Source organism: Lapidilactobacillus luobeiensis, assembly GCF_024345205.1.
GTDB lineage: Bacteria > Bacillota > Bacilli > Lactobacillales > Lactobacillaceae > Lapidilactobacillus > Lapidilactobacillus luobeiensis.
The window spans coordinates 1-57,671 of the sequence record NZ_BROC01000013.1 but is presented as its reverse complement, the minus strand read 5'-3'; the positions used below and the strand labels follow the sequence as shown (position 1 = coordinate 57,671).

The following is a 57,671-nucleotide window of genomic DNA, read 5'->3' as shown; positions in this document are numbered from 1 at the left end:
GCGGATACTCACCAAACCGATCGATCAAGTCTGCCTTGATCTCATCTAAAGCATCGCTGTCTTCGACCTGACGGATCCGCTTGTACAGCTCGATTTTTTGACGGCTATCATCCACATAATCATCTGGTAGATAGGCCTCCACATCCAAAAGCAATTCTGTATCAGTTTTCGGATCAGTTGGTTGGTTTTGCCGTTGCCGCACCGCCGCGTTCAACATCTGCGAATAGAGATCGAACCCAACCGAATTGATAAAACCATGTTGCTGCTTTCCTAACAGGTTACCTGCGCCGCGGATAGAAAGATCCCGCATCGCGATCTTAAAGCCTGACCCCAATTCCGTAAAATCTTTGATTGCTTGCAGACGCTGCTCACCGATCTCTGTCAACACTTTATTTTGTTGATACATGAAATAAGCATAAGCGATCCGACTTGAGCGGCCAACCCGACCACGTAATTGATAAAGCTGTGACAACCCATAACGGTCGGCATTTTCCACGATCAGAGTATTGGCGTTCGGCATGTCGACCCCAGTTTCAATGATCGTCGTCGTTACTAGGATATCATAATCACCATTGATAAAGTTATAGATCACATTTTCTAATTGATTCTCAGTCATTTGCCCGTGGGCATAAGCGATCGTCGCTTCAGGAACGAGCGCCTGCAATTGATCAACAGTCCGTTCGATATCATCGACACGATTATGCAAATAAAAAACTTGACCATTACGTTCGATCTCCCGTTGGATCGCCTCACGGATCGCACCAGCATTTTGTTCCATTACATAGGTCTGGATCGGATAGCGATTAGTCGGTGGCGTTTCAATGACCGAAAGATCACGCACGCCTAACATCGACATATGCAAGGTTCGCGGGATCGGGGTCGCCGTCAGCGTCAAAACATCAACGGAAGTCTTGAGCTGTTTCAGCCTTTCCTTGTGCTTCACGCCAAAACGTTGTTCTTCATCAATGATCAGTAGACCTAAATCAGCAAAACGAACATCTTTAGAAAGGATCCGATGAGTCCCGACCACGATATCGACCTGACCATCTTTTAATTTTTTGACCGTCGCGCGATTCTCTGCCGTTGATTGAAAACGGGACATCATCGCCACATTGATCGGGAAATCCGCAAAGCGATCTTTCATCGTATCGAAATGTTGTTGCGCCAAAATCGTCGTTGGCACCAAAAAGGCAACTTGTTTATTGTTCATCACCGCCTTGAAGGCCGCGCGCAACGCGACTTCTGTCTTCCCAAACCCAACATCGCCGACCAACAACCGATCCATTGGCTGGCGTTGCTCCATATCCGCCTTGACTTCAGCCGTACTCCGTAACTGATCCGCAGTTTCAACATAAGGAAACTCCCCTTCAAACTGTTGTTGAAGATCATCATCTGGCGCAAACGCGAAACCTTTTTCAGCCTGCCGTTGCGCGTAAAGTTGGATCAGGTCATCGGCGATATCTTCAATACGATCAGCGACTTTTTTCTTGGTTTTCTGCCACTCACTACCACCTAGACGATTGATCCGCGGTTCTTTACCTTCAGCAGAAACATATTTACTGACCAGATTCAATTGATCCACAGGAATAAAAAGTTTGGCATTATCTTGATAGGCGATCGATAGATAATCACGGTGGACCCCATCGACCGTCATCGTCTGCATGCCTTCAAAGCGGCCGATGCCGTGATTGACATGGACCACGTAATCACCTGGCTTCAGTTCATTATAACTGCGCAAACGTTCAGCGTTGGCCATCGTCTGGCGCCGCGGTGGCGTCTTCTTTTTGATACGATTGAATAATTCCCGTTCAGTCAACACGACCAATTCCGCGCCGGGGACTTCAAAGCCATTGCGTAAGCTGCCGGCGATCAATTGCACCTCATGGCTTTGGATCTGATCCGACTCACTCAGACCCACTTGAACTTCAAAATCCATAAATGTTTGTTGCAATCGGGTGCGCCGACTGGCCTCAGGAATCAGGATCAGCACCGTCCGTTTTTGCTTGCGCCAACGATCCAATTCAGTTTTGATCAAAGGCATCTGACTGAAAAACTGTTGCACGGTTCGGATCGATAATTGGTAGATCGCGTCAAAACGTAAGCTACCTAAACCTTTTTGAAACAGCGCCAAATGAAGTTGACGTTGTTTCAATTGCCGATTCAACTCACGAAAATCTGGGCGAAATACTTGTTGTGGCAATAAGTGTTGCAATTCCAACTGATCGGTTTGCCAGTTGGCCGCTTCCGCATCCATCGCATCGGTTTTCTCCAGTAAGCGGGCATAATCATCAAAAACAACAAAACCAGCTTCATCTAAGTAGCTACTGATCGTCGTCGTTGTAGGATACAAAAAATCAACGAATAAGCCAGCGTTTTCTGGCAAGATCCCTTCATTGAATTGCGCGACTGTCGGCGCAAAATAATCGACTAAAGCTGTCCGTTCTTTTTTCTTATTCTTAGGGAGGGCTGCTTTAGCTTGCGTTACCGCCGCCGCGATTTTTTGACCGGTCCGTTGACGTTCCGCTAAACTAGTGATCAAATCAGTTGCCGGCAATAAAGTCAAGCGCGCTAAGTTCTCGATGCTCCGCTGACTCGCGCTGTCAAACCGGCGGATACCATCGATCTCATCACCAAATAATTCGATCCGGACCGGGTCTTCTGCCATCAACGGATAAACATCGATAATGTCACCGCGAATCGCGAACTCTCCAGGATTAGCAACTAATTTTTCGCGGCGGTATCCCATAGAGACTAACTGTTCTGGCAAGCGCGCCAAATCTAATTCACCATCTTGTTCCAATTGGATCTTGGCCGTCGCAAAAGTCGCTGGTGTTGGTAATTGATAACGTGCGCCGGCAACCGAAGTCACTACGATCCCGGGTTCTTGGCGCAACAAAAAGGCCAAGGCTTCGATCCGCAGACTTTGAAATTCTGGCGAACTGGTCGCACCTTGCGCGGCGATCACTTCTTCAACTGGAAAATAGTAAACCAAGTCATCGCCCAATAACGCGGTCAGATCATCAACAAACTGATTAGCGTGAAAGCCATTATCTGTGACAAATACAAGTGGCTTTTGTTGCTGCCGCACCATCGCCGCTAAATAGACCGCCTCCGCTGAGCCATTTAGACCCGTGACCAAACGCCGTTTTGGCGCCGACCAATCAGCAAAATGAGTGACCATGTTGGTCTGTGTTTGAAAAAAATCGATCAGATCCAAACTGACTGCCTCCTTAATCCATCAAACGTAGCGCCAACTCAACAATGGCCCGCTCAGTTGAATTCATTCATCAATGCCGCAAAATCAAGATCAGCTTGGCTCCACTGCACCAGCGCATCAGTAGCACGACCCATCGTCACCTCGATCGCCTGCCGATCCGTCCCAGCAAAGGGGGTTAAGACCCAATCAACGACTTTTGAACGTTGCGGATGTTGGATCCCGATCTTGACCCGATTGAACTTATCTGTGCCCAAAGCACTGATGATACTCTTGATCCCATTATGACCGCCAGAAGCACCATGTGTCCGCAAGCGCAGTTTGGCCAAAGGTAGGTCCAGATCGTCTTGGATCACGGCGATCTCCTCAGGATAAAATTGATAATATTTTGCTAACTGGCCAACCGCTCGCCCAGAATCATTCATATAAGTTAGCGGCTTAACTAACATGATCTTCTCATTGCCAAGCTTGATCGTTCCGGTCAAGGCCGAAAACTCGTTCTTGGTCACCTGCACATTTAAAGTTTGAGCCACCTGATCCAGCGTGTCAAAACCGACGTTATGCTTCGTGTGTTCATACTTTTTGCCAGGATTACCCAGACCTACGATCATTTTCATTATTGATTACCTCGTCTCAAAATTTGGTTGATCAGCCCTGTTTCCGTATAAAAGGCTTAAAAACGCTGACCCACACACAAAAAGCTGGCGTTTAAGGAAAACCCCAGTTCCGTACAAGAAATTATAGCACAACCCCTAAGTAAAATCAGGTCTGACCGGAGCAAGACAGCCAAAAGCTGTTTGGAAACAATCGCTAGATAAATTTGAACAATAGTAGCAGTCTTCATCCTGTTTAGCTAGAAAGGCAATAAGTCGTTCTAGTCCACATCTGCTCAAGTAATCGGTATAATGTGAGTGAATGCGCGGTTATAATTGTTTTTTGACAATTCGATCAGAGGCAGGTGAGCAACCAAATCGCTAGTACAGCGATAAAAAAGTGTATCAACGGTTTAATGTTTTTTTACTGAAAACGTTTTCCGATAGGTATTTTCCTTTTTCAATAGGGTTTAAATGTTGTGAGAGTGATAACGAAAACCGCCATTTAATCTTTTTCATGATTGCTGGTAATTTTCTCTACCAAACAGTCACAAATGTGTTATACTTACAAAGTAAATACGTTCACACACGAAAGGATGAATTATACATGTCAAACGCAAAAATCAAAGAACGCCAAAAAGTATTGCTGGTCGGCGACGGTGCCGTTGGTTCAAGTTATGCCTACGCGTTAGTTTTACAAGGAATCGCCCAAGAGATCGGGATTGTCGATATCGCTAAGGACAAGACCAAGGGTGATGCGATTGACCTTTCTAATGCATTACCATTTACACAACCAAAACAAATCTATTCTGCTGAATACTCAGATGCAAAAGACGCTGATGTTGTGGTCATCACAGCCGGCGCGCCACAAAAACCAGGCGAAACTCGTTTAGACTTGGTCAACAAGAACTTGAAGATCTTGAAGTCGATCGTTGATCCAGTTGTTGAATCTGGCTTCAAGGGGATCTTCTTAGTTGCTGCTAACCCAGTTGATATTTTGACTTATGCTACTTGGAAATTATCAGGCTTTCCTAAGGAACGCGTTGTGGGTTCTGGTACGTCTTTGGACACCGCTCGTTTACGTCAATCGATCGCTGAATTGGTCGATGTTGATGCTCGTTCCGTCCACGCTTACATTATGGGCGAGCATGGCGATACCGAATTTGCCGTTTGGTCTCACGCGAATATCGCTGGGATCAAGATTGCGGAATGGGTCGAGCAACATCCTGAGATCGATGAAACTAAATTAGTCGATATGTTCGAATCCGTTCGTGACGCTGCTTACACGATCATCAATTTAAAGGGCGCGACTTTCTATGGTATCGCAACTGCCTTAGCTCGGATCACGCGTGCGATCCTTGATGATGAAAATGCTGTTTTACCATTGTCCGTTTATATGGACGGTCAATATGGTCTGAATGACATTTATATTGGTAGCCCGGCCGTGATCAATCGTGACGGTGTCCAAAACATTTTGGAGATTCCTTTGACTGATCATGAACAAGAATCAATGCAAGCATCTGCTAAACAATTAAAGAAGATTTTAGACGATGCTTTCGCAAAAGGCGAAATCGAAACACGTCAATAAACTACCGTTAGATAATTGAAAGAGGGCTGGATCAAAACTTTGAGGTTTTGGTCAAGTCCTTTTTATTTTGGCGCTTCATTCAAAGAAGCTCAATCAAATAAATCATAGTTGCTTCATTCCCAAATAATAATTGGTAGTTGCTTTCAGTCACTATCTTTACAAACATATTACATGTGTTACAATTATGTCATATTATAAAAGTGTTTTTATCCATTCGCTGCCAAAATGACGGCGTGACTGTTTGCCGGCAACGCAATCAGCACGATTTCTTGGGATTAATATAAAATGCTGGTACAATATACTTACCACAAGTAAACAAAAAAGCGGGTGTCTTTTGATGAAAAAGAAAAACAAAATCATTCTGGCCGTGGCAAGCGTTGGTCTTGTTTTGCTTTTTGGTGGACTCTATATCCATCATGGCATTTTCTATCAGACCCATTATTTACCAGGAACCAAAGTTGAAAACATCGATATCGGCAAATTGACCTATCCGGTCGCGAAACAAAAAATGACTGATAAATTGATGAATACGAAGTATCGACTTTATGATGACAAACAAGAATTGACCGCCATCACAGGTAAAGAGCTGGGTCTGACCCAACAAACTGGGGCCAGTCTGAAGAAATTATTGAATCAGCAAAGCGCTTGGGGTTTTAACGCTAGCGTTCAAGCAGAAACAAACAGCAACAAGAATACGGTTCAGGTCAATGATGAAAACTTAAAGGCTTTTGTCACAAAAACGACCCAGACGCTTAACCCTGGTCGAACTGCAACAAAAAACGCGACTTTGGAAAAAACAAGCACTGGTTTTGCGATCAAGCCTGAAGTCCAAGGGACCAAGCTAAACGCCAGCAAGTTATTGGCCACGATGAAAACTGCGATTGATCAAGGCCAGCGCCGGATCCAAGTCAAAAGCACTTATGACAAGCCAACTGTTACGAAAGAGTCTGCCACCTTACAAACAGCCTTGAAGAAACTAAACAAGATCGAACAGGTGACTGGGACTTATACGATCGCAGGCAAAACCGAGACAATCAGTTCGGCTCAGATCCGTTCTTGGCTGACTTATAGCGCTGGAAAGATCGGCTTAGATCAAAGCGCGCTCGCTAGTTATCTTTCCGGTCTCAACAATCAATACGCGACTTTTGATGATACCCGTGCCTTCAAGTCGACTAAGCGCGGTACTGTCAGTGTTCCCGCTGGTATCTACGGTTGGAGCATCAATGTCAATACGGAAACAGCTAATCTGACCGAAGCAATCCTTGCTGGTAAAGACTTCACACGGACACCAGCAATCCAAGGTAGCGGCTATTCCAATAGTGGTACTGATATCGGCAATACTTACGTTGAGGTCGATAAAACCAATCAACATATGTATGTTTACATCAATGGCGCTTTGAAGATCAGCACGGATATCGTGACTGGCAAACCTGGTCAAGATACGCCTTCAGGAGTGTGGTCCGTCTGGGCTAAAGAACGCAACTCCACTTTAAAGGGTAAAAATGATGATGGCACCGATTACGCCTCACCAGTTAGCTATTGGATGCCGATCGATACCACTGGTGTTGGGATCCATGATTCTTCTTGGCAACCAAAATATGGTGGTGATTGGTACAAGACTCATGGTTCTCATGGCTGTATCAATACCCCACCTAAGGTCATGGCGCAAGTTTATGCGCTCGTATCAACTGGGACACCAGTGCTCGTCTTTTAAAAAACACCTCAAGATTTAGGCAAAAATCTTGAGGTGTTTTTCTATTCATCCGTTGATCAAGGCTCTTAAGCTTGGTTGCGCCAAGAAATTTGGAGCACACCATCGCCTAGCGGTAATAGGCTGACATTTAGGCGCGGATCCGCATAGACGCTGGCAAATAGTTTATTTAAATTCCGATGGATCCCCTTGTTACGATGACGGATCGTACTCTCAGGCGCAAAAACACTACCGCCCTGCAACACATCATCGATCAATAAACTACCACTCGGGGCCAATAAGCGTAATGCTTCCGGAAGGAACTTGATGTACTGTGCTTTGGCCGCATCTAAAAAGATCAATTGATAAGGGCCTGGTAAAGTCGGCAAAAGATCGCTCGCATCTCCTTGCAATAATTTGATTTGATCTTGATAACCTAAACTTTGCCAATTTGTTAACGCGCGTTCATAAAAATCCGGAAAACGATCGATCGTGGTGACCTGCGCATGTTGCTGGCTCGCCTCAACAAATAATGCTGCTGAAAAACCGATCGCCGTCCCCACTTCCAAAATCTGCTCTGGTCGTGATCGTTGAACCAATTGATACAAGTAAACCGCGGTCTCACGAGGAATGATCGGTATCCGTCGTTCGTTGGCCGCTTGCTCGATCCGCTTTAGTTGGGGGCTAAGCGCTAAAGGTTGCGCTCGTAGAAAATCCTGAACGGTCGCTTTAACGACCGGTCGATCCATCATTTCATTACGCATGTTCTCATTTACCTCACATTAAACTGTTCATTAGTGGTATAATAAACTTCTCATATATTTTAAAATTCCTGATTTTATGTTATGATAACAGCGTTAAGTAGTTTGTTTGAGGAGGAGTCTTATGTTAATCAAGACCTTAGTTTTAAAGAAAGACCAACTAACCACCGTTAAAGAAAATGCGACCTTAGAGGAGGCTTTGCAGATCCTCGAAGATTCTGGTTTCCGTTGTGTGCCGATCCTCGATGAGAGTGGGCGGATCTTCCGCGGCAATATTTACAAAATGCATATTTACCGCCATAAATCTCAAGGTGGCAATATGCAACTGCCTGTGACTTACCTACTCAAGAACGCCACGAAAACCATTGATATCGATTCACCTTTCTTTAAGGTCTTTTTCAATATCAAGGATCTACCCTACATTGCTGTCCTCGATGAAAATCATAATTTCTATGGTATCCTAACCCACGCGAAATTACTAGGGATGTTATCAGAAGCATGGAATTTAAATATCGGTAGTTATGTTTTGACGATCATGTCGACTGGCCAACAGGGTGATCTCTTTGAAATGTCCAAAATCATTTCAAAATACACCTCGATCGCGGGTATCTTGACTCTGGACGCTAAAAAAGGTACTTTTGTCCGCCGGACTTTGATCACATTACCTGCGGGCTTAAAGCCTAAAACACTAGCGGAGATCGTCGACAAACTGGAACGCAAGCAGTATCGTGTTGTGGAGATTGATGACTTACAAACTGGTGAGACTATTCGCAACGAAAAGAACTCACTTTAAACCTGATCAGCACGTCACTATTCTTTTAAAAACAGACCTTAACGTTAAATGCGCGTTAAGGTCTGTTTTATTTGGCGCAAGTATTGGTCAGCCTAGTAAAAACTAGCGGTTGACTGAACGAGCCATCCGATTCAAGGTATGGCGCTGACCACGGATCGCCTTACTCATCGCAATGAAATTTTCGACAGGGGCAACACCTGAATAACCAGCGTCACCTAAATGTTGGATATCGACCCCACAGATTTTATTGCGGATCGCCAACTGTTCGATCACACTAGTCGAGGCGCTTTCCTGACTGGTCCCGATCGTTGACATGACCAAAGCACCAGCGGCATGAGCTTGCCGCACGACTTGGAGCAACTCCGCATCAGTAAAGCCCGGAACCGTTCCTACTGCTGGCACCAAAATAATATCCGCGCCATTCTCGATCAAAGCAGACAATACGGCTTGATCAATGATCGGTTCATTAACGCCACCACCATGCATTTTACCGGCAATGATCAAACCGGGGAAATTCGTCTTGGCCACTTTCAAAGCCTTAATGATCGCTTCATTATCCACACCACTACCCGGATTGCCAGTCAAACACACAAAATCAAAACCAAGTGCCGCAGCTTTTTTGAAGGAAGCCGCCGTTGCTTGCCGGCCTTGACTGACCTCAAGTTGATCAGAAAGCATATCCGCATTAGGAGCGACTGGTTCCAAATTAAGCCCCACTGGCCGCCCGATCAAGTGTTTCAACTTATGAACAGCTTCGGGATCTGGCTGTACATTTGCCAAAGAATCCTCACCATCATTGAGACCGAGGATGAACGGCCGATCAACATCGAATAAGTTCAATAAAATCAGATCGGCACCAAACGCACTGGCCACCTCTGCATTAGTGATCGTCTCCGCCAGCGGTTGTGCCGTCACCACGTCTTCAGACAACATGACCCGCCCTTCACTGGCCTGGATCGCTGTTTTCAATTCTGTAGCGGACATCGCCAAAACCGCTGACGATTGCGCACTGATCAAACGTTCTACCATTTTATCTGCTCCTTATGCTTACCAATTAGCTGGATTTTTATTTCTGTTTCCTTTTCATTGTAGCATGCGTAGCCCCGACCGTCAGCCTCTTATCTGACCTTTATCGGCGCCAGAGACCAATGCCTATTTCAAAAAGAAGTCTAGGCTGATTCCCTAGACTTCTACCGCTCGATCACCTTATTACTTTGCACACCGCTACTATGTAATCATTCCGATTCCGTCAAACCAAGACTGATAGCCAGCGCTTGGTCCACAGTCAGCATCCGTTCCACACTAAGATGCGAAACTCGCTGTTGGAGTCGTTGCTTGTCGATCGTCCGCACTTGCTCCAATAAAACGACCGAATCCCGTTCAACACCATCAGGATCTGGGGTCAAGCCAACATGGGTCGGCATTCGCGGCTTACTGATCTTCGCAGTGATCGCCGCAACGATCACCGTTGGACTAAAGTGATTCCCGGTATCATTTTGAATGATCAACACTGGCCGCGAGCCACCTTGCTCGGAACCGATCACCGGTGATAGATCAGCAAAAAAAATATCACCACGCATAACTTCTTGTTCCATAATCTCACTCAACTTTTCTTAATGATTCTTTACCTCACCTACATCAATAAAAATACAACCGACAACAAATAGCATCAGGTCATAATATTGTTATCATTGTATCACAGGTCCTAACTGTCGTGGTTATTATTGGACTGATCCGTGCACAACATCTTGCCAGCGTCACCTGCGTGCAGTAAATAAGCTCACTATGCCCACCTAAAAAGCGAACCCGCTCTACTTGCTAATCTGGATCAAAGGGCAAATAGTGTCGGGGCAACCGATTATCTAGCCCACAAGCGATTTCGTAATGGATCGTCTGCGCATAAGTCGCCACCTCTTGGATCGTGATCTCATCAGCACCATCGCGACCGATCAAAGTCACTTTACTGCCAACGGGAAATTTCTCGGGCATTTTGACCATGATCTGATCCATACAGACCCGTCCAACGATCGGACAACGCTGGCCTTCGATCAAAACAGCCATTCCGGACATTCGCCGCAACCAACCGTCAGCGTAGCCGATCGGCACTGTCCCCAGCCATTCATCTGCTGGCGCTAGATAAGTTGCCCCATAACCGACTGTATCGCCCTGATGGATCTCTTTCACGAAAACCAACTCGCTATATAAGGCCAGCGCTGGTTTTAGCGCATATGGTGCAGGAATCACGGCCCCCGAGGGATTCAAGCCGTAGAGTGCGATCCCAAAGCGAACCATATTCATGACCAACTCATCATGCCACAAACTCGTCGCAGAATTCGCGCAGTGGAGATAGCGCGGTCTAGCCGGAAGTGCCGCGATCATTTGTTTGAACTTAGCCTGTTGCTGTTCAAAGTGCGTCAGATCCGTTTGATCAGCCGTTGCAAAATGAGTAAAGACCCCTTCAAATTCAAAAGTTTCTGGGTGAGCCAATACAAATTCCGCTGCTTTTTGCAATTCGGTCGGTTCGGTAAAACCGATCCGCCCCATACCGGTATCAGTGGCCAGATGCACGGCCAATGGTGGTAACATTGTTTTATCCGCCAAAATTTGGGCGACAGCGACCAACCAATCACGATCGGCCACAGTCAAAGAAATATGCTGACTGGCCGCGATCGCTGCGGTTGTCACACTCGTCACGCCTAATACCAAGATCGGCTCCACGATCTGGGCCTCGCGTAATACCAAAGCTTCATCCAAGGTCGCCACACAAAAGCCAGCCGCACCGGCTGCGCGACAAACACGAGCGACTGGTACTAAACCATGGCCATACGCATCAGCCTTCACGACTGCAAATAACTGACTTGATTTGGGCAAGCGTTCGCGCTCATGGTGGACATTATCATAAATAGCTTGTTGGTCGATTTCTAAATATGTTGGTCTTAAATATGATGTTTGCACTGGAAAACCTCTCTATTCTTCTTCCAAAATAACTTCTGTCAATACTAACGTCGCGGTGTGGGAGATCGAAACCAAAGCACGCCCCGCAAAAGGATGCTGGCTGATCCAAGGTTTGCCTAAGGCATCATTGATGATCGTGATCTCGTGCAACTTGACCTTCCCCAGACCAGTGCCCATCGCCTTAGAGAATGATTCCTTGGCCGAAAAACGGCCCGCTAAATACTCCCATTGTCGTTGTCCCTGCAGTTCGTCAAACTGAGCGATCTCAGCAGCTGTCAACACCTTATCCACAAAGTTGGGATTATGCGCAACAGCCGTTGCGATCCGGTCGATCTCTGTAATATCTACACCTAATCCTGCAATCATCTCGATCGCCACCTTCCCCGTTAGTTTAACCACACTGATTTCAAAAAGCGAATGATTTGATCAGCGCGCAAGTCGTCAAAGTTTTTACTAACAGTCGCCAAAAGCCACTGATCGTTCTGTTTTATTATACCATTGATCAACATTAACTTGATTCATCTAAAAGAAAAGTAAGATGAGAATGATTCATGCTAAAATGCGAAATATTCCAACAAAAAAAGACCCGAACCCAGTCAGGTCTTTAATCAGTGCCGCTCTGATCCAAATCAGATGGCTTGGCGAAATATTATGCAGTTGGATTCTTACGAATACTAAAGTTACGTTTGCCGCCATTATTGTTACCTTGACGGCGCCCTCCGCCATTACCGGAACGACGACCATGTGAATCGCCACCACGATCTCCACGCGAACGATCACGATCACCATGACTGCGATCACTCCGGCGATTATAACCAGAATGAGAACCCCCGCCACGCTTGTTACCATAATGTGGCTTTGAGACCTTCCGTGAAGGCAAGGGCCGTTCTGGTGCGATATGAACAGGAACTTGACTTGGATCCTTGACCTGAGCCCGTAATAAAGCGGCTGCGATCTGCTCTGGCGTATATTTTTCCAATAACTCTTGCGCCGGGCCAGCAAAACGTTCCAAATCAGAATCATTGATCAAATGTTCAACTTCCGCATAAGCCGCGTGAAGTTGACCGCGGAATGCCTCTTTAGCAGTTGCTGGTTTCAACGGTGTCATCCGTACCCGAGTCAAGTCTTCGATCGCATGAAGATAGCCCATCTCGTTGCCGGCAACAAAAGTTACAGAAACCCCAGCCGCTCCGGCACGACCAGTCCGCCCGATCCGATGGACATAGCCATCAGGATCCTGGGGGATATCATAGTTATAAACATGAGTAACTCCGGAAATATCCAAACCACGGGCAGCAACGTCCGTGGCAACTAAAAATTGTAGTTCGCCATTTTTGAATTCGCGTAAAACGCTCATCCGTTTTTGTTGAGTCAGATCACCATGGATCCCTTCGGCCTTGTAACCACGAGCCTGTAAACCCTTAGTCAACTCATCAACACGACGTTTCGTGCGACCGAAGATCAGGGCCAGTTTAGGGTTTTGAACATCGAAGAGGCGCGTCATCATATCGAAACGCTCGAATTCTTTTGAACGGATGTAATATTGATCGATCAAATCAGCAGTCAATTCCTTTGATTTGATCTTAATGATTTTCGGATCGTGCATAAAGCGTTCAGCGATGCCCATGATCTGTTTCGGCATGGTCGCTGAAAAAAGTAAAGTCTGATGTTGATTAGGCACATGACTCAAAATGCTTTCAATGTCTTCGACGAAGCCCATATCCAACATTTCATCAGCCTCGTCCAAAATGATGGTCTTGATGCCATCAAGTTTAGCGGTGTGACGATTGATGTGATCAAGCAAACGACCAGGAGTTCCTACTAAAATCTGTGGCTTCTTCTTCAAATTACGAATTTGCCGGCTGATATCGGAACCACCATAAACGACTTGCACCTTGACATGTTTGGCCGCGCCTAAACGCTGCATTTCTTCCTGTGTTTGGATCGCCAATTCCCGAGTCGGGGAAATGATCAAGGTTTGGATCTGCGGGTCATTCATGTCAACGTGTTGCAATGATGGCAAGCCGAACGCTGCCGTTTTACCGGTACCAGTTTGAGCCTGGCCCAAAACATCATCACCAGCTAAGACCAAGGGAATGGTTTCAGCTTGGATCGGTGTTGCTTCGGTAAAGCCAGCGCGTTCAACGGCCTCTAATAGATCTGGTTCTAAATTAAGTTCTGAAAATTTCAAAAAATGTCCTCCTCTGGATTCGAAAAAAACAATCACATCACAGCAGGAGACATCCGTTCAACTTTCATAACTGTTTGTAATCACTTTTTTCAATCACACTGTTCTAATCAGTGTTCTACATATCTTACCATTTTCATTTGGAAACCACAAGGAAGTAAGCTGTTTGTTTTCAGAAAAAAGTTAGGTAGAAACTGGGATACCCATGAAAAAATGAAAAAAGCCAGAAAGATTGACGCTTCTTTCTGACTTTTCTTTTGAACCGTGCTACGCGAGGATTGGCTGTTGCGCTTAACTACGCAATTGTTCCGGAAGCAAGGTGCGCTTCCAAAACAATTGCTAGGTTAATACTCAGGAGCTGACCAGGTCGACTCACACTCTGATTTGATATCACAGCAAAGCTTGAACGACTTGTTTTAATTTCATTCCGTTGCTACCTTTGAGCAAGACCATATCACCATAATGAAGATCATTCTTTAGATCGGCGATCAACGCGGCCTGTTGCCCCAATGGATAGTAATGTAACTTTTCCGCGGGATAAACACCGCGCAAACGGTGATAGAGCGACTGGATCAGATCACCATAAAGATAAATTTCTTCAATATGACGCGGATCCAACTCACTGGCCAGATCAGCGTGTAATTTCTCGGCTTGGTCGCCCAATTCCAGCATATCACCTAAGACGGCCACATGACGACCCTTCGTCGCGACCTTGACAAAACTTTCAAGCACTTCTCGGGCTGCTGTCGGATTTGAATTGTAAACATCGCTCAAGATCTCTTCACCAGCATCTCCAGTCAACCATTGAGTCCGGTTCTCAGTCGGTTGAAAATGCGCCAAGGCCTGAGCCATTTGTTCTGGCGTAACATGATAATGACGGCCGACTAACAAAGCGGCCAAGGCATTCAAAACATTGAACTCACCGATCATCGGTACCGTAAACGTCACTTCTGGCCAGCGATTCACAGAAAACTCGCTATGATTCTTAGTTAAAGTCATCGCCGTTGGATACAGATAATTTTCTTCCTTGAAACCGAATGTACGCGGTCCAAAGTCCGCAGAACGCGCGGTCAAAAGAGGTTCATCACCATTGACGATCAGTAACCCATCCTCTTTCAAACCATCGGTGATCTCCATTTTAGCATCAGCGATTTTGGCCCGAGTCCCAAAGAATTCAATATGAGCCTCCCCGATCATGGTGATCACCGCCACATCAGGTTGCACCAAGTTACTAAGAAACTTCAGTTGTCCCGGTCGATCCATGCCCATTTCGACGACCAATACCTCCGTATTCGTCTCCATGCTGAGGATCGTTAAAGGCACTCCGATCTCATTATTGAAATTTGCTTGGGTCTTTGCCGTATTATGCTGCTTTGCTAAAATCGCCGCGATCATATCTTTCGTCGTCGTTTTACCATTACTACCAGTGATCGCGACCACTTTCGGATTGACTTTCAATAAATAATAGCGAGCCAATTTCTGCAAGGCTGGTAAAACTTCAGTGACCTCGATCACTTGAAGATCTGTCGGCCGCCCAGAATGACCTGCCTGCCAGAAAGTTGCGACTGCTCCAGCTGCTTTTGCTTGTTCCACAAAATCATGTCCATCTCGCTGATCGATCAAGGGAACAAATAAACTACCGGGACGCGCTTGACGACTATCAATACAAATACTCGTCACGACTGTGTTTTGATATTGATACTGTTGAGTTTCTGAAACATCCAGCCCAATTGCCTGAACGATCTCAGATAATGTCATTTTCATTTATGCCAGGAACCTCTCAATTCAAACCTCATATTTTAAATCTTGCCAATCAAAAGCAGCAGACCTTGAGCAATAAAACTATTTATTCGCGACAGTCTGCTTCTTGCTGGCGTAACGTTGTAGACCGAGCTGGATCAATTGATCGATCAATTCTGGGTAAGGGACACCGCTCGCTTGCCACAAGAAGGGATACATCGAAAATTGTGTAAAACCAGGCATCGTCTGGATCTCATTCAACCAAACTTGACCATCACGATCAAGGAAGAAATCAGCTCGAGTCAAGCCCGCCGCGCCGACTGCGTTAAAAGCCATTACCGCGTACTTCTGAACTTCAGCCAATTGTTCCGCCGTGATCGGCGCTGGAATGATCAACTTAGTCGAGCCATCGATAAACTTCGATTCATAATCATAGAAGTCTTGTTTCTTCCCGATCTCACCCGCAATCGACGCCTTAGGATCATCGTTTCCTAACAGGCTGACCGCTAATTCCCGCGCTTTCGGCACAGCCTTTTCGACCACGACCCGATCATCGTAGGTGAAAGCATCAGCTAAGCAGCCAACCAATTCTTCGCTACTTTCGGCCTTGCTGACGCCAATACTAGAGCCTGCGTTCGCTGCTTTGACATAAACTGGGAAACCCATTTCTGTTGCGATCTGTTCCCGGATCTGCGCCGCTTTGTCCGCGTCACGATAGTGAACCGCCAAGACCGAAAGATATGGCACTTGCGGGATCTGATATTCATCAAAGACGATTTTGGCCATGATCTTGTCCATGCCCACTGCTGACGCACAAATACCAGAGCCAACATAAGGCACATCCAAAACTTCTAGCAAACCTTGGATCGTGCCGTCTTCACCCCAAGTTCCGTGGATCATTGGAAAAACAACACAATCTTTTTGTCCAGCCAACTCAGCAAAATCAAACTTAGTACCTAAAGAGTGGTCCGGCTCAGGGCGCCATGCCGCTTGCTCAGCCGCATCAAGTTTCAATGCAGTCTCAGCCGCGACCGGTGCGGTGAGGGTCAACCCCTTCAAAAACAAACCTTGACGCGTGATATAAATCGGAATAACCTCGTACTTTTGGTAATCGACCGCACTCAACGCAGATCGGGTACTCATGACAGTCACATCGTGCTCAACAGTCCGACCACCATACATGAGGTAAAGTTTCATATCTTATTGTCCTCCTTTTGGTTCCACCCAAATTCAAGCTTGCCCCCAGCAGAAGCTTCCGCCAGAATACAGCTAATCTGATTCTCAAGCCTTAAGTATAAAAGAAAAGTACCAGAAAAGAAAGCAAAAAATATAAAGAGTGCTGTGCACAACGGGTTGACTTCGAGCATTAGCCTAGCAATTGGTTTGGAAGCCGTACTTTGCTTCCGAAACAATTGCGTAGCTAAGCACAGAAGTCAGTTGTGCACAGCACGTTTCAAATTAAAATACAGCGCACAACGGGGTAGCTCCCGAGCATTAGCCTAGCAATTGGTTTGGAAGCCGCACTTTGCTTCCGAAACAATTGCGTAGCTAAGCACAGAAGTCAGTTGTGCACAGCACGTTTCAAATTAAAATACAGCGCACAACGGGGTAGCTCCCGAGCATTAGCCTAGCAATTGGTTTGGAAGCCGCACTTTGCTTCCGAAACAATTGCGTAGCTAAGCGCAGGGAGCTGGGCCAGCGAGCACGTTTCAAAAGAGAGGTGCGGTTAGACCGTGAGCATTAATTTATCAGATTGACTAAGCCGCAATAAGACCTTTTCCCACGAATCCCGATGAAATCGTCGCACAAAATAAAATCTAGGAAATTTTTCCAAAAAAAATATCAGGGATCCTTCGCAGCTAAGCTGATCTGAGTTGGCGGCTTAAAACAAAAGACGCTCTAGTTGAAGACGGAACAGCACCTGTTCGATTCATCACTGGACCCATCATTGTTAAGTAAGTAGCCAATAATCTCTATATCAGGATCAAGTTGATCATTAACTGCGATCATTCTTAGTGTCTCAAAATGTTGTTGGGCCAACTGCTGATTGCCTTGATTTAACTTTTCATCGAGAATCATAAAAAGTAAGTGACAGTCCATGTCGGGGAATCGTCTGGTGATTTCCCGTAAGTCACCTAAATATTGTTTAGCCCGTTCATAATCCTGATTGCCCAGACGCAACGTGATTGCTCGAATGATAAATTTGGTTAGGCGCTATATTCAGGGCGATCGTAGGCGTTGAGCAGTCGTTTCGTGATGATCTGCGAATAATACTCCGCTTGTTGTTCGGCTGTGTAAGTGTGCAAGACGCTGGTAAAGAGCAACAGGTCAAAGCTGTGAAAACTCTCGCTCCGCGTTAAATATGATTTCGCATCAGCAATCAGCTCTGGATTGAGCTGTACCCGGCCAGTTACTTGCAATGAACGTGCGCCTTCGATTTGGATCAATAAGTATAGGTAAAAGACATCATGATCAGCGGCGTACGCCGCGTAAAATCCCCTAATAGATTCATGTAGGGATAAGCTTTTCCCTTGATAGATCAAACTCTCGATTTTCCGGAGCAGATAGTCTTTATTAGCGGGAAGCTCAGGCAGGCCAACTTGATCATTGGCCGCGATCATTGCCATATATTCATTGGGCAGGACATTTAAACGGTCTAAATATTTGAATAGGATCTCGGCGCTAAGGTACGTCCCATTATTTTCGAAAACAGATAATGTCGTCCGACTGCAAATCCCTTCAGCCAGTTCTGCTTGGGTGAGCCCACGTTCAACCCGAAGTTTTTTGATCAATTCACCATGAGTCATGATCATTGCCTTCCCCTCTAGTTACCCGAAACGCCATTCCATGTCAAAAGACTTAACAAATCCAAAGCTTCGCAAATCCGCATGCTATAATTTGTGATGGTTATATGATCAGTATACGAGAAGCTAAGCAGTCATTCAAGCGCTACCATTGTTATCCCAGCCCGCTTCGCGTAGCTGTTAGGGTCAAAAATCAAGCAAGGAGCAGAAAGAAATGAAAAAAATTGTTTTTGTCTTATACGCGAGTTACCAATCACTGGGTTACGCCAATCTCGCCAGTCCATTCGATAAGAAACTGAGTCAAGAGCTCCATCAAGTATTCGATGATGAGTATGAGATCGGTTTCGATCCCGATACAGCGGAATCGTTAGATGCCTTAGTCGTCCCTGACCAAATCGCCAACTTCGACAACAAGAAGCAACTTCCTGAAATCAAAGTACCGGCGACGTTGTTCGTTACTGGTCAGGTTGACAAGATCAAGGAAATCGTCGATGCCTATTTCCAACATCAGAACCAGTGATCGCTGCTGAAATAGCCTTAGCTTGAATCATTCATGCTATTTCTCAACGGTGAACGCAATCTGTTGGTATGGGCATCTGCAACGCTGGGATCATCAAGTGGGTTGGACATCTTTACTGCTCCCTAGACAATCATGGGTAAAGACCGTTCAATTCTGTCGATTCACCGAGAACTAGGTTTGTTCATCAGTTAGACTGTGCTGGCGTCACCAATTTAAAGATTATACCACTAACCACGGTCGTCAATTGCGTGGTTCTCCATCAATTGGCCATAGTTTGCCAGTCGGCGTGAGTGCTCAAACGACTGCTAAAACGTTGAGCGGCTGGAGCGGAGCATGGCGTTGGTGGTCCGTTCGTTTGTTGGCGGAAGGTCGGGCTGGGGGTGAGTCAGCCGCGATATTATTGTTGGCGATTTATCGCCTACAATAAGGCCGAGCTTGAAGATTTTCGGTGGTCTTCCGAAAAGCTTCAAGTCGTGCCCGCAGCGTTCCACCACCCCCAGCCCGACCTGGAGCCCGACCACATCTGCCATCCACCAATGCCACGCGTAGCGCAACCTACTTTTGCTAGACTACTGCTCAGGAGCTAACCCGTTTTGGCCCACACTCCTTCTAAATAAACCGCAGCCGCGGTTTATTTTTTTATTCTTTCCACCATAAGTCGACTAGGTGCCGAAAAACACAAAAAACCACACCGCTAAACGCGGTGTGGTTCCACATTAAAACCGATTCTTGATTACTTAGCGCCAGCGCCAGTATCCTTAAAGCCATACTTCTTGTTGAAGCGATCAACACGACCGTCGGCTTGAGTAAACTTCTGCTTGCCAGTATAGAATGGATGTGAATCTGATGAGATTTCAACCCGGATCAATGGGTATTCTTTACCTTCAAATTCGACTGTTTCTTTTGAAGTCTTAGTTGAACCAGAAACAAATTTGAAACCTGTCGCTGAGTCCATGAAAACAACTTCGTGGAAATCTGGATGAATGCCTTGTTTCATTATTATTAACTCCTTTTCCCTAGGTTATTTGCTAGCCTAGAGTCCATATTCATAAGTAGTCTGACAATATTAGATATTATCACGGAAAGCGATTGATTACAATGCTTTCTTTTGAAAAACTTCGGCCGCAGCCACGCCAGCGTTATCGTTCTCATCGACCATTTCAACATCGGCGCCTAATCCGCGTAGTTTCTCCATCACACGATCATAACCACGTAAAATGTTCTCGACTTTATGGATCGTTGTCGTCCCTTCAGCCATCAGTCCCGCGATCATCAAGGCCGCCCCGGCCCGTATCTCATCAGCCGTCACATCGGTTCCCTGTAACTGATCAGTGTGCCGCAAGAGGATCACGTCATTTTCAACCGAGATATTAGCACCCATCCGCACTAATTCCGGAACGTGGCGCACACGATGGGGGTATAAACTATCAACGATCATGCCTTCACCTTGGGCACGCAAAAGTAAGGGCGTGATCGGCTGCTGCAGATCCGTGGCAAACCCTGGATAAGGCATAGTTTTGATCGTCACCATCCGGAGATCACCAGTTGGATAGACATAAATACTATCTTCGCCAATATCGAAATGAACCCCGATCTCTTCCATTTTTGCTAGGAAGGAATCCAAGTGTTCACTGATGATATTCTTGACGGTGATTCCATTACCACAAGCCGCAGCTAGCGCCAAGTACGTCCCCGCTTCGATTCGATCAGGAATGATCGTGTGCGCATTACGCGCATACAAATGGGGCACCCCTTCGATCCGGATCGTGTCAGTCCCCGCGCCGCGGATCTTGGCCCCCATATTATTCAAAAATGTCGCCAAATCAATGATTTCAGGTTCCTTAGCTACATTCTCGATCACCGTTACCCCGGTAGCGCGAACAGCGGCCAAAATAATATTGACCGTAGCCCCCACTGAGACCATATCAAAATAGATCTTAGCCCCATGCAGACCTTCATCTGGCGCTTGAATAAACATAGCACCATGCTCATTACTAACGGTTGCCCCAAGTGCTTCAAAGCCCTTGATATGCTGATCGATCGGTCGGGGACCGATGTCATCGCCCCCAGGAAGTCCAACGATCGCGCGACCAAAACGCCCTAACAGCGCTCCCATAAAATAATAAGATGCCCGTAAACTCTTTATTTTCCCATTTGGTAATGGTTTAGAAATGATCTGGGTCGGATCGATCTCCAAGCCACATTCAGTTAATTCAGAAGTAACATTCATATCAGCTAAAATTGCACGTAAATTGTCAACATCTTGGATCCGTGGTACGCCATCAAGTGTGACCTTTGATTCTGAGAGGATCGAAGCCGGAATAATGGCGACTGTACTGTTCTTAGCACCGCCAATAACAACTTCACCGGTTAGGCGTTTTCCACCGTGGATAATCATTTTCTTCATTTTGGCTGGTTCCTTATCGTCTTGAGTAAATTTTTAGTTGGTTTTTTTCACAATTTTTCAAATCATTCACGTTCACAGAGAAATAATACAATGGCTTTTTTTAGGTCAAAGTCATCAATACCTATCATAAAGAATTATTGTAGAAATTACAAGGGGCTAGGCCGTTCGTTATTATTTTTCTGTAACGCCATAACGCTGATCAGCGCGACTTATTTTTTGTCAGTTTGCCAAAAGGAGTCGGATGATAACTGTGCAGTTTGCCCAGCGGCCTGATGACTCATCAAAATTGTTTTCAGAAAACAAAAAGACTAGGCCCAGCTTGAGCTGAGGCTTAGTCTCACGATGATCAGGATTGATTCGTGTTAAAACCGTCCTTACAAAACAGAACATATTTCAACTGCATGGATCAGGATTTTTACCAAGGTAATTCAGGAAGTCCCGCGGCAGCTTTGATGAAAGCTTTGAATAACCCCTCTGGGCGCATTGGTCGGGAAAGAAATTCAGGGTGGTATTGCGCGGCCACGAAGAATTTCTTCTCTGGCAATTCGACTACTTCAACTAGGCGATTATCTGGTGAAACTCCTGAGAAAACCAAGCCCTTAGCGCTCATTTCAGCACGATATTGGTTATTGAACTCATAACGATGCCGATGGCGTTCTTGGATCACGCTTTGATGATCATAAGCAGCCGCCGCCACTGAACCGGGTTTCAACTTACATGGGTAAAGGCCCAGACGTAATGTCCCGCCTAGATTTTCCACATCATTCTGATCAGGCATCAAGTCAATGATCTTGTGCTTGGTCGCGGTATCGACTTCAGTGGAATCCGCATCAGCATAGCCCAGCACGTCGCGCGCAAATTCCACGCAGGCTAGTTGCATCCCCAAACAGATCCCCAGAAATGGCACGTCATTCTCGCGCGCATATTTGATTGCTTGGATCTTACCTTCTAACCCACGATTACCAAAGCCACCTGGCACTAAAATACCTTGAGTATCGCCCAATAATTCGGCCACATTGTCAGCGGTCACATCTTCGGCTTGGATCTTTTCGATCTCGATCTCAGAATCATATAAATAACCGGCATGTTTCAATGCTTCAGAAACAGAGATATAGGCATCTTGAAGCTCGACATACTTGCCGACTAACGTGATTTTTGTATGATGATGCAGATTTTGCACGCGTTGTTCCAGCTCTCGCCATTCGGTCAGATCAGCAGTCGGCGTGTCCAAATGAAGATAATTGCAGACGATCTGATCCATTTTTTGTTTTTCCAAATTCAAGGGGATCGAGTAAAGAGTCGCCACGTCCAGCGATTCGATCACTGCTTCTGGATCAACATCACAGAACAAGGCGATTTTATTGCGCATATCTTGTGAGATCGGTTCTTCCGTCCGGACAACCAAGATATTGGGCTGGATCCCTAAACCACGCAATTCTTTGACACTATGCTGCGTCGGCTTAGTTTTCATCTCGCCAGCAGCCCGCAAGTAAGGTACCAAAGTCGTGTGTATATAAACGACATTCTCAGCACCGACTTCAGATTTCATTTGCCGCAAGGCTTCCAAATAAGGTAGCGATTCGATATCACCAACAGTACCGCCGACCTCAGTGATGATCACATCAGAATCAGTCGTGGTCGCCGCACGCATGATCTTTTCTTTGATCATATTGGTAATGTGCGGGATCACCTGAACTGTGGCCCCATTATAATCACCGCGGCGCTCTTTTTGGAGGACTTCGGAATAGATCTTCCCGGTGGTGACATTTGAGTATTTATTCAAGTCGTTATCAATAAAACGTTCATAGTGGCCGAGATCAAGATCGGTCTCTGCGCCGTCATCAGTGACGAAAACTTCCCCATGTTGATAAGGGTTCATGGTGCCAGGATCGATATTGATATAGGGATCAAACTTTTGCATGGTCACCTTCAAGCCACGATTCTTCAGTAAACGGCCTAGTGAGGCGGCAACGATTCCTTTTCCAAGTGATGAGACGACCCCACCGGTAACAAAAATATATTTGGTCATACTGACGCTCCTTTTCATCCTGATCGGGGGCAAATAATATAAAACAAGCCCCCTATTCAACGAATAGGGAGCTTGGTCAACTGGCATTACGAAGTGTAAGGCGCCCAAAAGACATTCTACAAACATTTTCAACGTTCGTCAAGGAAAACTGACAAGTTCCTCTTTTTTCCAAGGAACCGGCACTGGGACAAATACGGTCACCATCGCGACAATGCCCCAACCAATTGAGCAATTCCATCATATCTGTAACCAAACAAAAGTTCAGGAACAGAGAACACCGCTTTTTAAAGCCGACTAGCCACTTGCTGGCGCCACTCATCCAAAAATGGGTGATCAGTAAGGATCAAACCATCGGCGAAGGCGGCCACATCTGTCCCAGTAACGGCCAGTACATCTTTTTGTCGACTCACCCCATCTTCAAATAGATCCAAAAGCTCATTCAAGGGCTGAAAATCATTGGTCAAATTGACTGGATCGACTTTCATGAGATACTTTTGGATCTCTTGATAGACGATCAGATAACGAGGCGGCAAAGACGCGGCACGCTTTTGGAGGTCACGCCATTCTTTCTTTTCTGCCCAAGCTTGCTTCAAACTCATCGTGTTCCCTCTCTTTCTAGTTTCTTCGCGACCGTTTCATTCAGTCGGGCGCGTAGTTTATCGCGATAATCTTTAGCCCCCTCAACATGGGCCAACTCCGTGATAAAGTTGTTGAGACTAGATCCGGTGACGGCGCTGGCGGTGAGTCCCTCGGCCGCGCTTTCCTCAAATAATCCGACCACATCTGCTAGGACCGGGTAGAGATTGCGGCCAGAAAAGTCGCTGAACTGCCAGATCTTCTGATTAAGTTCCTGCCAAACACGTTGATAATCCTGAGGTAATTTGGCGATCCGCTGATCGTATGCCACCTGTAACTTTGTCATATCATGACCGGTGACCTTATCGTAAAAATTCATTTTCTGTTGCCTCCGTCATCATTCTTTATTTGTTTCTCGATTGTTCTTCATTTTGCACCGAGCTAGCGTTTGATTTTGATCAGTTGATCGACGAGAAAAGACCATTTCTGCCAGAAATCAGCCAGGTAAGTAACCCCTGCGTCATTGAGTCGATAAAACTTTCGTGCTGGCCCAACCATTGATTTCCTTTTTTCAACGGTCACCAAGTTTTTCTTTTCCAAACGTAATAGGACAGTATAGACGGTCCCCTCGACGATATCCTGAAATCCCAGTTCGATCAAGGTGCTGGTGATTTGATAACCATATGCTTCTTCGCTATTTTGGATCACTTGAAGAACGACACCTTCGAGCACCCCTTTAAGTAATTCGGTCATTCCTTTCAATTTCGTCATCCTTTCCCAAAAGGTGATCGGCCTTACCTAGTATTACTAAGTACTGGACCAGTATAGTGCCTGATTGCAATCTTGTCAACTACTATCTATTACTATGTAGATAAACAACTAACCTGATCTAACCAAAAATCATTCCACTTCCCACCACAATCACAAAAAGCCCATGCCAGTGAGAAACATCTCACCGACATGGGCTTATTATTAGTCGTTCATGCTTGATTATTTGTCGTCGTCAGTATCGTCACTAGCATCATCATCGTCATCTTGATGATCATCATCGCTACTATCGTCGTCAGAGCTGAAATCAGCATCACTATCATCGACCAATTCGTCATCATTGAATTCAGACAACTGTCCTTCGATCCCATCATCTAACTCATCATCATCAGAATCGTCATCAGGGTCATCGAGATCAGTCAGACTCGGCTTAAAGTCAGCGGGATGGCTGTCTTCAGCTTCATCATCGTCATCTTCAGTAACTTCGATCGCGTCATCGTCGTCATCTTCTTCAGAATCATCATCATCTTCTGGATCATCATCGTTATAATCGATCACATCATCATCATCAGACACATCGGCCAAGAAAGCATTGACTTTACGGCGGCGCTTCTTCCGTGGTCGTTCTTCATCGTCTTCCGGATGGTTGACCTCTTCGTCTACGGATTCATAAGGATACCACTCCCGCAGACCCCAAACGTTCTCGCCTAAAGAAATGAAGCTTCCATCCATATTCAAGTCAGTATAAAATTGGCCTAACCGACCACGAATCTCCTCATCACTTTTACCCAAGTACTGTTGGACTTGGTTGACAATATCCGCAAAAGGCATTGCTTCGCCTTGTACTTCTAGTAAGGCGTGCGCAACTTCGATCAATGACAATTCGGATTTTTTTTGGCCCGCAAAAACATCTAATTCCATTTGGGGGGACACATCCTTTCAGCAGTCTATCCTTAATAATACTCGACTAAGCTTTGAAAATCAATCGCAATTGATATTTTCCCAACAGTTCTTTTTCAGAAAAAAGCTGATAATCAATGGCCACTTCACCATGGAGCGGTTCGTTTTGGATCCGGCTTTCCATTAACGTTGTGGCTGTCGTTACTGGGATCTCCCCATAAGGTGTTTTGTAAGCTGTGGTCAAGCGTTGCGTCGGGTGAAAATGTAATTGTAAACGCAGATCAGCCTGGCCGCGCGTCAAGATCACCAAACCATCTGGCTGGATCTTTACGGTCACAGGAGTTTGCGCGCCAGTCTCAGGATCTCGTTCCCGATAACGCAAATAAAGCGTTGCCCCCATTTGGATCAATTGACCGGCTTCATCAAACTGATGGGCCGTGACCTCTCCCGACTGTTCGATCCGAGTCGCCATTTGGATATGCACCGGCATTGGTCCTGTCAAATCAAGCATACTACCGCCTCTTTTCTCACTTGCTCTAATTATATAGCAAATCACGACGACTTGCGCATTTTATTGATCAGACGCGATTGTTCTGGATTTGCCTAGACCACAATTACTCGAAAAAAGTAGCATGTTTTTTGCCCTCTAACCCCGGTTTACGCTATACTAAGACTAGCTTAGTTTGTGAGGTGAGCAGCATCATTTTTGAAAATCCGACACCGGTGATCGATGTCTTGCAGCGCCATTATCCCCCCAATCAAATGTTAAATGCCTTTGCGGATACGCAAGCTTTCTTGCGCTTAGTTCAACGAACGCAGCGGCCCTTGCTTCATTATTGGACGCTTGATCAAACGGTGATCTTAGGCCTGCGTGATCGCCAACTGCTTCAACTGTCTGCAGGCCTAAAAAGTCTGGATCAGGCCGGCTGGCATTATTTTTTCCGCAACGCTGGTGGCTTGGGCATTCCCAGCGATCAGGGCATTCTAAACATCTCCTTGATCCTACCGGCAAACTACCCTGTGACGATCGACCAAGGTTATCAACTGATGACTGACCTCTTACAGGCTGGTTTCGATTCTAAAAACATTCAGTTGACTCCCGGCGAAGTGGCGACTTCCTATTGCCCCGGTACCTTTGATCTTAGCGTCGGCACCCAAAAAGTAGCCGGTATTGCGCAGCGTCGCAGTCGTGGAGCAACGGCGATCATGGCCTACCTGAGCGTTAATGGTGATCAGACTCAGCGCGGCGAATTGATGCGCAGCTTCTATCAAAGAAGTGAGGGGCACCCACCGCGTTTTCCAGCAGTCGATCCTCAGGTCATGACCACTTTGGCAGATTTCATCCCAGAACTGCAAGTTCACGAAGCGATCCAAATGACTCAACAGGGTATCAACAAACAAGGGACTGAATTGGATCGACTGAGTTTTGCTGATTTAATAGCAGGATCAGAATATCAAAATTATTTTAGTCAGTCTCTGCAATCATTGATCGAACTCAATCAACCTATTTAACGAAATAAAATTTAAATTGACTGTGCCCACCAATTCGGTCACCTCCGCTTAGCGACATATCTGTTTTGGTAGCAAGAACTAACGTCCAAAACAATTGCGATTTGCTAGTCGTGCTCAAAAGCAACCCGTTGCACTCTGCGCTCTAAAAAAATAAAGGAGTTGTTAGCAATGGTAAAACCAATCATGTTACCCCGGGAAAAGGTCCTACGTGATCCTGTCCACAATTATATTCATGTGACTCATCAAGTGATCCTTGACTTGATCAACACATCCGAGTTTCAGAGACTACGCCGGATCAAACAATTGGGCGCATCCTCTTATACCTTTCATGGTGCTGAACACTCCCGCTTTACCCATTGTGTTGGGGTTTACGAGATCACGCGGCAGATCTGTAACAATTTTCAGCGTAACTACCCATCCAAGACCGCTGAAGATCATCTGTGGCACGATGATGAAGAACGATTAGTCGCTTTATGCGCGGCCCTCTTACATGATATTGGTCATGGTCCTTACTCCCATACTTTTGAACATATTTTTGGGACGGACCACGAGGCGATCACCCGACAGATCCTGACCTCGCCTGAAACGGAGGTCAATCAGGTGCTACAAGGTATCAGTCCGGATTTCCCTGAAAAAGTGGCCAGTGTTATTGGTAAAACTTATGCGGATCCTCAAGTGGTCCAAATGATCAGTAGTCAAATCGATGCAGATCGGATGGATTACCTCTTGCGCGACGCCTATAATACCGGTACCAAATATGGCATGTTCGATTTGACTCGGATCTTACGAGTAATGCGTCCTTATCGACACGGCATCGCCTTTGAAGCCAGCGGGATGCACGCCGTTGAAGACTATATCGTTTGTCGTTTCCAAATGTATCAACAAGTCTATTTTCATCCAGTCAGTCGTTCAATGGAAGTGATCCTTGACCATTTACTCCATCGGGCCAAGTATTTATACGAACATGGCCAGCTGAATCATGAGCAGACCCCAACGTTACTGGTGCCCTTTCTGGAAGATGACTTCACTTTGAAAGACTATTTACGTCTTGATGACGGTGTTTTGACGACTTACTTCACGCTTTGGCGAGATCATCCTGATGATATCCTACGTGACTTGGCTTCCCGGTTTCTTGATCGGCGGCCGTTGAAATCAGTCCGCTTCACCCCAGAAACACGCGATTTACTGCCACACTTGCAAGAATTGATTGAAGCGGCCGGTTTTAATCCACAATATTACACCGCAGTCAATGATAGTTATGACCTGCCCTATGACGCTTATGATCCCTCTTCCAAAGAACCCAAAACTCAGATCGAGTTGATGGAACAAGATGGTACTTTGGAAGAACTTTCAACAGTTAGTCCGATCGTTGCGGCGATCACGGGTAAGAGTACCGGTGATGAACGTTTCTTCTTCCCACGGGAAATGATCCATCCCGAAGAACTACAACTTTTTGAGCCACTTTATCAAGAATTCAAACAATATCTGCGCAATGACTGTTTAGTCGATCCCCACGCTGAGAACTGAAATTGACGGCAAAGTATCGGCCGCTATTCCTGCAAATATCTGGCCTAGGCCCAGCTCACAGCATCCGCGAACAATAGAATAGGAGTGTTATAACCATGCTTAAAGAATTTCGTGAATTTATTTCTCGTGGTAATGTCATCGATATGGCGATCGGTGTTTTGATTGGGGGCGCCTTCAATGGACTCGTCGCTTCCCTCACAAAAAACGTCCTCAGTCCTTTGATCGGGATCTTTACCCGCTCCGTCGACCTTTCTTCGATCAGTTTTCAAGTGGGTGCTGCTAAGTTTACTATTGGTAGTTTTCTCAATGACGTGATCCAATTCTTGATCATGATGTTCGTGATCTTCCTGATCGTAAAATCCTTCAACAAATTACGTGATCTAACGTCTGGACCTGCTGAGGAAGAAGCTGTGCCAGTTTCCGCCGAAGAACAGTATCTTAAAGAGATCCGTGATCTATTACAGGCCCAGCAGAACACGACACCTGATCAAACGAACAAAATCGATCCTAAATCTTGACTCTGATCAATGGATCGATCCAAGCCTTTCGTAAGCCTAGCTCACTGAAGGCTTTTTTTTATTCAAAAGTGATCTCAGCAATGACCTTTCGCAGCACTGTCCTTGAAACGCAAAATGCCATCATCGTTGTATTCAAAAAGGAACCGCCTGACGCGATTCCTTAAGTAAAGATCAATCTTGATTTTGTTGATTTTGATAACGATTGACAAATAGCGGACTGACTGGTTCATCATGATAAATCCGACGGATCGCATCGCCCATCAATGGACCAACAGAAACTTGCACCATTTTGTCGATCACTTTCTCTTGAGGCAAATTGATCGAGTCAGTCACGATCAACTTCTTGATCGGTGACTTGGTGATCCGTTCGATCGCCGGACCAGACAGGACTGGATGAGTACAAGATGCGTAAACTTCGCTGGCACCAGCATCCATCAGTGCTTGCGCGGCCAAAGTGATCGTTCCCGCGGTGTCGATCATATCATCAATAATGATTGCGCGTTTACCAGAAACTTTACCGATAATGTTCATCACTTCAGCGACATTGGCGCGCGGACGTCGCTTATCGATGATCGCGATCGGCGCCTTCAAAAATTGCGCTAATTTGCGCGCCCGACCAACACCACCATGGTCAGGCGAAACAACAACAGCATTCTCGTCTAAGTGATTAGCCAGGAAATAGTCCGCCAGCAGTGGCGAACCAACTAAATGATCCACCGGAATATCGAAAAATCCTTGGATTTGCGGTGCGTGCAGGTCCAAGGCCAAGATTCGGTCAGCACCCGCTCGTTGCAACATATTGGCCACCAATTTAGCCGTGATCGGTTCCCGCGCACGCGTTTTCCGATCCTGACGCGCATAACCATAGTATGGCATCACCACATTGATATTCTTAGCTGAAGCCCGGCGCAAGGCGTCGATCATGATCAACAATTCCATCAAATTGTCGTTGACGGGCGCTGAGGTCGATTGGATCAGGAAAACATCGGCGCCACGAATACTCTCATCGATGTTGATTTGGATCTCACCGTCAGAGAACCGCGTTACAGATGATTTACCTAAAGGTACACCAACTGCAGCCGCGATTTTTTCCGCTAAAGGCTTGTTTGAGTTTAACGAAAAAATCTTCAGTTTTGAATCAGCACAACTACTTGTCATTGTTTCCTCCTATTTTTACACACTACCTAAATTCTAATGCCATTCGGGGTCCTGAGCAAGGGGTAATTTATGCCAATAGTCATTTTTATTCGTTTGACGTGCCCGCGCGATCGCCAAAGCCCGGGTCGGCACATCATCAGTGATCGTTGATCCAGCCGCCACAAAACTATGATCGGCCAGTTTGACCGGCGCGACGATATTTGAATTGCTGCCAACAAAACTATGACTCCCAACTTCGCTCGTAAATTTATGAACGCCGTCATAGTTAACAAAAACCACCCCGCAGCCAACATTGATATCAGTTCCTAGTATCGCGTCGCCGACATAGCTTAAATGGCCGACTTTGGTGCGATCACCGATCGTCGCGTTTTTGATCTCACAGAAATTCCCGATGTGCACATCGGCACCGATCACCGCCTGAGGTCGCAAATGACTGTTGGGGCCAACATTTGAACCCGCCGCCATTTGCGCTTGTTCCAAGGTAGAACTGGTTACCTGCACATGATCAGCCAAAGTGCTATCAACGATCTGGGAATTAGAGCCAATATAGCAATCAGATCCAATCACGGTTTTACCCTTAAGGTTGACCTGGCCTTCAATGATCGTATCATTACCGATCTTGACCCCAGCATCGATATGGGCCGTTGCTGGGTCGATCAAAGTCACACCATTACGCATATGGGCTTCGTTGATCCGTTGTTGCATGATCTTGGTTGCCTGCGCCAATGCGACCCGATCGTTGACTCCTAAAGACTCATTAAAATCAGGTGTTTGATAGGCGGCGACGATCTCCCCTTGGTCTTTCAAGATCTGGATCACATCGGTCAAATAATACTCACCTTGCGCATTATGATTGGTAACTTGATGAAGCGCCTTGAATAAAGTTTGGTTATCAAAACAATAAACGCCGGTATTGATCTCGTTGACCGCTGTTTCTTCTTTAGTCGCGTCCTTTTGTTCCACGATTTTTTCAACGATCCCTAAATCATTACGGATGATCCGGCCATAACCGGTGGGATCCGTCGCTCGTGCTGTCAAGATCGTTGCTTTGGCGCCTTTGGCCTGATGATAAGCAAACAATTTCTCGAAGGTTTGAGCCGTCAATAGCGGGGTGTCACCATTAGCGACAAGTGTCATGCCTGCCAACGCGCCTAGTTTTTCTTCAGCCTGTAAAACAGCGTGCCCAGTCCCTAATTGTGCCTCCTGAAACGCGTATTCGCTCCGCGTGCCCAGCAGATCCTCGACTGCCTCCGCCCCGTGGCCAACAACAGTCACGATCTTATCTGGCTTTGTTTGTTCGACTTGAGTCAATACATGATCGACCATCGAACGGCCACAAACACGATGAAGTACTTTATACAATTTCGACTTCATTCGTGTACCTTGACCAGCTGCTAGAATTATCGTATAACGCCCTGACATAATAAGCTTCCCTTCAGTAAACCAATTTAAAGATTTTTTCTTTTTGATCAAGTTAATCATAACTTAATCAGAAAATAAACACAATGGAAAAAGCGAACGTTGCCACCGCTCCCCCGTCGTACTCAAAGCAAAACAAAAGCGCCAGAGAACAAAAATGCGTTCTCTAACGCCGCTCATTCGCACCACACTAAAATTTGATAGACCAAAACAAGCTTAATCTGTCATCAGTGCCGTTAATTTATCTAAATAATTACCCAACTCAACTTTGATTTCATTAGCATGAGTATCCACATCAACAACATTCAATAGCGAGGTGTATTCATTTTCCACCCGTTGACCGGAAAATGTCGCTTCCGCAAAGACGGTGATCCCCACTAACTCTGCTTCGAATTCTTTCAATAGGTCATGCATCCCGTGGATCGTGCCGCCGCCTTTCATGAAATCATCAACGATCACGACGTTGGCCCCTTCCGGCAAACTTCGCTTGGACAATTCCATTTTTTCGATTCGGGACGAAGATGCGGACACGTAATTGACGCTGACTGTCGCACCCTCGGTGATTTTAGCATCGCGGCGCACGATCACAAAAGGAACGCCTAAACAAGTGGCCACACTTTGAGCGATCGGGATCCCCTTCGTCGCTACGGTCATCACCGCATCAACTTGTCGGTCTACATATAACGCAGCGATCAAGCGACCGATCAGGCGCAAGTAAGTAGGATTTCCCAACAAATCAGATAAATAGAGATAGCCCCCTGGCAAGAGACGCTCTTTTTCCGCCAGTTTCAACGCCATCATTTCCAAAAAACCAGTAGCCACACTTTGGCTGACTCCTGGCAAATACTGGACGCCACCGGCCGCTCCTGGTAACGTTTGGACTCGCCCCAAGCCGCGCGTGAGGAACGTTCGTTTGATGATCGCTAAATCTTCACTGATCGAAGACTTAGCCGAATCATAGCGACGTACAAAAAACGGCAACGAAATCAGTTCCCGGGGATGATCCAGCAAATAGCTGGTCATGTCGATCAGTCGATCACTACGCCTTACTTTCATTATTATCTTCTCCTCGAATTATTAGCTCAATTATAACGGTAATAAGCTGAAAATTCTAGACAATTATGTTATTTTTTATTAAATCGTTCGTTTTTATCAAATGGTCATAGGCTCACAGGTCGAGTCAGATAAACTTCATCACAAAAACCACGCATCGCATTATAGATCCGCTTGGCCTGTGACTCACGGGCCGCAAGAGCAAACATCGTTGGCCCGGTACCACTCATTTGCGCAACCAAGGCTCCAGAACGTAACATACGTTGTTTGATCACCGCTAGTTGGGGATATTGGCGAAAAGTTACCTCTTCCAACGAATTAGCCATTCCCTGTGCCATCGTGTGCCAATCCTTGTTTTGTAAACCCGCGATTACTTGAGTCAGATCAGGATGGGTCGTCAATTGATCAAATTGTGCCCGCGCCAATAATTTTGTCGTTGAAACACTGACCTGTGGTTTAACGATGATCACCCAGAAATCTGGTAACAAGGCCAATGGTTTGACCGAATCGCCCTGTCCCAAAACAACTGCTGGCGTTGAATAGAGACAGTAAGGTACATCGGAATCAAGTTTTAGGGCCAGTGTCGCTAATTCAGCTTTCGTTTGATTTAACGCCCAAAGTCGATCAAGTCCCCGCAAAACCGCGGCCGCATCCGCAGAACCACCGCCCAGGCCAGCAGAAACCGGGATTTTTTTCGTGATCTCGATTTGAGCGCCTTGCTTGATCTTGAAAGTACGTTTCAATAACGCCGCAGCTTGGTAAGCCAGATTGCGCTGATCGACTGGGAGAAAACCATTATCGGTCCTGACTGAGATCCGCCCCGTTGAAGTTGTTTTGATCCTGACTGTATCGGCCAGATCGACCGAGATCAAAATCATGCGCCATTCCTCAGCGCCATTATTATGCCGATAAAGAGCGTCTAAGGCCAGATTGACTTTTGCCGGTGCCCGTTCACTGATTTCCATCACTTGCTCACCGCATTTCACTTTATTAAATTGATTGTAACATGAAGCCTGAACCAAATCGTCGCAAACCACCTTACTTTATCCCCTGATCACGATCTGGTAATATCAAGCCCAGTGGTAAGTCTGCAGGCCTGATCGGAATCAGGATCAAGATAATGAAACGACCGCATCGTGATCGGCCCTATCTTGGCACTGCTAAAAATAGGTCTCGGTGAGCGACTTATGCACAGACCTAGACGACCTTTTGTGATCAAACAAAAAAGCCGAGCGCTGAGCACGCCCGACTTGATCGTTTACAAAATACTATTCAGCTGCTAATGAACTATTGTCAAACTCGATTTCGATCGATCTGGTCAGTAAATCAGTATAACTGTAAGAAACCCGTTCAAAAGAATTCTCATCCTGATTCAGATCAACAATGAATACCGCCGGATAAGTTTCTTTCAAAGTGCCATGACGTCGTGTGATCTTCTTCCGTCCTGCCTGGGCAACTACCGTCAACCGTTGACCGATATGATCGTCGAGCTGATGCTTGATGCTTGATAATGACATTGGCATTGGCCTCACTCCTTGGCTATCAGTATAGCACAAATTGTGAATTTATTCAAGTTTATTAAAAAATGAGATTAAAATTAAATTATCTTTTTTGATCAGCTCGCCTACTGGATAACCAACTATTTTACCAGTCGTAACCCGCTCAATGCCGCCGTTAATTCAATAAAATCTGGGATCGTCAATTGTTCAGCACGCAAGGTCCCCATTAGGCCAACTTGTTTGAAAGCTGCCAATAATTCATTTTTCTGATCTTTGCCGACCAACCGTAAAAGATTGTTTTGTAAGTTTTTGCGCCGCTGCTGAAAGCTGGCCTGAACGATTCGATCAAACCGTTGTTGATCCGTGATCTGATAAGGAGAGTGAGGATATCTTCGCAAGCGTAACACCGCTGAATCTACATTAGGCTGAGGCACAAAGGCCGTTTTAGGCACGATCTGATCGATCTCGGCTTGCATCTGTAATTGGGTACTGATACTTAGCGGACCGAAATCTTTATGTCCCGGCTGGGCGATGATCCGTTGCGCGACTTCCTTTTGCATCATCAACACCAGCACATCCGGCTGTGTCTGACCGGCGATCAAACTAAACATGATCGGAGTCGTGATGTAGTATGGTAAATTGGCGACGACTTTGACCTGACCATATCCGGGTGCAGCATACTCGGTCAACAAGGCTGTCAGATCTGTCACTAGAATATCCTGATGGACCACTTGGACATTTGAATAAGGCGCCAATGTTTCCCCTAAAATCGGGATCAACCGCTGATCGATCTCTACTGCGATCACCTGCTGGACTCGGCGAGCCAATTGCTCTGTCAATGAGCCGATCCCGGGACCGATCTCGATCACCAAGTCGGTTGGCTGCAGATCGGCTGCGGCCAGGATCCCCGCGATGACCCGTCGATTGGTCAGAAAATTCTGCCCGAGACTCTTCTTGAACTCAAAATGAAATTGATGCAAGATCGCATTGGTACGGATCGGGTCAGCAATATCTAACCGCTGTGGTTGTTCGCTCATTTATCTTCCTCCAATCGCCGTAACGCCTGTTTAAATTCAGCGCCAGAGATCTGTAGCATCTGTAAGCGCGGCAAAAGTTGTTTGCCATTGGTATAACCGATATGAAGCAGATCGCCTAATCGTTCGCGTCTTTTCTTGGCGTTAGGTCCAGCAACTAGGCCAGCTTGAACTAAATCCAGATGGGTCAGCGCGCTTTGATACGTTGTGCTGGTCGTCAAAACATGTTGTAAACAGGCCCGCAGATCGGCCGCGCTTGCATGCTCCACACCCAAACTCCCCTTACCGTTTGGGCGGGCTTGGCTACGGGGGAGAAACGCCTGTTTAGCAGTCGGTACTACCGCCAAAACCTTTTGACGGATCTGCTCACCATTAAAATCGGGATCCGTCAAAATGATAAGTGGTCTTTTTTGGGCTATGGCTTGGATCTCTTTGAGGATCTGGTCTGGTACTGCAGATCCGCGTGTTTCGATCGTATCAACGGCCCCGAAAACTTCACGCAACCGTCGGGTATCATCGCGTCCTTCTACAACGATCACTTCTTGGATCATTTCGTTGCCTCCAAACCAAAAACTTTAAGTGCATTACGATACGTTTGCGCCGCGATCGTTGCCAGTGGTAAGCCAAGACTCTGGGCGATCCCCGCGACAACATAACGTGTATAGCCTGGTTCGTTTTGCTGACCACGATGAGGCATTGGCGTTAAATAAGGCGCATCAGTTTCTACTAACAACTTATCTAAAGGAACTTGACGAAGACTTTCACGCAAGTACGCCGCGTTTTTGAAAGTGATCACGCCACTAAAGGAGAGATAGGCCCCTAAATCAAGAAACTTATTGACCCATTCTGGCTCGGCGTTGAAACTATGCATGATGATGCGTTGCGGTGGCAATCCCGCCTGTTGGAGGATCTGATAAGTGTCGGCCAGAGCCTCGCGCGAATGGATCGAAACTGGTAGATCAGCCGCCTTAGCCAGAGCCAATTGCTCTGCAAAAACTCGTCGCTGGACTGGCCGTGGTGAAGCATCCCAATGATAGTCTAACCCGATCTCACCAATGGCGATCACTTTGGGTTGGTGTAATTGCGCCTGTAACCACGCTGCGGCTGCGGCATTATAGTCCTTAGCGTCATCTGGATGCCAACCAACGATCACGTAAGCGTTCGGAAACATTCCCGCTAAACGGAGAGCGCCTTCGTTCAAAGCTTGGTTTGAACCAACATTGGCCACCTTGACCACGCCTAACCTAGCAGCCCGGTCCATCAAGGACGCTTCTTGTCCGACAAAAGTCAGATCATTCAAATGTGTGTGTGTATCAAAAATTTTAACCACGATAACTCCTCATAATTCCGCAATCATTTTTCAATAATCATCAATAAACAAAATTGACCGTGCCTCGATCAACACGGTCAAAATAACGATCTATTATCCGATCAAAGCACCATTGGCATGTTCAGACCCAACGATCGCCAATTGAACCTGACCAGTTGCGTCTTCCGATGAAAGTAACATGCCATTAGAGATCTCACCGCGAATCTTCCGCGGGGCCAAATTGGTCACTGCCAAAACCTTTTTCCCGACTAATTGACTAAACTCAGGATAAAATTCAGCAATACCTGACAAGATCTGGCGTTGTTCGCCATTACCGAGATCCAATTGGAATTTCAGCAATTTATCCGCCTTTTTGACCTTTTCAACAGCGATGATCTCTGCGACTTTGATTTCGACCTGGTCAAATTGGTCAAACTTGATTTCTGCCTTTGCAGTCGGTTGTTCCACAGGTTGATCGGTGCCATCAGCGGGCGTCGGTTTCTTTTGTTCCTTACTCATTTGCGCTTTGATGTAGGCGATCTCCTCAGCGCGATCAAGCCGTGGAAAAATCGGGGTACCCTTTTCAACAACCATTCGGTCTGCTGGGAATTGACCGAATTTTGGCGTTGCATCAGCTAACTCCCGCTCACTCAGCCCTAATTGTGCGAAAATCTTTTTCGGCGCATGCGTCATGATCGGTTGGATCAGGATCGCGATCAACCGCAAACTTTCAGCAAGATGGCCCATAACGTTGGCCAGTTCGCCAGCCTTAGCGGGATCCTTGGCTAAGACCCAAGGTTCAGTCTCATCGATATATTTATTAGCGCGACTGATCAACTGCCAAACTTTTTCTAGCGCCGTCGGGAATTGATAATGAGTCATCGCCTGATCATAAGCGGCGATCGTTGCATCCGCGGTTTCTCGCAAGCTTTGATCAAATCCAGTAGCATCGGTTAATTCCGTAGGCACATGACCTGCCTCATATTTATTGATCATGGCAACGGTTCGGTTCAGGAGATTTCCGAGATCATTGGCTAAATCGAAATTGATCCGATCAATATAATCCTCTGGTGTAAAAATACCATCATGACCAAAAGGAAACGCCCGCATCAGATAATAACGTAACGCGTCCAAGCCATAACGTTCGACCAACATCTCAGGATAGACCACATTCCCCTTTGACTTGGACATTTTGCCATCCTTCATCAATAACCAACCATGGCCATAAACCTGTTTTGGTAAAGGAAGATCCAAGGCCATCAAAATAATCGGCCAATAGATCGTATGGAAGCGGACGATCTCTTTGCCTACAAAGTGGACATTGGCTGGCCAATACTTATCAAATAAAGTCTGATCATCTGACCCATAACCCAACGCGGTAATATAGTTAAGCAGGGCGTCGACCCAAACGTAAACCACGTGCTTCGGATCGCTAGGGATCGGCACCCCCCAATTGAACGTTGTCCGTGACATCGCGAGGTCTTCCAAACCAGGCTTGATAAAGTTATTGATCATTTCATTCTTCCGTGATTCCGGTTGAATGAACTGAGGATTATCAGCATAGTATTTCAATAATCGATCCGCATATTTGCTCATTTTAAAGAAATAAGACTCTTCACTGACTAATTGGACCTCATGCCCTGATGGTGCTTTACCACCAATGACCTGACCCTGTTCGTCACGATAGACTTCCGCCAATTGTGACTCCGTGAAATATTCTTCATCAGAGACCGAATACCAACCTGTGTATTTGCCTAAATAAACATCACCTTGGGCGATCAAACGCTCAACGATTTTTTGAACGGCTTTGACATGATAATCATCGGTCGTCCGAATAAACTTATCATTGGTGATCTCCAACATTTTCCACAGATCTTTGATCCCAGCCGCCATTTTATCCACGTAGGCTTGTGGTGTGATGCCCTGTGCTTCAGCCTTTTGCTCGATTTTTAAACCATGCTCGTCTGTGCCGGTCAAGAAGAAGACATCATACCCCTTGAGCCGTTTGTACCGTGCCAACGAATCAGCCGCGATCGTTGTATAAGAATTCCCGATCGTCAACTTGCCTGAGGGATAATAGATCGGTGTTGTAATATAATAGGTTGGTTTTGCCACGAAAAAAACCTCCAACTGTCTAAGTTCGAATTTAATATGCTCGGAGCATATTCAGAGTTTATTATAGCATAAAGTCGTTTAGAATAATGACCGACATTTCGGGCCAACCCTAAGCCGGGAACAACTGGTCCGCTCCTAAAAAAAATCCAATTGTTGGCCGCCGGGGCGTTGATAGTTCAATCCTAGCAGTTCGCTGAAGCGTAACGCGTTGTCAGCGGCATCACCGCCTGAATTGTTATTGAAGATAATATAATTACGTTCGACCTGTCCAGAGAAATCCTTAACGAGGGCTGCTAGCGTCTGTAATTCCGTTTCTGAATAACGATATAATGTCCGTCCCTGTTTACTACCAAACCCTTTTTTAGCCCAGTTTACCGCGTTGCGACCATGAAAGCGCCAAAAGCCTAACTGCGGGGTCGTCACGGTCGGTCGTAAGGGAATGCTTTCTGCGCCGATATCAGGCTGATCGATCATTGCCAAGGTCAGTTGAAGCGTCTGCAAACGCTGAACGACCTGTTCAAAATAACGAGGCTGATACCAGCTACGTTGCCGAAATTCAATAAAGATCGGTATTTTGGGTAAGTGTTTCCGCGCAAAGGCCAGATAATCCAAGGCGGCGCTAGATAAAGTGAAATTGGCCGAAAATTGTAGCAAAACACCGGCCAGTTGCCCTGTCGCGATCAACGGTTCCAGCGTCAGCCTGAACTTTTGATAGATCTCAGCTAAGGTCACCCCAGCCGGAGGTGCTTCATGCAAAGTCAATTCCCGCGGCGGCTTTAAAATGAACTGAAAATTTGGCGCCACTTGTTGCTGCCAATTTTGAACGATCTTGACATCCTTCAATCCATAGAAAAATGTGTCTAATTCCACCACTGGAAAAGCCCGACTATAATCGCGTAACGTTGGTTTTTTGACATTAGGCAACAAATTTGGATGTTCTGTCCATGTTGTTAATCCGATCAAGTCCATGTTTTTATCCCCGCCGATCAGCCCTTGTTTCTTTCATTAAACCGCAGTCGCGGCCGTGGGTCAATCCTAGTGAACAGCGCCGATCGTGCTCACTTAAGCCAAAAGAGCATCTTTGATTCTTCTGGATCCTTGACCGGTGTTGCTCAAGGCGGAAAGATCTACCGACTATTTGTTCCGATCAAAACAAACTAATGGCTTGCTACCACCGCCTTTGGTCATGTTGCACAATGGTAAAAACGCTTTTTTGTGCGAAATAGGGTGGCTCAGGAAATCGTTTTCTTTTATGATATAAGCGTACTCGAAAAAGAAAGGTGTTTTTCTAAATGGTTAAAGTAGACTTAGATCACATTTACAAACGTTATCCAAATGCTGAAGAAGATAATTACGCAGTATCAGATTTTGATTTACACATTGACGATCACGAATTTATCGTATTCGTTGGCCCTTCAGGCTGTGGTAAGTCAACGACATTGCGGATGATCGCCGGCTTGGAAGATATTACCAAAGGCGATTTGAAGATCGGCGGCAAGGTAATGAACGATGTTGCTCCTAAAGATCGTGACATCGCCATGGTTTTCCAGAACTACGCTTTGTATCCACATATGACTGTTTTCGATAACATGGCTTTTGGTTTGAAATTACGTAAATATGAAAAAGCTGATATCAAAAAACGTGTTGATGAAGCCGCACAGATCTTAGGCTTGTCCGATTACTTGGAACGTAAACCAGCTGCTTTGTCAGGTGGTCAACGTCAGCGTGTCGCTTTAGGTCGTGCGATCGTCCGTGATGCGCCTATCTTCCTGATGGACGAACCTTTATCAAACTTGGATGCCAAGTTACGTGTTACGATGCGTGCCGAAATCGCTAAATTACACCAACGTTTGAACACTACTACGATCTATGTAACCCATGATCAGACAGAAGCGATGACCATGGCTGACCGGATCGTTGTTATGTCAATGGGTGAAGTTCAACAAATCGGAACTCCTGCTGAAGTTTATGATACGCCTAAGAACAAATTCGTCGCTGGTTTCATCGGCTCACCTGCAATGAACTTTTTCGAAGTCCACTACGAAAATGGTGTCTTGACTGATAAGAATGATGGTTTGCGTTTGAATGTTCCTGAAGGTCGCGCTAAGATTTTGAATGAAGATGGCTACGATGGCAAGGATCTGACTTTGGGTGTTCGTCCTGAAGATATCCATACTGAAGGTGCCTTCCTAGAAACATTCCCTAATGCGGTTGTCAATGGCAAGGTCGTTGTTTCAGAATTACTTGGTGCTGAGTCAATGCTTTATGTAACATCAGGTGATACTGAATATGTTGCCAAGGTAGATGCTCGTGATTATCACAAACCTGGCGAAGAAATGCAACTTGGCTTTGACTTGAACAAAGCTCACTTCTTCGATAAGGATACAACTTTGTCGATCGTGCAAAAAGCCAAAGATGAGCAACGGGTCGACCAAAACGCTTAATTTGTTTCCTCCCCTAAAAAAGCAAAAAAACAGACGCCAATCACGTCTGTTTTTTTGCTTTTTATTTATTAAGACAATTGCCAGTGAAGATCAATACGCTGGCTGGGCCTGAACTGAATCCAGATCAAAAACACTAGTCTCCATGCCGATTTGATATAACTTGGCAGTCAGTCAGAGCGCTTAACTGCCTAAAAAATCCTGCATGGCCAAAACACAGCGTTCCCCACATCCATCAATCAGCGATCGCTCCTGGATCGAAAACCAAAGATAATGGAGCACCAGCTTTGGGATTTCGACACTATCAAACAAGCACACTAACGGATGACCAAAAAGTCTTTTTATCAACAAAAAAAGGCGCTAGACCATTGACGCCACCACTCAGATTCGCTATTCTATTCTAGATGTTTACAAAAAGTTAATGAAATGAAAAGGGGCAACTCATCTATGTGGTTTTTACCAGCACTTATTACCTTACTAGCTTGGGGCACAGCTGATCTCTTCTATAAGATCGGCAATAATGAAAAAGAACAGTACAGCGCGCTGAAGACTGTGATCATGGTCGGTCTCGTAATGGGCTTACATGCGATCTTATATTATGGCGTCTATCAAGGTATTGATTACCAATGGCGGAATCTACTTATTTATCTGCCCGTCTCCTCCATGTATATCCTCTCGATGGCCGTTGGTTACTTTGGCCTCCGTTATATCGAATTATCGATCTCTAGCCCGATCAGCAACTCGTCAGGTGCCTTCGTTGTTTTACTTTCTTTCTTCTTCATGCACGGTAATATGGCCCCACTGGAATGGGCTGCTGTCTTTCTGATCATTATCGGAATGTTTCTCCTGGGTGTTTTTGAAAAACAGGAAGCAGATGCAGAGCTTAAGGCCAGCGGTGCTAAGATCGATAAGAAATACCGGATCAGCGCGATCGCGATTATTTTTCCAGTCATTTATGCCCTCCTTGATGCCATGGGGACTTATCTGGATGGGGTCTATCTGGATTATAAAAAAATCCTGCCCGAAGATCAGGCCAATATGAGTTACGAATTGACCTTCCTATTCGTTGGGATCTTAGTTTGGCTTTATCTCCACTTTGTCAAAAAAGAAACCGTCAATGTTTTCAAAGAAAAATACCGTGGGCTGGCGGCGATCTTTGAAACACTGGGTCAATTCTTTTATGTTGGCGCAATGGCTACCAAATCGATCATTGCCGCGCCAATGATCGCCTCTTATAGTATCGTCTCGATCATTTTGGCACGGATCTTCTTGAAGGAAAAGCTTAGCACTAAGCAATACATCGTGGTCGGTTTCATCATGATCGCTATCGCCATTCTTGGCTTTTATGACGCGTGAGCACGTGATCCCCTGCAAAAAAGAACGAAACTCACTAACCGGAGTTTCGTTCTTTTTCATTTTGCCCATGATCTCTACCAGAAGTTAACCTTTGTTTTCCGAATCTTGCCACTGTTTGATCAATTTTGCTTGATACTGTTTGGAAACTAGTAAAATATCAGCGTAAAGCGTCTGCACATAGGAAGCCTGAGCGGTCGTCACTTGTTGGGCGACCTGATCATAGATCGCCGCTTCGCGTTGCCGATCAACTAGCGGTAAATGATCTTGATGTTTGACCTTTGCGATCTGTCCCGCGACCTTAAGCCGTTGAGCCAGTAAAGGCATTAATTGGGCATCGATTTGATCGATCTCTTGACGTTCTTTTTCTAACATGAACTCAATTCCTTTCGAATTTCTGTAAAAATGGTCAGGGCATCGTCTTGAATCAAATGAACACTTTCTGGAGCCGCGATCGCCTCGCGGTTGATCGCATAGATCGGTACCCCTTCTTGCCGGTATTGGATCAGTTGGGCAAAAGGATAGACACGAAAACTAGTTCCCACGATCAACAATAGATCAGCAGCAGCAATCGCTTGCGCCGAATTTAAGAGCGTCGCTTGGGCGATCGACTCACCATATAACACGATCCTTGGCCGGATCACCCCACCATCAGTCGCATGATGATAATCATGGGCAAATTCCGGATAGCTCACAGACTGACCACATTTCTGACAATACAGGTCATAGAGATCTCCGTGAAACTCGATCACTTGTTGATTACCAGCTTGCTTGTCCAAACCATCCACATTTTGAGTGATCAACACTCCCTTAGCGTTACAAAGCCGTGCAATCTCTTGATGGATCAAATTTGGTCGCGCTTGAGGAAAATACATTCGTTGCGTCACGAACTCATAAAAATCGTCAGGATGATCACGTAGATTTTCATGACTCAATAAATATTCCGGATCCGCCGTATGCGCATATAGGCCGGTTTTTGAACGATAATCGGGGATCCCCGAATGAGTCGAGACCCCCGCCCCAGTCAAGAAAACAAGATGTTGTGCCTGTTGGATCGCCTTGATCAATTCGTTGATGTCCGTCATGCTGATTCACCTGGGAAATCCGCCGGCAAGAAGTGCGCGTCTCGGGAGGCATAAGGCAGCTGGTAAGCTTTAACAAAATCTCCGATCGATCGGGCATAGAGTTGCTGCATCAGATCAGGGTCTTGTTGCTCCTTGGCAACTTCGATCACACCAACGCATTGCTCGTCTTTTTTACCGATCACCAAATAAAGCTCCGAATAGTCTGGATGGTGATACAATTGAAAAAGTTGATTGACCGCTAACTTCATTTCCCGACTCGATAAAACTGCGGTCACACTAAGTTGACGATTTAGATCGATCATGGAATTAGTTAGTTGGCGCGCTTTAAAAATCGTTAATGTCCGTAACAGACTAGCTCGCAATTGTCGATTAGTCACCAGCGGTCGGTCCACAAAGCCCGTCAGCATCGCTTGAGCCAAGGCCCAAGCATTGGGAAAATCAGTTGCCCAGGTCGTATCAGCGCTCGTAGCTGGATCTAATAACGTCAAGGCATCAAGAAATTGTAACGCATTGCCGATCACGGTAGTGCCTTCATCACCTGGCGCAAATTGATCCTCACGCATTAAATTGGCACTAATATATTCGCGCATCGCGTTTTGGGTCGGTTGATCCAAAACTCCCATTTTTAGCAACCGTGGACGCATCGCTTGGTGGAGGATCGTTTCAAAAATAACCTGGCCCAACATTGCTAAAAAATCGGCCAATTGTTCATCTTGCGCGCGAACGGGACCAACTTGAACACTTTGGCTTGCTTCCTGTTGTAAATGTAGCAATTCATGCGCTACAATAAAGTTAGCGAAACGTGGGTTGGGTACCATCAAAGTTAAGTCGTTCGCTTGATTGCGTATAATTTTTGAGGCAGTTGGATTTAATACCAATGAATCTGGTCCAGAAAAGACAATGGCTAGTTGTCGCGGTGCGATCTGTTCGCGGCATTGGGCCAATAATGCCCGGACTGCGGTACTTAATTGTTCTTCAGGTTTCATGATCACTCATCCTTTACGCAGTTTCATTGCTTGACTACTCAGTTTTATTATAACGCATCTTGCCATCCTATAAGGAGATGATTGAATGGAAATATCCGTACCCTTAACTACTTCAGGTTATTTACCAGATCTTTATAGCAAATATGCACCAATAACTGCACAGATCGGGGGGTACCCTGTTGTTTCACCACCGATCGATCTACGTGATGTCCCTGAGGAAACGGTCAGTCTGGCGTTAACATTATTAGACTATGACGCTGTCCCTGTTGGCGGCTTCGTCTGGATCCACTGGTTAGCCGCTAACTTGGCCCCTGACCTCAGACAGATCCCGGAAAACATCAGTCAGACCCGTGCGGAGAACTTGGTCCAAGGTCGAAATAGCACTGCGGGGCGACTAGTCGCTGAAACCGATCCGCGGATCAATCAACGTTATACTGGCCCGCAACCGCCTGACCAAGACCATCATTATGAATTGACGGTCTACGCGCTCCGCCAACCATTGGCTTTGAGACCTGGTTATTGGTTCAACGAGTTTCGGCAATTAGCACAACCACAAATTATCACCACTGCTAGGACGATCATTCTTAGTCGAGTTTAAAAGGAGGAACTTATTCATGCGTCAAGTAAGTATTGGTTTAGATAATATCAACGCCTCAGAGATTGCTCTGGGGTTAATGCGGATCCCGGAAAAAACAACCGCTCAGGTCGTCGAACTTTTGGAGACCGCTGTTAGTCATGGTGTCAACTTCTTCGATAACGCTGATGTTTATGGCAATGGTGAAGCTGAACGTCGTTTCGGCGATGCCCTAGCCGCTTCTGCGATCGATCGTGAAAACATTTTGATTCAAACCAAGATCGGCATCCGTCACGATCAATATGACTTCTCCAAAGATCATTTGCTAGCGGCCCTTGATGGCAGCCTTGAACGAATGGGACTTGATCACGTCGATTTTCTTTTACTTCATCGGCCTGATGCCCTGATGGAGCCTGATGAGATTGCTGAAGCTTTCTTTGAAATGCAAAAAGATGGTAAGGTCCGCGAATTCGGCGTCAGTAACTTCAATCCTACTCAAGTTGAATTGCTCCAACAAGCCGTCGCTCAACCTTTAGTGATCAATCAATTACAATTGGGCTTGATGCATACCGGAATGATCGACGCTGGTTTCCACACCAATATGAGTGATGCACGTAGTATTGATCATGATGGGGGCCTGTATGAGTATTCGCGTTTGAATAACATGACGATCCAAGCGTGGAGCCCTTACCAGTATGGTTTCTTCGAAGGGGTTTTCATCAATAATCCTAAATTTCCTAAGGTCAATGAGCTGCTGCAAAAGTTGGCAGCAAAATATGCGAGCAATGTCAATGCCGTTGCCGCGACCTGGATCTTACGTTTGCCAACTAGTGTCCAAGTGATTGCGGGAACAACTAATCCTGGTCGCTTGGCGCAGATCTGTGAGGCGGATCAAGTTCAACTGACCAGAACCGAGTGGTATGACCTATACTTAGCTGCTGGTAATGATTTGCCTTAACCACGAATTTTCCTGAAATAATAACAATGACCACTCGAAATACGCTGAAGGTTCAGCGTATTTTTTTCGACTACTTTTGCCTGTCCAGCGCTGTTTCACGGTCACTGGCCTTGCCAAACTTGACCCGGCTATTCACTGATCGATTCCTTTTTTAGCTGGCGAATAAAGCGCTTTTTTTGACAGGAGAAATAAATCGTTGTATTATTTGTTTAAACAAGTGATGTCATCTGTTTAATCTTCTTATTCTTTTATTATTTGTTTCGTTAGCACTTTTATTTTTCTGATTGGCTTCGTTTATATCCCGAGGGGGGAGAAAAATGGCCCAAAATTTAGAACGACCAGCAACAGAGATCGTTGCTGCTATTGGTGGGCGCGCTAATATTGAACTGTTGACTCACTGTGTGACGCGTCTACGCTTTGTCTTGAAAGATGAGAGCAAGATCGATGAATCCGCGCTTAAGGAAATCGACTTGGTCAAGGGGTGTTTCAAGGCTGGCGGGCAATTTCAAGTTGTTATTGGTCCCGGCTTGGTCGATAAAGTATTCGCGGTGGTCCAACAACAAACTGGATTGCAGCAAGCCGACAAAGAAGAACTGAAAAAGGTTGAAGAATCCAAAGAGAATTTCTTACAACGGGGGTTAAAGATTTTCTCAGATGTCTTCATTCCTTTATTACCAGCTATCGTTGGCGCAGGTATCCTGTTAGGTGTTGGTAATATTTTGACCGCAGCGGGGATCTTTGGCCCTAAAGCTCTGGTCGTCACTTATCCACAGATCAAGGGATTGGCCGACATGATCTTGATGGTCGCCAATACTGCTTTTACCTATATCCCAGTCTTAGTCGCTTGGTCAGCAACAAAACGATTCGGCGGGAATCCGATGCTGGGTATTTTACTAGGATTGGTCCTGATCAATGCTGACCTACTGACAGGGACTCAAATGGCCAGTGTGATCTCCGGCGCGGTCAAACCCGAATATTGGAACATTTTTGGGCTACGGATCATGAAATTAGGCTATCAGAATTCTGTATTACCACCATTAGTCGCCTCCTGGGTCTTGGTTTTCCTAGAGAAATGGTTGAAGAAAGTTGTTCCTGATGTGCTGCAATTGATCGTAGTCGCACCGGTGGCGATCTTGATCACTTCATTCTTGACTTTCCTCGTGATCGGACCAGTGATGAATCAAATCGCGACTTGGATCACTGATGGTGTGATGGCGCTTTTCAACGCTAGTCCAATATTGGCCGGATTGCTCTTTGGTCTCTTATGGGAGCCACTGGTGGTCACCGGTATGCACTACGCCTTCATTGCCGTCAATATTCAATTGATTGCTTCGACTCAGCAGAGTTCGATGCTGGCGATCATTACCATCGTCTGTGTTGCCGAGGCTGGTGCTGACTTTGCCATGGCCCTGCTGGCGCGCAACAAAAAGCAAAAGAGTATCGCGGTTTCAGCTGGCACCTCCGCATTGTTAGGAGTAACAGAGCCATCAATGTTTGGGGTCACGATCCCGGCAAAATATCCATTCGTTTGCTCGATCGCAACAGCTGGTCTTGCCGGCGCGATGATCATGGTCTTCAAGGAATATGCTGTTTCTTTAGGACCAAGCGGCCCATTATCCTTCGTGATCATTCCTGCGCAATTCTGGCCATGGCACTACATGATCATGGCGGGCGCCTTTGTTCTCGCCTTAGGAACGACTTATGCCTATGGTCGGGTGCTCGCTCGGAAAACGGTAACTGAGGAACAACCAGCTATTTCGGCTGAGGAACAACTTTGATCGACAACGAACTAGCGAGGAGGTGAGTGTCATGCCACAAACGATCGTCTGGAAACATCTCTTTTCCAATTTTCATAACTTAGCATTCAGGCCAGTGCCACAACAGATCACTTGTTACCAACACAATGTCTCGGGGGAGGAAATTCGTGTTGAACTCAATAATCGTTATGATGATGTGCCGCTAGAGATCAAATCTTTACAGATCGCCGCAACCCCAGACCTTCGCGATGCCGTTACACTCACTTTTGCTGGTCAAAAGCAGGGACTTGTCCCTGCAGAACGAACGCTCTGGAGCGATACCGTCCATTTTCCCTTGAAGGCCGGCCGACCCTTTTATTTGGCCCTTATCGCGACCAATACCAAGGGGCAGATCAATTCACTGGCCAGCACCTTAGATCATTATTTGGTCAATGTTATCAGTGCCACTAGTTTATTGGAGCGTAACTATTTCTACGGGGTCGATAATATTCAAGTCACCACTAAACAGGCGATCCAAACACTCACTTTCTTCGGCGATTCATTGATCAATCAGGGGTTGTTCACCAGCGCGCTGGCGCAACGACTCTATCAAAAAGCTCCGGGACAGATCACGACTTTCAACGCTGGGATCTCTGGCAATCGGTTACTGCGTGCCGGTGATTCACGTTCGCCTTGGAATGATAGCTTTGGTCTCGCGGGTAAGGAACGTTTCATGTGCGATGTGCTTTGTAGTCGTCCGGATGTGGTCCTTTTCATGGAAGGCGTCAATGATCTATTCCATCCGGGAGCCGGCGCGCCTGAACACGAGCTACCAACAGCAGCTGCACTGATCGGGGGGATCAGTCAGTTGTACCATGTTTGCCAGCGTCGCGGTATCTGTTTCATTCCGTTGACGATCACGCCATTCAAGGGAGCGCAAAACTTCGATGTATTGTCTTGGACCCCGGCCAAAGAAAAAATCCGGCAAGCAGTCAACCGCTATATCATGACCTTGCCCAACGCCTTTGATCTGGCTGAGCAGGTAGCCATGACCACTGATCCAACGATCTTAGCACCTGCTTATGATTGTGGTGATCATCTGCATTTCTCACCAAGTGGCGCTACTAAGATCGGTCAGTTTCTGGCCGAACGATTGGCAGGGTCGCTACTCGCGCAAAATCAAGAAGGTTAGCTTCGACTGACCCAGCTCCGTTGCGGTTTTTACTACCAGCAACGGAGCTGGTTTTCGGTATTATTTTGAAAAGATCGGGGCCAAGCAGTCTAGACACCTATTCACAGCAATGCTATCATGACATAGCGATTTTGCTGTGAGACTACTGACTTATCCCTAAAATCTCAGCGTTGACGCCAAGATCGGGCGAGTCTATCGGCAAGCATTTCTCAATTCAAATAATCACACAAAGGATGATTTAGGATGGCGGCAAGGAAATTTCATCACATTTACAAGGAACTCGAGTATCGGATCAATACTGGTATCTATCAAAAAACACTACCAACTGAAAGCGTATTGACTCAAGAGTTTCAGACTAGCCGAAATACGATTCGGCGCGCGATCGCCTTACTTAGCGACCGCGGTTATGTGTATAGTGTGAAAGGCAGTGGCGTGGTCATTTTGGAGTCTTTCAGCGGTCCTCGCTGGTCTTTTGGCGCTCGTGGTTTCAATGGTTTACGTGCCATCAAAGAAAGTAATCACTTAATGGCCAACACGAAAGTCGTTAATTTCAAGAAAATCATCGTGACTCCTGAACTGGCGCCGGAATTACCCTTTGAACTTGATGAAGTTCTTTATTTAGTCGATCGGATCCGGATTTTCGATGGTCAACCTATGATCTGGGATCATAGTTTCTTTAGAGTTGAGCAGATCCCGCCCCTTTCTAAAAAAATCGTTGCCGGCTCGATCTATGATTATTTTCGTGAAGAAAATTTCAAGATCATCGCCGCCAAAAGAAGTTTCCTCGTAATGCCAGCCACCAGTGCCGATTATGAGCAACTTGACCTAGGTGAATATAATTGTGTTGGCGTTATGGAAGACTTGGTGTTCAGTGATAATGGTCAAATGTTTGAATATACGCAAAGCCGCTTTATTCCTGGCCGCTTTAGCCTAAGTTATTTTGACCAAGATAATGATTTGATCGACCAAGATTAGACGTTTTATTTTCGGGGTCATCGCCCTTACACAAGTCAGAGTGCGGAGCCCAACGGGTTGACTTTGAGCATTAACCTAGTCAGGATTTTGGAAGCGGGTTGTGCTTCCGGAAGCCTGACGTAGTTAAGCGCAGAAGTCAGTTGCGCGCAGCACGTTTCAAGTCAGAGTGCGAGCCACCCCGGGTAGCTGCCGAGCACTAGCCTAGCAATTGCTTTGGAAGCCGAACTTTGCTTCCGAAACAATTGCGTAGCTAAGTACAGGGAGCTGGGGCGGTGAGCACGTTTCAAATCAGAGTGCGCAGAGGTGCGGTTAGAGCGTGAGCATTAATTTATCTGATTGACTAAGCTGCGGAGCAGATTTGGCAAGCAGATACTTTAAGGCGCAGCGGTCTGCACCTCGCAGCACGTTTCAAAAAAAGTGCGGAGCACAACGGGTTGACTTCGAGCATTAACCTAGTCAGGATTTTGGAAGCGGGTTGTGCTTCCGGAAGCCTGACGTAGTTAAGCGCAGAAGTCAGTTGCGCGCAGCATGTTTCAAAAAAGGACCGTTGTCACTGAGAAATCAGTGTGCAACAGTCCTTTTTGTTTTGACTATTTTTATCTCTTATTGAGGTAAGGTTCCGGGGAAATCGTGGTTTTGCTCTGGGTCACGTTCCAAACTACGTAAATGCCGCATCGTTCGCACATAAGAACTGATCAGAACAAGCAAGGAACCGATCCACGCCAGTGGGTTGGCCATGCTCGCGCCAGCAAAACCAAACATACGGATCAGAACCAAGCCAGCAAACGCCCGCATCAATAGTTCCATGATCCCAGCCAATGTTGGGACTAGACTTTGCCCCAAGCCCTGCAAAGTATAGCGCACAACGAACAGAATCGCCAGCAGCCAATATAGACTACTGTTGAAATGGAAATAGGTTTGCGCTGTGGCCGTTACGATCGGTTGCGTATTGCCGATGAACAGGTTGACTAAAGGCCGGCCAAAGTAAATGATCGCCAGACCGGTGACCCCTGAGAAAAGCACGGATACGATCAAGGTTTGTCTTACCCCAGTCCGGATCCGTCCGAACTCGCGCGCACCCAGATTTTGAGCGGCGAAGGTCGCCATCGTCACCCCGAATGACATCGCTGGCATCGTCGCCAACCCATCGATCCGTCCAGCCGCGGTATACGCCGCAACTGCATTAGACCCTAGTGTATTCAGCATCAATTGCAAAACGACTTGCCCCAGGGCAATGATCGAAGACTGAAACCCCATCGGTAACCCTAACCGTAAATGTTCCTTGATCTCAGCCTTGGAAATTTTGAAATCATCCCGATGGACTTGCAACAATGGAAAGCGGCGGTAGATATAGATCAAACAGAGCACTGCAGAAATCAATTCGGCTAGCAGTGTCGCAGAAGAAGCACCGGCGATCCCCCACTTAAAGACAACAATGAACAACAACTCTAAACCAATATTGATCACACACGCAATGACCAGAAAAACTAATGGCGTCCGACTATCGCCCATGGCGCGGATCATATTCGCGAATAAGTTATAAGCAACAATGACAAAAATACCTGCAAATTGAATCACCAAAAAAGTATACGAATCATTGATGATATCTGCTGGCGTTTGCATCAAGCGCAAGATCTGACCACAAAACGTCATACTGATCGCGGAAAGGATCGCAGAGAGTGCGGCGCTGATCACAATACTAGTCGCAAAACTCCGTTTGATCCCTTTCAGGTCCCCCGCCCCATAACGCCGTGCGGCAATGATCGCGAACCCATTCGTCGCGCCTTGAGCGATCCCGATGATCAAGAATGACAAACTACCTGTTGCGCCAACTGCTGCTAACGCTTTGACCCCGATCGTCCGCCCAACGATGATCGTATCGGACAACGTATAGACCTGTTGAAAAATATTCCCGATCAGCAGAGGGATCGTGAAATAAATGATCTGCGTGATTGGTTTACCCTTTGTTAAATCGTGCAAAATAAATCCTCCTAGAACCCTCGGCTAAATCGAAGCGCCACCACCACCAGATGAACCGCCGCCACCGGAGAAGCCACCACCGGATGAACCGCCAAAACCACCGCCGCCACCAAATCCGCCGTGATTATTGCGATTACCAGAACCCAACAAGGCCCAAAGCCACCACATGCCACCGCCGCCGCGACCACCACGACCGCCGCCACCCATCAGAACGATCACGACAACGACGATCACGACAATGGTCCAAAGACTGCCGCCTTGCTGATCATCTGCCTCATTTTGCTGATGACGCAATTGTTGGTATTCCTGATCTGTCAAAGTATTCTTATCTTTTTTAAAATCATATTTTTTGTCGATCACAGTCGCAACACTATTAAAAACCTGTTGTAGACCCTGATTGACTTGTTGGGGATCACTGGACTTCAATTTACTCTTTGACCGTTGTAAAATGCGGCCAGATAGCGCGTCTGTTAACTCACCTTCCAGCCCATAGCCAACTTCGATCCGCACATTACGCTGACCATCATTGACTGCGTACAAAATCAACACACCGTTATCACGGCTTTTCTGCCCCAGACCCCATTTTGAAAAAAGATCTGGCGCATAACTATCGATACTGTCCCCATCCGTACTTTTGATTACGGCCAACATGATTTGTGGCCGTTGCGTAGAACGATCATAAACATTGTTTTTCTGAACGACCAAATCCTTGGTCGTACTAGTCAGCAGACCAACTTGATCATAATAATTGTGCGTCGGCTGACTCGGTAATGCCGCCGCCACCGTTTTGAGCGGCGTTACAAACAAAATCAAGCCTAGCAAGAGCGTCCCGATCAAGCTTAGAAGTCTAACATGTTGAACGGTCGCTAGTAGTCTTTTGACCCTAATCATCTAGATCAACGACCGGTGCTGTACTCGCCTTGGTATCCGCCTTGAAATAAGCCTTCTTCTGAAAGCCCATCATCCCAGCCAAAATGTTTTTGGGGAAAGTAGCGACGGACTTGTTATAAGACTCGATTGTTTGATTATAACGCCGCCGTTCCACCGAGATCCGATTCTCCGACCCTTCCAATTGGGTCATCAAAGTTTGAACATTCTCATTGGATTGTAGCTTAGGATAGTTCTCACCGATCACGTTGACTAATGTACCCACAGACTGATCCAATTGTGCATTAGCCTTGATTTTTTCACTTGTGGTCGTCGCACTACCATAGGCTTTACGTGCAGAACTGATTTCGCTAAACACTTTATCTTCATGTTTCATACTGCCCTTGACCGCGCTGACCAAATTTGGGATCAGATCATAACGCCGTTGTAACACCGTTTCGACCTGACTCCACTGTGATTCTACCGCCTGTTCAGATTTAACCAAGCTATTATACATACCGATCATGATCCCGATCAAAGCGACCAACCCAATAACTAGTCCGATCAGCCAACCTTGTTTTGTCGTCGTTTTTTTCATCTTTAAATTCCTCTCCGCAGTCAAATGCGCGTCTAATTAGTTCCTTGTACCATATTCTAGCATGTACCTAGGAAAAAGAAAGCGGTTTGACCGAATAATTAGTAGAACTTAACTTGTCGAAAAAACTTACCGTTACTAATTGGTCTACTATTCTCTGTAACGCCGTTATGCTTGGTCACTTTTTTGATATCTTCAATTTACTGCCGAACAAACCGCCTAAGATCAAAATAGATCTTAGGCGGTTTTCTCATGATCACTATGCAAAGGAGCTAGGGGCCGTCTTAATCGCCAGTTACGAGATGTTCACAAGACCGTCCTTGGAATAACATCTCCGCATCATTTAAAGCAGTTTCGACCATATTTTTAACTGCCTGATCCGTGTAAAAACCAATGTGTGGTGAAACTGACACATTCGGCCGGGCCAACAGATCATTGACTTGCCGTAAATCATGGTCTTGACCACGCAGATCAACACCAAAGATCCCTGTTTCAGCCTCGATCGTATCTAAGCCAGCCCCAGCGATCATACCAGCGTCAAGGGCCGCCTGTAAGGCCGTTAAATCCACGATCGGCCCGCGCGCGCAATTGATCAACAAAGCCGTCGTTTTCATCTGTTGTAACGCTGCGGCATCGATCATTTTGGTAGTTGCCTGGGTCAAATTAGTGTGGATCGTCAACACATCGCTTTGCGTCAGTAACTCAGAAAAACTAACATAAGTCAATGTGTCAGCTAATTCTGGGCGTTGTACTAGGTCATGGGCGATCACACGTGCGCCTAAAGCCTTAAAAATCCGTGCCACAGTACCCCCGATCTTACCAGCGCCGAGGACACCAACGGTTAAATTATGGATCTCAAAAGCTTCTAATCCACCCCAAGAGAAATCACCTTGGACCATGCGTGTTTGCGTCTCTTTCAAATGACGTAACAATAACATGGTGTGGGTCAATGCTTCTTCAGCCACACTTCGTGGCGAATAAGCGGGAACATTGGTCACTTGGATCTGATTGGCCTGTGCACTAGCAAAATCGATGATGTCATAGCCGGTGATCCGTAGAGAAATGATCTTGATCCCCAGTGTTGCTAGTTTTTGATAGACCGGTGCCGTGATCGCACCATGTTGAGCTGGAATAACCGCGTCGCTGCCTTGCGCCAAGTCCACAGTAGCCTCAGTGAGAGGTTCTGGCGTCGTGGTGATCGTTGCTTGATGAAGATCGGCCCAGTTTTGGATCGCCGCCTGTTCATCAGGACGAACAGAATACATTTGGATTTTCATTCAGATTGCTCCTTATTATTTACTTTAATCAATTTTTCAAATCAAAAACCAGATCGATCAAACTTGATGATCACCGTGCCAGTCTCTGATCAAGGCCTATTGGGATCAATTCTTATTCTTCCCTAGCAACCCTTTAAGCTCATTTGGCTGCGACAAACGCCGCTAAGCGTTGGCAGGCCGTTTGTAATTTTGCCAGACTAGCAGCATAACTGATGCGGACATAACCCTCTCCCGCAGGAAAAGCGGAGCCGGGAATAACAGCGACTCGGGCCTCACGTGCTACGCGATAAGCGAAAGCCAAGCTATCCTGACCGAAACGTGCCGGGATCTTAGCAAAAACATAAAAAGCACCCGTTGGTTCTGCTGTAACAAAGCCTAATTTGTTTAATTCTTTGACTAAATAATCACGGCGTTCTTGATAGGCTACTTTCATCTGAAGACCATCATCCGGACCTGCCTGTAAGGCCTCTAGGGCTGCCTCTTGAGCCATCGTTGCAGCAGCTGTCGCCGTCAATTGATGGACCAAGCCAACTTTGGCGATAACAGCGGCTGGGCCAGCAACATAACCGATCCGCCAACCGGTCATTGCATGCGATTTAGAGACCCCATTGATCAACAGTGTTTGCTCTGGAAGTAACGCGCCCAGCGAGACGTGAGGTTCCCCATAAGTCAACTCACTATAGATCTCATCACTGATCACAAAAATATCATATTGCCGTAAAATCGCAACAAAGGCAGCCAACTGGTCGTGGCGATAGGTGACCCCAGTCGGGTTGGTCGGATAATTCAATACGATCGCCTTGACTTTATCACGATGAGCAGCCAAGGTCGCCGCCAATTTCTCCGGTGTCAAAATAAAATCATCAACGCTAGTGTCGATATAAATTGGTGTTGCCCCGTTCAATTTAATGATCGGCAGATACTGCGGAAACGTCGGGATCGGTACGATCACTTCATCGCCGGGATTCAAGATCGCGGTCAACGAGGCATAGATCGCGCCTGAGGCTCCGATCGTCGTAATGATCTGATCGTTCGGGTCATAATGCGCTTGATATTTATCAGCTAGAAATGTCGCGATCGCTTGTCGCAGAGCTGGTAAGCCAGGTGATTGCGTATAATGACTATGATCGGCAGCAATGCTAGCCTCACCGGCATTTTTGACATGATCAGGTGTATTGAAATCTGGCTCTCCTAACGTTAACTTCACGATGTCAGGAATCTGGGAAACATCTTTATCAAATTGTAGGATCGCCGAGGGCTGGACGTCAGCCAACTCGTTTTTCATCAATGATGCTAGTTCTTTTGCCATAATTTAGCCTCTTTAACTTCAGAATGCCCCTTAATGCTGAAGGAACTTTTAGCAATATGTCGAAAAGGCTCCCCTATTTAAAATAGTTTAACCCGATCGCATCCCGTACTTCTTGTAATGTCCGCTCCGCGACCTCATTTGCCTGAGCGCTTCCTTGTTGCAACATAGCGTAAACCGCGGGAATATCTCGAGCGTAGGCTTCACGACGTTGTCGGATCGGGCCGAGCACCCCATCCAAAACATCATTCAAGTAACGTTTGATTTTAACGTCTCCCAAGCCACCATGTTGGTATTCTGCCTTGAGTTCAGCCACCTTCGCCTTATCCTGGTCGAACACATCCAAATAAGTAAAGACCATATTCCCCTCGACTTGGCCAGGATCTGCCACATGGATATGGTTCGGATCAGTATACATCGACATGACCTTTTGCCGTAGTTCGTCAGCTGTATCCGCTAAATAAATCGCGTTATCTAAGGATTTGCTCATCTTCGCGTTACCATCTAGTCCTGGCAAACGCCCTTGTCCCTTGGGCGGAAAATAACCTTGCGGCTCGACCAAAACATTCGTTTGATAAGTTGTGTTAAATGTACGAACGATTTCCCGAGCCTGTTCCATCATCGGCTCTTGATCATCTCCGACGGGCACAGTGTCCGCCTTGAACGCTGTAATATCGGCAGTTTGACTGACGGGATAAACCAAAAAGCCGGCCGGGATCGATTGTCCGAACGCCTTCTGTTTGATCTCGGTTTTAACGGTTGGATTTCGCTCCAAACGAGCCACATTGACCAAATCCAAATAGTACATCGTCAGTTCATTCAAAGCCGGGATCTGCGACTGTACCAAAATCGTTGACTTTTCTGGATCCAGACCGACCGCCAAATAGTCTAATGCTACTTGGATCAAACTATTACGGATTTTTTCCGGATTACGCGCATTATCTGTCAGTGCCTGCACATCCGCGATCATCACGTAGGTTTGATAATCGCCTGAATTTTGCAAGGCGACCCGATTTTTTAATGAACCTAGATAGTGACCAATGTGTAATTTCCCCGTTGGTCGATCCGCTGTAAGAATAACTTTCTTTGCCATATTAAAACCTCCATTATTGATATCACGATTGATCATGTTTTGATCCTGCCATCAAGCCGCGCTCTGACGATATAGAAAAAGACCGTCCTCTGCAAATTGCAATAGGACGATCTTCCGCGGTGCCACCTAATTTACCCTGTCACACTATAAGCGCGCAGGATCAACTCAATCGAATTAAGGCTTCGACCACCGTCAGGACAGACGCCACTGACCACATTAGAATCCATTCACTAGCAAGCAACAATGGCAGTCTCAGCATCCCACCACTCTCTGTTTGTTGACCTATGCCAGCTACTAATTTCTAGACCGAATCGGCATGATATTAAGGTTATCATAGCCAGCCACTTGTTAAAAGTCAAGAGTAAAAAGGAAAAACTGGCGCTCGAATCCTGTAACAAGGATGCCAAAAGCTACTTGTCCGCGGCTGGCACTGCGTGGTTCTGGGTGAGCTTGCTGTAAACATCCGTTCCAACGTTGGCCACGGGCTGCGTTGCGTGGGGCGGGTGAGCTCGCTGTGGGCATCACTTTGAGCTTTTCGGAAGTACACCGAAAATCTCAAAGCTGAGCCTTATTCTAAGCGGCA

At 46.3% G+C, this 57,671-nt stretch carries 53 protein-coding genes (1 of these 53 running past the window's edge); 14 read left to right on the top strand and 39 right to left on the bottom strand.

Annotation, left to right across the window (positions count from 1 at the left end; all coding sequences use genetic code 11):
• Positions 1–3,217: the 5' portion of a transcription-repair coupling factor gene (mfd, locus tag OCU21_RS06310; RefSeq protein ID WP_373875474.1), read on the bottom strand. The gene continues 338 nt to the left of window position 1, outside the view; the window shows 3,217 of its 3,555 coding nt (coding positions 1–3,217); the start codon lies at positions 3,215–3,217; its stop codon lies beyond the left edge, outside the window.
• Positions 3,218–3,270: 53 nt separating this feature from the next.
• Entirely contained in the window at positions 3,271–3,831 is a 561-nt protein-coding gene (pth, locus tag OCU21_RS06305; protein WP_261806589.1) for an aminoacyl-tRNA hydrolase, read from the bottom strand.
• 583 nt (positions 3,832–4,414) lie between these two features.
• Here pth and OCU21_RS06300 point away from each other — a divergent pair.
• Positions 4,415–5,395: an L-lactate dehydrogenase gene (locus OCU21_RS06300; RefSeq protein WP_261806588.1), complete on the top strand. Its 981-nt coding sequence runs from the start codon at positions 4,415–4,417 to the stop codon at positions 5,393–5,395.
• A 337-nt stretch (positions 5,396–5,732) separates the two neighbouring features.
• Complete coding sequence (locus OCU21_RS06295) at positions 5,733–7,109, top strand: L,D-transpeptidase family protein (RefSeq protein WP_261806587.1); 1,377 nt, start codon at positions 5,733–5,735, stop codon at positions 7,107–7,109.
• A 65-nt stretch (positions 7,110–7,174) separates the two neighbouring features.
• Here OCU21_RS06295 and OCU21_RS06290 read toward each other — a convergent pair whose 3' ends face one another.
• A complete protein-coding gene (locus OCU21_RS06290) occupies positions 7,175–7,849 on the bottom strand; it encodes an O-methyltransferase (RefSeq protein WP_261806586.1) in 675 nt (224 codons plus the stop codon).
• 121 nt (positions 7,850–7,970) lie between these two features.
• On the opposite strand from OCU21_RS06290, the gene cbpA reads away from it, so the two are divergent.
• On the top strand, positions 7,971–8,639 hold the full coding sequence (gene cbpA, locus OCU21_RS06285; RefSeq protein WP_261806585.1) for a cyclic di-AMP binding protein CbpA: 669 nt from the start codon (positions 7,971–7,973) through the stop codon (positions 8,637–8,639).
• A 102-nt stretch (positions 8,640–8,741) separates the two neighbouring features.
• Here cbpA and OCU21_RS06280 read toward each other — a convergent pair whose 3' ends face one another.
• The 9 genes from OCU21_RS06280 to OCU21_RS06240 all read right to left on the bottom strand — a co-directional run bounded on the left by OCU21_RS06280 (position 8,742) and on the right by OCU21_RS06240 (position 18,335).
• On the bottom strand, positions 8,742–9,668 hold the full coding sequence (locus OCU21_RS06280; RefSeq protein WP_261806584.1) for a DUF7916 family protein: 927 nt from the start codon (positions 9,666–9,668) through the stop codon (positions 8,742–8,744).
• Between the two features lie 206 nt (positions 9,669–9,874).
• A complete protein-coding gene (locus OCU21_RS06275) occupies positions 9,875–10,234 on the bottom strand; it encodes a type II toxin-antitoxin system PemK/MazF family toxin (protein WP_261806583.1) in 360 nt (119 codons plus the stop codon).
• Positions 10,235–10,457: 223 nt separating this feature from the next.
• Positions 10,458–11,594: an alanine racemase gene (gene alr, locus OCU21_RS06270; protein ID WP_261806582.1), complete on the bottom strand. Its 1,137-nt coding sequence runs from the start codon at positions 11,592–11,594 to the stop codon at positions 10,458–10,460.
• A 12-nt stretch (positions 11,595–11,606) separates the two neighbouring features.
• A complete protein-coding gene (gene acpS / locus OCU21_RS06265) occupies positions 11,607–11,960 on the bottom strand; it encodes a holo-ACP synthase (RefSeq protein ID WP_261806581.1) in 354 nt (117 codons plus the stop codon).
• Positions 11,961–12,243: 283 nt separating this feature from the next.
• Positions 12,244–13,785, bottom strand: coding sequence for a degradosome RNA helicase CshA (gene cshA, locus OCU21_RS06260; protein WP_261806580.1), 1,542 nt, complete (start codon positions 13,783–13,785; stop codon positions 12,244–12,246).
• Between the two features lie 387 nt (positions 13,786–14,172).
• Positions 14,173–15,546 (bottom strand): UDP-N-acetylmuramoyl-tripeptide--D-alanyl-D-alanine ligase, encoded by a 1,374-nt coding sequence (locus tag OCU21_RS06255; protein WP_261806579.1) that lies wholly within the window; start codon positions 15,544–15,546, stop codon positions 14,173–14,175.
• A gap of 78 nt (positions 15,547–15,624) precedes the next feature.
• Complete coding sequence (locus OCU21_RS06250) at positions 15,625–16,719, bottom strand: D-alanine--D-alanine ligase family protein (RefSeq protein WP_261806578.1); 1,095 nt, start codon at positions 16,717–16,719, stop codon at positions 15,625–15,627.
• 702 nt (positions 16,720–17,421) lie between these two features.
• The gene (locus tag OCU21_RS06245; RefSeq protein WP_261806577.1) at positions 17,422–17,703 is read right to left on the bottom strand and encodes a hypothetical protein; all 282 of its coding nucleotides are present in this window, start codon (positions 17,701–17,703) and stop codon (positions 17,422–17,424) included.
• Positions 17,704–17,729: 26 nt separating this feature from the next.
• Positions 17,730–18,335 (bottom strand): helix-turn-helix domain-containing protein, encoded by a 606-nt coding sequence (locus tag OCU21_RS06240; protein WP_261806576.1) that lies wholly within the window; start codon positions 18,333–18,335, stop codon positions 17,730–17,732.
• A 205-nt stretch (positions 18,336–18,540) separates the two neighbouring features.
• Between OCU21_RS06240 and OCU21_RS06235 the strand changes: the two genes are divergently transcribed.
• Positions 18,541–18,846, top strand: a complete 306-nt coding sequence (locus OCU21_RS06235; protein ID WP_261806575.1) for a hypothetical protein — start codon at positions 18,541–18,543, stop codon at positions 18,844–18,846.
• A 733-nt stretch (positions 18,847–19,579) separates the two neighbouring features.
• On the opposite strand, the gene OCU21_RS06230 is transcribed toward OCU21_RS06235, so the two are convergent.
• The 8 genes from OCU21_RS06230 to OCU21_RS06195 form a co-directional block, all read right to left on the bottom strand.
• A complete protein-coding gene (locus OCU21_RS06230; protein WP_261806574.1) occupies positions 19,580–19,843 on the bottom strand; it encodes a type B 50S ribosomal protein L31 in 264 nt (87 codons plus the stop codon).
• A 96-nt stretch (positions 19,844–19,939) separates the two neighbouring features.
• A complete protein-coding gene (gene murA, locus OCU21_RS06225; protein ID WP_261806573.1) occupies positions 19,940–21,253 on the bottom strand; it encodes a UDP-N-acetylglucosamine 1-carboxyvinyltransferase in 1,314 nt (437 codons plus the stop codon).
• A 415-nt stretch (positions 21,254–21,668) separates the two neighbouring features.
• Positions 21,669–23,282, bottom strand: coding sequence for a CTP synthase (pyrG, locus tag OCU21_RS06220; protein WP_261806572.1), 1,614 nt, complete (start codon positions 23,280–23,282; stop codon positions 21,669–21,671).
• Between the two features lie 284 nt (positions 23,283–23,566).
• Positions 23,567–23,881, bottom strand: coding sequence for a DUF1048 domain-containing protein (locus OCU21_RS06215; protein WP_261806571.1), 315 nt, complete (start codon positions 23,879–23,881; stop codon positions 23,567–23,569).
• The gene (locus tag OCU21_RS06210; RefSeq protein WP_261806570.1) at positions 23,878–24,237 is read right to left on the bottom strand and encodes a DUF1048 domain-containing protein; all 360 of its coding nucleotides are present in this window, start codon (positions 24,235–24,237) and stop codon (positions 23,878–23,880) included. Before OCU21_RS06210 ends, OCU21_RS06215 begins: the two co-directional genes overlap by 4 nt.
• Before the next feature lie 62 nt (positions 24,238–24,299).
• Positions 24,300–24,620, bottom strand: a complete 321-nt coding sequence (locus tag OCU21_RS06205; protein ID WP_261806569.1) for a PadR family transcriptional regulator — start codon at positions 24,618–24,620, stop codon at positions 24,300–24,302.
• 228 nt (positions 24,621–24,848) lie between these two features.
• On the bottom strand, positions 24,849–25,547 hold the full coding sequence (gene rpoE, locus OCU21_RS06200) for a DNA-directed RNA polymerase subunit delta (RefSeq protein ID WP_261806568.1): 699 nt from the start codon (positions 25,545–25,547) through the stop codon (positions 24,849–24,851).
• A gap of 46 nt (positions 25,548–25,593) precedes the next feature.
• A complete protein-coding gene (locus tag OCU21_RS06195; RefSeq protein ID WP_261806567.1) occupies positions 25,594–26,037 on the bottom strand; it encodes a YwiB family protein in 444 nt (147 codons plus the stop codon).
• A 179-nt stretch (positions 26,038–26,216) separates the two neighbouring features.
• On the opposite strand from OCU21_RS06195, the gene OCU21_RS06190 reads away from it, so the two are divergent.
• The 3 genes from OCU21_RS06190 (at position 26,217) to mscL (ending at position 29,083) form a co-directional block, all read left to right on the top strand.
• Entirely contained in the window at positions 26,217–27,038 is an 822-nt protein-coding gene (locus OCU21_RS06190; RefSeq protein ID WP_261806566.1) for a lipoyl protein ligase domain-containing protein, read from the top strand.
• Positions 27,039–27,206: 168 nt separating this feature from the next.
• Positions 27,207–28,565, top strand: coding sequence for an HD domain-containing protein (locus tag OCU21_RS06185; RefSeq protein WP_261806565.1), 1,359 nt, complete (start codon positions 27,207–27,209; stop codon positions 28,563–28,565).
• A gap of 95 nt (positions 28,566–28,660) precedes the next feature.
• Entirely contained in the window at positions 28,661–29,083 is a 423-nt protein-coding gene (mscL, locus tag OCU21_RS06180; protein WP_261806564.1) for a large conductance mechanosensitive channel protein MscL, read from the top strand.
• A 171-nt stretch (positions 29,084–29,254) separates the two neighbouring features.
• Here mscL and OCU21_RS06175 read toward each other — a convergent pair whose 3' ends face one another.
• From OCU21_RS06175 to OCU21_RS06130, 10 genes are all read right to left on the bottom strand, one after another.
• Positions 29,255–30,241, bottom strand: a complete 987-nt coding sequence (locus tag OCU21_RS06175; protein ID WP_261806563.1) for a ribose-phosphate diphosphokinase — start codon at positions 30,239–30,241, stop codon at positions 29,255–29,257.
• A 33-nt stretch (positions 30,242–30,274) separates the two neighbouring features.
• Positions 30,275–31,663: a bifunctional UDP-N-acetylglucosamine diphosphorylase/glucosamine-1-phosphate N-acetyltransferase GlmU gene (glmU, locus tag OCU21_RS06170; protein WP_261806562.1), complete on the bottom strand. Its 1,389-nt coding sequence runs from the start codon at positions 31,661–31,663 to the stop codon at positions 30,275–30,277.
• Between the two features lie 213 nt (positions 31,664–31,876).
• A complete protein-coding gene (purR, locus tag OCU21_RS06165; protein WP_261806561.1) occupies positions 31,877–32,716 on the bottom strand; it encodes a pur operon repressor in 840 nt (279 codons plus the stop codon).
• Between the two features lie 104 nt (positions 32,717–32,820).
• On the bottom strand, positions 32,821–33,678 hold the full coding sequence (gene ispE / locus OCU21_RS06160) for a 4-(cytidine 5'-diphospho)-2-C-methyl-D-erythritol kinase (protein WP_261806560.1): 858 nt from the start codon (positions 33,676–33,678) through the stop codon (positions 32,821–32,823).
• A 303-nt stretch (positions 33,679–33,981) separates the two neighbouring features.
• Positions 33,982–34,236: a Veg family protein gene (locus OCU21_RS06155; RefSeq protein ID WP_261806559.1), complete on the bottom strand. Its 255-nt coding sequence runs from the start codon at positions 34,234–34,236 to the stop codon at positions 33,982–33,984.
• 116 nt (positions 34,237–34,352) lie between these two features.
• Positions 34,353–35,249 carry a 16S rRNA (adenine(1518)-N(6)/adenine(1519)-N(6))-dimethyltransferase RsmA gene (rsmA, locus tag OCU21_RS06150; protein ID WP_261806558.1) on the bottom strand — a complete coding sequence of 299 codons (897 nt, stop codon included), beginning with the start codon at positions 35,247–35,249 and terminating at the stop codon, positions 34,353–34,355.
• Complete coding sequence (rnmV, locus tag OCU21_RS06145; protein WP_261806557.1) at positions 35,246–35,797, bottom strand: ribonuclease M5; 552 nt, start codon at positions 35,795–35,797, stop codon at positions 35,246–35,248. Before rnmV ends, rsmA begins: the two co-directional genes overlap by 4 nt.
• Entirely contained in the window at positions 35,794–36,576 is a 783-nt protein-coding gene (locus OCU21_RS06140; RefSeq protein ID WP_261806556.1) for a TatD family hydrolase, read from the bottom strand. Before OCU21_RS06140 ends, rnmV begins: the two co-directional genes overlap by 4 nt.
• Positions 36,577–36,669: 93 nt before the next feature.
• Positions 36,670–38,670 carry a methionine--tRNA ligase gene (metG, locus tag OCU21_RS06135; protein ID WP_261806555.1) on the bottom strand — a complete coding sequence of 667 codons (2,001 nt, stop codon included), beginning with the start codon at positions 38,668–38,670 and terminating at the stop codon, positions 36,670–36,672.
• A 135-nt stretch (positions 38,671–38,805) separates the two neighbouring features.
• Entirely contained in the window at positions 38,806–39,639 is an 834-nt protein-coding gene (locus OCU21_RS06130; RefSeq protein ID WP_261806554.1) for a DUF72 domain-containing protein, read from the bottom strand.
• Positions 39,640–39,962: 323 nt separating this feature from the next.
• Here OCU21_RS06130 and OCU21_RS06125 point away from each other — a divergent pair, with 323 nt between their 5' ends.
• Both OCU21_RS06125 and OCU21_RS06120 read left to right on the top strand, forming a co-directional pair.
• Positions 39,963–41,114 carry an ABC transporter ATP-binding protein gene (locus OCU21_RS06125; protein ID WP_261806553.1) on the top strand — a complete coding sequence of 384 codons (1,152 nt, stop codon included), beginning with the start codon at positions 39,963–39,965 and terminating at the stop codon, positions 41,112–41,114.
• A gap of 444 nt (positions 41,115–41,558) precedes the next feature.
• Complete coding sequence (locus OCU21_RS06120) at positions 41,559–42,467, top strand: EamA family transporter (RefSeq protein ID WP_261806552.1); 909 nt, start codon at positions 41,559–41,561, stop codon at positions 42,465–42,467.
• Positions 42,468–42,551: 84 nt separating this feature from the next.
• Here OCU21_RS06120 and OCU21_RS06115 read toward each other — a convergent pair whose 3' ends face one another.
• Genes OCU21_RS06115 through OCU21_RS06105 form a run of 3 tightly spaced genes read right to left on the bottom strand, consistent with a single transcriptional unit; the run spans position 42,552 to position 44,535 of the window.
• Positions 42,552–42,839: a chorismate mutase gene (locus OCU21_RS06115; protein WP_261806551.1), complete on the bottom strand. Its 288-nt coding sequence runs from the start codon at positions 42,837–42,839 to the stop codon at positions 42,552–42,554.
• The gene (locus tag OCU21_RS06110; RefSeq protein WP_261806599.1) at positions 42,833–43,540 is read right to left on the bottom strand and encodes an NAD-dependent protein deacylase; all 708 of its coding nucleotides are present in this window, start codon (positions 43,538–43,540) and stop codon (positions 42,833–42,835) included. Before OCU21_RS06110 ends, OCU21_RS06115 begins: the two co-directional genes overlap by 7 nt.
• A gap of 5 nt (positions 43,541–43,545) precedes the next feature.
• Positions 43,546–44,535, bottom strand: a complete 990-nt coding sequence (locus OCU21_RS06105) for a cupin domain-containing protein (RefSeq protein ID WP_261806550.1) — start codon at positions 44,533–44,535, stop codon at positions 43,546–43,548.
• Positions 44,536–44,620: 85 nt separating this feature from the next.
• On the opposite strand from OCU21_RS06105, the gene OCU21_RS06100 reads away from it, so the two are divergent.
• From OCU21_RS06100 to OCU21_RS06080, 5 genes are all read left to right on the top strand, one after another.
• Entirely contained in the window at positions 44,621–45,133 is a 513-nt protein-coding gene (locus OCU21_RS06100; RefSeq protein WP_261806549.1) for a YbhB/YbcL family Raf kinase inhibitor-like protein, read from the top strand.
• Positions 45,134–45,149: 16 nt separating this feature from the next.
• The gene (locus OCU21_RS06095) at positions 45,150–46,067 is read left to right on the top strand and encodes an aldo/keto reductase (RefSeq protein ID WP_261806548.1); all 918 of its coding nucleotides are present in this window, start codon (positions 45,150–45,152) and stop codon (positions 46,065–46,067) included.
• Between the two features lie 317 nt (positions 46,068–46,384).
• Entirely contained in the window at positions 46,385–47,845 is a 1,461-nt protein-coding gene (locus OCU21_RS06090; RefSeq protein WP_261806547.1) for a PTS transporter subunit EIIC, read from the top strand.
• Positions 47,846–47,876: 31 nt separating this feature from the next.
• Positions 47,877–48,995 carry a GDSL-type esterase/lipase family protein gene (locus OCU21_RS06085; protein ID WP_261806546.1) on the top strand — a complete coding sequence of 373 codons (1,119 nt, stop codon included), beginning with the start codon at positions 47,877–47,879 and terminating at the stop codon, positions 48,993–48,995.
• A gap of 243 nt (positions 48,996–49,238) precedes the next feature.
• A complete protein-coding gene (locus tag OCU21_RS06080) occupies positions 49,239–49,970 on the top strand; it encodes a GntR family transcriptional regulator (RefSeq protein ID WP_261806545.1) in 732 nt (243 codons plus the stop codon).
• A gap of 603 nt (positions 49,971–50,573) precedes the next feature.
• Here the strand turns inward: OCU21_RS06080 and OCU21_RS06075 are convergent.
• The 6 genes from OCU21_RS06075 to trpS form a co-directional block, all read right to left on the bottom strand.
• Positions 50,574–51,950 carry an MATE family efflux transporter gene (locus OCU21_RS06075; RefSeq protein ID WP_261806544.1) on the bottom strand — a complete coding sequence of 459 codons (1,377 nt, stop codon included), beginning with the start codon at positions 51,948–51,950 and terminating at the stop codon, positions 50,574–50,576.
• Between the two features lie 24 nt (positions 51,951–51,974).
• Positions 51,975–52,841, bottom strand: a complete 867-nt coding sequence (locus tag OCU21_RS06070; RefSeq protein WP_261806543.1) for a TPM domain-containing protein — start codon at positions 52,839–52,841, stop codon at positions 51,975–51,977.
• Positions 52,834–53,415 carry a LemA family protein gene (locus OCU21_RS06065; protein ID WP_261806542.1) on the bottom strand — a complete coding sequence of 194 codons (582 nt, stop codon included), beginning with the start codon at positions 53,413–53,415 and terminating at the stop codon, positions 52,834–52,836. The genes OCU21_RS06070 and OCU21_RS06065 overlap by 8 nt, the downstream gene beginning before the upstream one ends.
• Positions 53,416–53,696: 281 nt before the next feature.
• Positions 53,697–54,689, bottom strand: a complete 993-nt coding sequence (locus OCU21_RS06060; protein ID WP_261806541.1) for a D-2-hydroxyacid dehydrogenase — start codon at positions 54,687–54,689, stop codon at positions 53,697–53,699.
• A gap of 139 nt (positions 54,690–54,828) precedes the next feature.
• Positions 54,829–55,998 (bottom strand): aminotransferase class I/II-fold pyridoxal phosphate-dependent enzyme, encoded by a 1,170-nt coding sequence (locus OCU21_RS06055; RefSeq protein ID WP_373875473.1) that lies wholly within the window; start codon positions 55,996–55,998, stop codon positions 54,829–54,831.
• A 73-nt stretch (positions 55,999–56,071) separates the two neighbouring features.
• Positions 56,072–57,088 carry a tryptophan--tRNA ligase gene (gene trpS, locus OCU21_RS06050; protein WP_261806540.1) on the bottom strand — a complete coding sequence of 339 codons (1,017 nt, stop codon included), beginning with the start codon at positions 57,086–57,088 and terminating at the stop codon, positions 56,072–56,074.
• Between the last annotated feature and the right edge of the window lie 583 nt (positions 57,089–57,671).

Excerpts from the sequence above, each read along its gene's own strand:
- pth (WP_261806589.1), bottom strand. The coding sequence starts at position 3,831 with ATGAAAATGATCGTAGGTCTGGGTAATCCTGGCAAAAAGTATGAACAC.
- OCU21_RS06300 (WP_261806588.1), top strand. The coding sequence starts at position 4,415 with ATGTCAAACGCAAAAATCAAAGAACGCCAAAAAGTATTGCTGGTCGGC.
- OCU21_RS06295 (WP_261806587.1), top strand. The coding sequence starts at position 5,733 with ATGAAAAAGAAAAACAAAATCATTCTGGCCGTGGCAAGCGTTGGTCTT.
- OCU21_RS06290 (WP_261806586.1), bottom strand. The coding sequence starts at position 7,849 with ATGCGTAATGAAATGATGGATCGACCGGTCGTTAAAGCGACCGTTCAG.
- cbpA (WP_261806585.1), top strand. The coding sequence starts at position 7,971 with ATGTTAATCAAGACCTTAGTTTTAAAGAAAGACCAACTAACCACCGTT.
- OCU21_RS06280 (WP_261806584.1), bottom strand. The coding sequence starts at position 9,668 with ATGGTAGAACGTTTGATCAGTGCGCAATCGTCAGCGGTTTTGGCGATG.
- OCU21_RS06275 (WP_261806583.1), bottom strand. The coding sequence starts at position 10,234 with ATGGAACAAGAAGTTATGCGTGGTGATATTTTTTTTGCTGATCTATCA.
- acpS (WP_261806581.1), bottom strand. The coding sequence starts at position 11,960 with ATGATTGCAGGATTAGGTGTAGATATTACAGAGATCGACCGGATCGCA.
- OCU21_RS06255 (WP_261806579.1), bottom strand. The coding sequence starts at position 15,546 with ATGAAAATGACATTATCTGAGATCGTTCAGGCAATTGGGCTGGATGTT.
- OCU21_RS06250 (WP_261806578.1), bottom strand. The coding sequence starts at position 16,719 with ATGAAACTTTACCTCATGTATGGTGGTCGGACTGTTGAGCACGATGTG.
- OCU21_RS06240 (WP_261806576.1), bottom strand. The coding sequence starts at position 18,335 with ATGATCATGACTCATGGTGAATTGATCAAAAAACTTCGGGTTGAACGT.
- OCU21_RS06235 (WP_261806575.1), top strand. The coding sequence starts at position 18,541 with ATGAAAAAAATTGTTTTTGTCTTATACGCGAGTTACCAATCACTGGGT.
- OCU21_RS06230 (WP_261806574.1), bottom strand. The coding sequence starts at position 19,843 with ATGAAACAAGGCATTCATCCAGATTTCCACGAAGTTGTTTTCATGGAC.
- murA (WP_261806573.1), bottom strand. The coding sequence starts at position 21,253 with ATGAAGAAAATGATTATCCACGGTGGAAAACGCCTAACCGGTGAAGTT.
- pyrG (WP_261806572.1), bottom strand. The coding sequence starts at position 23,282 with ATGACCAAATATATTTTTGTTACCGGTGGGGTCGTCTCATCACTTGGA.
- OCU21_RS06215 (WP_261806571.1), bottom strand. The coding sequence starts at position 23,881 with ATGAGTTTGAAGCAAGCTTGGGCAGAAAAGAAAGAATGGCGTGACCTC.
- OCU21_RS06210 (WP_261806570.1), bottom strand. The coding sequence starts at position 24,237 with ATGAATTTTTACGATAAGGTCACCGGTCATGATATGACAAAGTTACAG.
- rpoE (WP_261806568.1), bottom strand. The coding sequence starts at position 25,547 with ATGGAATTAGATGTTTTTGCGGGCCAAAAAAAATCCGAATTGTCATTG.
- OCU21_RS06195 (WP_261806567.1), bottom strand. The coding sequence starts at position 26,037 with ATGCTTGATTTGACAGGACCAATGCCGGTGCATATCCAAATGGCGACT.
- OCU21_RS06185 (WP_261806565.1), top strand. The coding sequence starts at position 27,207 with ATGGTAAAACCAATCATGTTACCCCGGGAAAAGGTCCTACGTGATCCT.
- mscL (WP_261806564.1), top strand. The coding sequence starts at position 28,661 with ATGCTTAAAGAATTTCGTGAATTTATTTCTCGTGGTAATGTCATCGAT.
- OCU21_RS06175 (WP_261806563.1), bottom strand. The coding sequence starts at position 30,241 with ATGACAAGTAGTTGTGCTGATTCAAAACTGAAGATTTTTTCGTTAAAC.
- glmU (WP_261806562.1), bottom strand. The coding sequence starts at position 31,663 with ATGTCAGGGCGTTATACGATAATTCTAGCAGCTGGTCAAGGTACACGA.
- purR (WP_261806561.1), bottom strand. The coding sequence starts at position 32,716 with ATGAAAGTAAGGCGTAGTGATCGACTGATCGACATGACCAGCTATTTG.
- ispE (WP_261806560.1), bottom strand. The coding sequence starts at position 33,678 with ATGGAAATCAGTGAACGGGCACCGGCAAAAGTCAATCTGGCCTTAGAC.
- OCU21_RS06155 (WP_261806559.1), bottom strand. The coding sequence starts at position 34,236 with ATGCCAATGTCATTATCAAGCATCAAGCATCAGCTCGACGATCATATC.
- rsmA (WP_261806558.1), bottom strand. The coding sequence starts at position 35,249 with ATGAGCGAACAACCACAGCGGTTAGATATTGCTGACCCGATCCGTACC.
- rnmV (WP_261806557.1), bottom strand. The coding sequence starts at position 35,797 with ATGATCCAAGAAGTGATCGTTGTAGAAGGACGCGATGATACCCGACGG.
- OCU21_RS06130 (WP_261806554.1), bottom strand. The coding sequence starts at position 39,639 with ATGGACTTGATCGGATTAACAACATGGACAGAACATCCAAATTTGTTG.
- OCU21_RS06125 (WP_261806553.1), top strand. The coding sequence starts at position 39,963 with ATGGTTAAAGTAGACTTAGATCACATTTACAAACGTTATCCAAATGCT.
- OCU21_RS06120 (WP_261806552.1), top strand. The coding sequence starts at position 41,559 with ATGTGGTTTTTACCAGCACTTATTACCTTACTAGCTTGGGGCACAGCT.
- OCU21_RS06115 (WP_261806551.1), bottom strand. The coding sequence starts at position 42,839 with ATGTTAGAAAAAGAACGTCAAGAGATCGATCAAATCGATGCCCAATTA.
- OCU21_RS06105 (WP_261806550.1), bottom strand. The coding sequence starts at position 44,535 with ATGAAACCTGAAGAACAATTAAGTACCGCAGTCCGGGCATTATTGGCC.
- OCU21_RS06100 (WP_261806549.1), top strand. The coding sequence starts at position 44,621 with ATGGAAATATCCGTACCCTTAACTACTTCAGGTTATTTACCAGATCTT.
- OCU21_RS06095 (WP_261806548.1), top strand. The coding sequence starts at position 45,150 with ATGCGTCAAGTAAGTATTGGTTTAGATAATATCAACGCCTCAGAGATT.
- OCU21_RS06090 (WP_261806547.1), top strand. The coding sequence starts at position 46,385 with ATGGCCCAAAATTTAGAACGACCAGCAACAGAGATCGTTGCTGCTATT.
- OCU21_RS06085 (WP_261806546.1), top strand. The coding sequence starts at position 47,877 with ATGCCACAAACGATCGTCTGGAAACATCTCTTTTCCAATTTTCATAAC.
- OCU21_RS06080 (WP_261806545.1), top strand. The coding sequence starts at position 49,239 with ATGGCGGCAAGGAAATTTCATCACATTTACAAGGAACTCGAGTATCGG.
- OCU21_RS06070 (WP_261806543.1), bottom strand. The coding sequence starts at position 52,841 with ATGATTAGGGTCAAAAGACTACTAGCGACCGTTCAACATGTTAGACTT.
- OCU21_RS06065 (WP_261806542.1), bottom strand. The coding sequence starts at position 53,415 with ATGAAAAAAACGACGACAAAACAAGGTTGGCTGATCGGACTAGTTATT.
- OCU21_RS06060 (WP_261806541.1), bottom strand. The coding sequence starts at position 54,689 with ATGAAAATCCAAATGTATTCTGTTCGTCCTGATGAACAGGCGGCGATC.
- OCU21_RS06055 (WP_373875473.1), bottom strand. The coding sequence starts at position 55,998 with ATGGCAAAAGAACTAGCATCATTGATGAAAAACGAGTTGGCTGACGTC.
- trpS (WP_261806540.1), bottom strand. The coding sequence starts at position 57,088 with ATGGCAAAGAAAGTTATTCTTACAGCGGATCGACCAACGGGGAAATTA.